Source organism: Ruegeria sp. HKCCA4812, assembly GCF_013034245.1.
In the GTDB taxonomy this organism is placed as follows: Bacteria; Pseudomonadota; Alphaproteobacteria; order Rhodobacterales; family Rhodobacteraceae; genus Ruegeria.
The window spans coordinates 1-57,671 of sequence record NZ_WQFQ01000004.1 but is presented as its reverse complement, the minus strand read 5'-3'; the positions used below and the strand labels follow the sequence as shown (position 1 = coordinate 57,671).

47 protein-coding genes, 2 tRNA genes and 1 pseudogene (1 of these 50 running past the window's edge) are annotated in these 57,671 nt (G+C 54.6%); 32 read left to right on the top strand and 18 right to left on the bottom strand.

All coding sequences use genetic code 11. The features are described from left to right. Positions 1-531, bottom strand: the start of a protein-coding gene (locus tag GOW04_RS12770) for a hypothetical protein (protein ID WP_171232804.1). It extends 789 nt beyond the left edge of the window; 531 of the gene's 1,320 nt are visible here — the first part of the coding sequence; it begins with the start codon at positions 529-531; its stop codon lies off the left edge, out of view. Between the two features lie 344 nt (positions 532-875). Further along, positions 876-1,181, bottom strand: coding sequence for a hypothetical protein (locus tag GOW04_RS12765; protein WP_171232803.1), 306 nt, complete (start codon positions 1,179-1,181; stop codon positions 876-878). 365 nt (positions 1,182-1,546) lie between these two features. Between GOW04_RS12765 and GOW04_RS12760 the strand changes: the two genes are divergently transcribed. Beyond that, positions 1,547-3,262 (top strand): adenylate/guanylate cyclase domain-containing protein, encoded by a 1,716-nt coding sequence (locus tag GOW04_RS12760; RefSeq protein WP_254430144.1) that lies wholly within the window; start codon positions 1,547-1,549, stop codon positions 3,260-3,262. Between the two features lie 324 nt (positions 3,263-3,586). Here GOW04_RS12760 and GOW04_RS12755 read toward each other — a convergent pair whose 3' ends face one another. The 3 genes from GOW04_RS12755 to GOW04_RS12745 form a co-directional block, all read right to left on the bottom strand. Next, positions 3,587-3,856 carry an HlyU family transcriptional regulator gene (locus GOW04_RS12755; protein WP_171206180.1) on the bottom strand — a complete coding sequence of 90 codons (270 nt, stop codon included), beginning with the start codon at positions 3,854-3,856 and terminating at the stop codon, positions 3,587-3,589. Between the two features lie 491 nt (positions 3,857-4,347). Continuing rightward, complete coding sequence (locus tag GOW04_RS12750; RefSeq protein WP_171232802.1) at positions 4,348-4,977, bottom strand: DUF6538 domain-containing protein; 630 nt, start codon at positions 4,975-4,977, stop codon at positions 4,348-4,350. 79 nt (positions 4,978-5,056) lie between these two features. Next, positions 5,057-5,131, bottom strand: a tRNA-Thr gene (locus tag GOW04_RS12745). An 83-nt stretch (positions 5,132-5,214) separates the two neighbouring features. On the opposite strand from GOW04_RS12745, the gene GOW04_RS12740 reads away from it, so the two are divergent. From GOW04_RS12740 to GOW04_RS12600, 29 genes are all read left to right on the top strand, one after another. Next, entirely contained in the window at positions 5,215-5,370 is a 156-nt protein-coding gene (locus GOW04_RS12740; RefSeq protein WP_171206177.1) for a hypothetical protein, read from the top strand. Positions 5,371-5,376: 6 nt separating this feature from the next. Then, on the top strand, positions 5,377-6,645 hold the full coding sequence (murA, locus tag GOW04_RS12735) for a UDP-N-acetylglucosamine 1-carboxyvinyltransferase (RefSeq protein ID WP_152458871.1): 1,269 nt from the start codon (positions 5,377-5,379) through the stop codon (positions 6,643-6,645). Continuing rightward, complete coding sequence (locus tag GOW04_RS12730) at positions 6,642-7,118, top strand: DUF2948 family protein (RefSeq protein ID WP_171232801.1); 477 nt, start codon at positions 6,642-6,644, stop codon at positions 7,116-7,118. The genes murA and GOW04_RS12730 overlap by 4 nt, the downstream gene beginning before the upstream one ends. After that, entirely contained in the window at positions 7,119-7,640 is a 522-nt protein-coding gene (locus GOW04_RS12725) for a GNAT family N-acetyltransferase (RefSeq protein ID WP_171232800.1), read from the top strand. Between the two features lie 61 nt (positions 7,641-7,701). After that, positions 7,702-9,003, top strand: coding sequence for a histidinol dehydrogenase (gene hisD / locus GOW04_RS12720; protein ID WP_171232799.1), 1,302 nt, complete (start codon positions 7,702-7,704; stop codon positions 9,001-9,003). Between the two features lie 98 nt (positions 9,004-9,101). Then, entirely contained in the window at positions 9,102-9,581 is a 480-nt protein-coding gene (locus GOW04_RS12715) for a UPF0262 family protein (protein WP_152458863.1), read from the top strand. 3 nt (positions 9,582-9,584) lie between these two features. Further along, positions 9,585-10,037, top strand: a complete 453-nt coding sequence (locus GOW04_RS12710) for a low molecular weight phosphatase family protein (protein WP_171118521.1) — start codon at positions 9,585-9,587, stop codon at positions 10,035-10,037. Between the two features lie 2 nt (positions 10,038-10,039). Then, complete coding sequence (locus GOW04_RS12705; RefSeq protein WP_152458860.1) at positions 10,040-10,438, top strand: ketosteroid isomerase-related protein; 399 nt, start codon at positions 10,040-10,042, stop codon at positions 10,436-10,438. Continuing rightward, positions 10,431-11,024 (top strand): GNAT family N-acetyltransferase, encoded by a 594-nt coding sequence (locus GOW04_RS12700; protein ID WP_171232798.1) that lies wholly within the window; start codon positions 10,431-10,433, stop codon positions 11,022-11,024. Before GOW04_RS12705 ends, GOW04_RS12700 begins: the two co-directional genes overlap by 8 nt. A 63-nt stretch (positions 11,025-11,087) precedes the next feature. Next, positions 11,088-11,357 carry a DUF4242 domain-containing protein gene (locus GOW04_RS12695; protein ID WP_171232797.1) on the top strand — a complete coding sequence of 90 codons (270 nt, stop codon included), beginning with the start codon at positions 11,088-11,090 and terminating at the stop codon, positions 11,355-11,357. A 67-nt stretch (positions 11,358-11,424) separates the two neighbouring features. Beyond that, complete coding sequence (locus tag GOW04_RS12690) at positions 11,425-12,300, top strand: carbon-nitrogen hydrolase family protein (protein ID WP_171232796.1); 876 nt, start codon at positions 11,425-11,427, stop codon at positions 12,298-12,300. Positions 12,301-12,391: 91 nt separating this feature from the next. Next, the gene (gene infA / locus GOW04_RS12685) at positions 12,392-12,610 is read left to right on the top strand and encodes a translation initiation factor IF-1 (protein WP_005978431.1); all 219 of its coding nucleotides are present in this window, start codon (positions 12,392-12,394) and stop codon (positions 12,608-12,610) included. Positions 12,611-12,621: 11 nt separating this feature from the next. Beyond that, complete coding sequence (locus tag GOW04_RS12680) at positions 12,622-13,200, top strand: nucleoside triphosphate pyrophosphatase (RefSeq protein ID WP_171232795.1); 579 nt, start codon at positions 12,622-12,624, stop codon at positions 13,198-13,200. Then, positions 13,197-14,219 (top strand): ribonuclease E/G, encoded by a 1,023-nt coding sequence (locus tag GOW04_RS12675; RefSeq protein WP_171232794.1) that lies wholly within the window; start codon positions 13,197-13,199, stop codon positions 14,217-14,219. The genes GOW04_RS12680 and GOW04_RS12675 overlap by 4 nt, the downstream gene beginning before the upstream one ends. After that, positions 14,216-14,398 carry a DNA gyrase inhibitor YacG gene (locus tag GOW04_RS12670; protein ID WP_171232793.1) on the top strand — a complete coding sequence of 61 codons (183 nt, stop codon included), beginning with the start codon at positions 14,216-14,218 and terminating at the stop codon, positions 14,396-14,398. Before GOW04_RS12675 ends, GOW04_RS12670 begins: the two co-directional genes overlap by 4 nt. A gap of 79 nt (positions 14,399-14,477) precedes the next feature. Further along, a tRNA-Phe gene (locus GOW04_RS12665) sits at positions 14,478-14,552 on the top strand. A gap of 165 nt (positions 14,553-14,717) precedes the next feature. Beyond that, complete coding sequence (locus tag GOW04_RS12660) at positions 14,718-15,917, top strand: integrase arm-type DNA-binding domain-containing protein (RefSeq protein ID WP_171232792.1); 1,200 nt, start codon at positions 14,718-14,720, stop codon at positions 15,915-15,917. Position 15,918: 1 nt separating this feature from the next. After that, positions 15,919-16,671, top strand: coding sequence for a hypothetical protein (locus tag GOW04_RS12655; RefSeq protein WP_171232791.1), 753 nt, complete (start codon positions 15,919-15,921; stop codon positions 16,669-16,671). 115 nt (positions 16,672-16,786) lie between these two features. Further along, positions 16,787-17,038: an AlpA family transcriptional regulator gene (locus GOW04_RS12650; RefSeq protein ID WP_217356925.1), complete on the top strand. Its 252-nt coding sequence runs from the start codon at positions 16,787-16,789 to the stop codon at positions 17,036-17,038. Next, positions 17,035-17,316 carry a hypothetical protein gene (locus tag GOW04_RS12645; protein ID WP_171232790.1) on the top strand — a complete coding sequence of 94 codons (282 nt, stop codon included), beginning with the start codon at positions 17,035-17,037 and terminating at the stop codon, positions 17,314-17,316. The genes GOW04_RS12650 and GOW04_RS12645 overlap by 4 nt, the downstream gene beginning before the upstream one ends. A gap of 172 nt (positions 17,317-17,488) precedes the next feature. Beyond that, positions 17,489-19,618, top strand: a complete 2,130-nt coding sequence (locus tag GOW04_RS12640) for an AAA family ATPase (RefSeq protein ID WP_171232789.1) — start codon at positions 17,489-17,491, stop codon at positions 19,616-19,618. Positions 19,619-20,377: 759 nt separating this feature from the next. After that, positions 20,378-21,604 (top strand): DNA (cytosine-5-)-methyltransferase, encoded by a 1,227-nt coding sequence (gene dcm / locus GOW04_RS12635; RefSeq protein WP_171232788.1) that lies wholly within the window; start codon positions 20,378-20,380, stop codon positions 21,602-21,604. Positions 21,605-21,635: 31 nt separating this feature from the next. After that, positions 21,636-22,076 carry a very short patch repair endonuclease gene (locus GOW04_RS12630; RefSeq protein ID WP_254430143.1) on the top strand — a complete coding sequence of 147 codons (441 nt, stop codon included), beginning with the start codon at positions 21,636-21,638 and terminating at the stop codon, positions 22,074-22,076. Continuing rightward, positions 22,076-23,314, top strand: coding sequence for a type II restriction endonuclease (locus GOW04_RS12625; RefSeq protein ID WP_171232786.1), 1,239 nt, complete (start codon positions 22,076-22,078; stop codon positions 23,312-23,314). Before GOW04_RS12630 ends, GOW04_RS12625 begins: the two co-directional genes overlap by 1 nt. Positions 23,315-23,774: 460 nt before the next feature. After that, positions 23,775-26,030 (top strand): sigma-70 family RNA polymerase sigma factor, encoded by a 2,256-nt coding sequence (locus GOW04_RS12620; protein WP_171232785.1) that lies wholly within the window; start codon positions 23,775-23,777, stop codon positions 26,028-26,030. A 44-nt stretch (positions 26,031-26,074) separates the two neighbouring features. After that, positions 26,075-27,541, top strand: a complete 1,467-nt coding sequence (locus tag GOW04_RS12615; protein WP_171232784.1) for an ATP-binding protein — start codon at positions 26,075-26,077, stop codon at positions 27,539-27,541. After that, a complete protein-coding gene (locus GOW04_RS12610; RefSeq protein WP_171232783.1) occupies positions 27,538-30,402 on the top strand; it encodes a Z1 domain-containing protein in 2,865 nt (954 codons plus the stop codon). Before GOW04_RS12615 ends, GOW04_RS12610 begins: the two co-directional genes overlap by 4 nt. Next, positions 30,386-31,402 (top strand): PD-(D/E)XK motif protein, encoded by a 1,017-nt coding sequence (locus GOW04_RS12605; protein ID WP_171232782.1) that lies wholly within the window; start codon positions 30,386-30,388, stop codon positions 31,400-31,402. The genes GOW04_RS12610 and GOW04_RS12605 overlap by 17 nt, the downstream gene beginning before the upstream one ends. Beyond that, positions 31,399-33,213, top strand: a complete 1,815-nt coding sequence (locus tag GOW04_RS12600) for an AIPR family protein (RefSeq protein ID WP_171232781.1) — start codon at positions 31,399-31,401, stop codon at positions 33,211-33,213. Before GOW04_RS12605 ends, GOW04_RS12600 begins: the two co-directional genes overlap by 4 nt. Before the next feature lie 434 nt (positions 33,214-33,647). On the opposite strand, the gene GOW04_RS12595 is transcribed toward GOW04_RS12600, so the two are convergent. Further along, positions 33,648-35,207: a triacylglycerol lipase gene (locus GOW04_RS12595; RefSeq protein WP_171232780.1), complete on the bottom strand. Its 1,560-nt coding sequence runs from the start codon at positions 35,205-35,207 to the stop codon at positions 33,648-33,650. On the opposite strand from GOW04_RS12595, the gene GOW04_RS12590 reads away from it, so the two are divergent. Next, on the top strand, positions 35,206-35,481 hold the full coding sequence (locus GOW04_RS12590; protein ID WP_171232779.1) for a hypothetical protein: 276 nt from the start codon (positions 35,206-35,208) through the stop codon (positions 35,479-35,481). The two genes, GOW04_RS12595 and GOW04_RS12590, sit on opposite strands and share 2 nt — an antisense overlap. A 169-nt stretch (positions 35,482-35,650) precedes the next feature. On the opposite strand, the gene GOW04_RS12585 is transcribed toward GOW04_RS12590, so the two are convergent. Beyond that, positions 35,651-36,460 carry a PIN-like domain-containing protein gene (locus GOW04_RS12585; protein ID WP_171232778.1) on the bottom strand — a complete coding sequence of 270 codons (810 nt, stop codon included), beginning with the start codon at positions 36,458-36,460 and terminating at the stop codon, positions 35,651-35,653. Next, positions 36,453-38,069: a DUF262 domain-containing protein gene (locus GOW04_RS12580; RefSeq protein ID WP_171232777.1), complete on the bottom strand. Its 1,617-nt coding sequence runs from the start codon at positions 38,067-38,069 to the stop codon at positions 36,453-36,455. Before GOW04_RS12580 ends, GOW04_RS12585 begins: the two co-directional genes overlap by 8 nt. An 831-nt stretch (positions 38,070-38,900) precedes the next feature. On the opposite strand from GOW04_RS12580, the gene GOW04_RS12575 reads away from it, so the two are divergent. Further along, a complete protein-coding gene (locus GOW04_RS12575) occupies positions 38,901-44,045 on the top strand; it encodes a RecQ family ATP-dependent DNA helicase (RefSeq protein ID WP_171232776.1) in 5,145 nt (1,714 codons plus the stop codon). A gap of 1,087 nt (positions 44,046-45,132) precedes the next feature. On the opposite strand, the gene GOW04_RS12570 is transcribed toward GOW04_RS12575, so the two are convergent. From GOW04_RS12570 to GOW04_RS21800, 10 genes and pseudogenes are all read right to left on the bottom strand, one after another. Continuing rightward, positions 45,133-47,793 carry a nitrate reductase gene (locus GOW04_RS12570; RefSeq protein WP_171232775.1) on the bottom strand — a complete coding sequence of 887 codons (2,661 nt, stop codon included), beginning with the start codon at positions 47,791-47,793 and terminating at the stop codon, positions 45,133-45,135. Continuing rightward, the gene (nirD, locus tag GOW04_RS12565; RefSeq protein WP_171172767.1) at positions 47,793-48,125 is read right to left on the bottom strand and encodes a nitrite reductase small subunit NirD; all 333 of its coding nucleotides are present in this window, start codon (positions 48,123-48,125) and stop codon (positions 47,793-47,795) included. The genes GOW04_RS12570 and nirD overlap by 1 nt, the downstream gene beginning before the upstream one ends. Beyond that, a complete protein-coding gene (gene nirB, locus GOW04_RS12560; protein ID WP_171232774.1) occupies positions 48,122-50,557 on the bottom strand; it encodes a nitrite reductase large subunit NirB in 2,436 nt (811 codons plus the stop codon). Before nirB ends, nirD begins: the two co-directional genes overlap by 4 nt. A 4-nt stretch (positions 50,558-50,561) precedes the next feature. Next, entirely contained in the window at positions 50,562-52,241 is a 1,680-nt protein-coding gene (locus GOW04_RS12555) for an ABC transporter ATP-binding protein (RefSeq protein ID WP_171232773.1), read from the bottom strand. A 5-nt stretch (positions 52,242-52,246) separates the two neighbouring features. Continuing rightward, the gene (locus GOW04_RS12550) at positions 52,247-53,329 is read right to left on the bottom strand and encodes an ABC transporter permease (RefSeq protein ID WP_152458841.1); all 1,083 of its coding nucleotides are present in this window, start codon (positions 53,327-53,329) and stop codon (positions 52,247-52,249) included. Positions 53,330-53,400: 71 nt separating this feature from the next. Next, entirely contained in the window at positions 53,401-54,765 is a 1,365-nt protein-coding gene (locus GOW04_RS12545) for a CmpA/NrtA family ABC transporter substrate-binding protein (RefSeq protein ID WP_171232772.1), read from the bottom strand. Between the two features lie 270 nt (positions 54,766-55,035). Beyond that, entirely contained in the window at positions 55,036-56,205 is a 1,170-nt protein-coding gene (locus GOW04_RS12540) for an ABC transporter substrate-binding protein (protein ID WP_171206156.1), read from the bottom strand. Continuing rightward, complete coding sequence (locus GOW04_RS12535) at positions 56,202-56,786, bottom strand: ANTAR domain-containing response regulator (protein WP_171232771.1); 585 nt, start codon at positions 56,784-56,786, stop codon at positions 56,202-56,204. The genes GOW04_RS12540 and GOW04_RS12535 overlap by 4 nt, the downstream gene beginning before the upstream one ends. Positions 56,787-56,987: 201 nt before the next feature. Then, the gene (locus GOW04_RS22160; RefSeq protein ID WP_256368257.1) at positions 56,988-57,122 is read right to left on the bottom strand and encodes a hypothetical protein; all 135 of its coding nucleotides are present in this window, start codon (positions 57,120-57,122) and stop codon (positions 56,988-56,990) included. A gap of 113 nt (positions 57,123-57,235) precedes the next feature. Continuing rightward, positions 57,236-57,671, bottom strand: a pseudogene (locus GOW04_RS21800) (hypothetical protein); the annotation flags it as partial.

Below are 57,671 nucleotides of genomic sequence, written 5' to 3'. Positions count from 1 at the left end.
ACTCTTGGTATCATTTGAGAATACGCCATCACCAATATCACCTGGAATAACTGTTGTCCCAGATGGGCCGGAAATCTCAAGTTCGGCATAATCAATCCGGGCTGGATTGAAGGGCAACGAATGGATTGGAAGGGAATTCAGATCAAATCCGAGGGCTTTAGACGAATAGTCAGAATCCGCGTCATCCAAAAGTTCTGATGCCATAACAACTACGGGTGGGCGGCGACCAACAAATATTCTTGCAAGAGTATCTTTACCCGCGACAAGCTCGTAACCGGGGATACCTTGAGACACCTCAGAACCGAAATCTGACATATCCGCCGGAACTTGCGGCAATGGGGGCTCGCTCTCCTCACACGCCTTAAGAGCCCCCCTTTTTCGCTGAAGCAGTGACAGCGACTGCTTTCTAAATCGAAAAAGCGCAGACTTTTGTATTGGGTCAACAGTGTTTTGAATCTGAATATCGAGAAGTTCAATACTTTGCTCAAGCGTCTCAATATCATCCCGAATACTTTGACAATGCGCAGACATACGGCCACCTGAGGAGGTTAGTGTTGAGTAGAACTTGTTCAGAAAATTACTCTAGCACGAAAACCAAAAAAGAGACGAATCTGGTTGGTCGAGAAATGTACTTGCAGGTATAATTCGTTTGTTTGGCAAGTTTAATGCATTGAAAAATAATCCAAAACGAAAACTGCCCGAAAGACAGGCCTTTGTAGCAGGCACAACGCGTGGAGCGTGACAGGGGTATTTTCTGTACAACCCGGATCCAAACAGCAGGCATCAGAGGCAGGCTTTTGCTGCGGTTTCAAACTGTTTGCAGTTTTTTGAGCCAGAGAAACGAAAATCCGTTTAACTCCAGATTTGAATTTCCTTCAAACACCTAAAAAATGATTGATGAAACCTCCAGTACGCCGCTTGAACAGCTTGGTGGCTTCTGCTGCTGCGAATTCAATCTCCTTCCCGACCGGCTTGCCAGATGCGTTGAGTTCGCGACGTTTTCGATTGCAGGCGCAGATGAACCCATCGATGCAGGTTGGCTTTGACAACTCTTTTCCTCGTTCCCCTGGCAGGGCGCGCCCGATCTTGTCGACGCAAACCTTCCCATTGCTTTTGCAGGAGCCTCTCTCTTCGGTCGTCGAGCAACGGATGGCCGTCACCGTCAGGATCAGTTTGTCCAAGGTCTGATTTGAAACTGCGCGTTTCAGCCGTTCGCTTTCATTTTTAAGCGGTTCCAGTTCCTTCTATTGATCAACACCCATTCCACCCTTCTTGTTACTTCAGCGGTGGTGGGGCTGTTAAGCGCCGACAATCTGCCTGATTGCACCAAGACGGGACATGCCATGCCCCAGATTCCTCAATGCAACCATGGACCAGATCAGTTGGGTAGGCTCAGTCAACTACGACAAACTATTCCAAACAGCGGCCGTTCAGAAAATTACAGATTGGAACAGGTTTGCCCACAAAGTGGCCGGTCGGCGTTTGTGCAGAGTCTCTAAAAACAAGATGTCTTTTCCATGCAACGCGTTATGCGTTACGAATAGACATGAACGGGAACCGCAGACTTTCCGCAGTACTCTCGGCCGATGTAGTAAACTACTCGGGCCAGATAAAGGCGGATGAGAACAGGACTCTCAGCGAACTCCGTGTCCTGCGTCGAGAGTTGTTCGATCCATTGGTAAGTGATCATCGCGGCAATATCGTGAAGAGGATGGGCGATGGATGGCTGGTCGAGTTCAGCGCGGTCTCGGATGCAGTGCGGTGCGCCCTCGATCTTCAAAGCCAAGTGTCAGCCCAGTCCTCGCTTAAACTTCGCGTGGGCGTTCATCTGGGAGATGTCGTATTTGACGAAGATGACATCTTCGGCGATGGGATCAACATAGCCGCGCGGCTACAAGAGGCTTCCAACGACGAGGCTGTGTTAATTTCCGATGTCGTCCATCGCAGCCTTGATGAGAGGCTCGCCGAGCAATTTCACCGCGCTGGTAAGCGGCAGTTCAAGAACGCTGTGTCACCAATTGAAGTATTCCAATGGTCACCACCCGGTTCCGCACCACCGCGAGTGACTCCAGCCAGTCACTCGAAGTCATTGCTGATCGGCGTTCTACCCTTTGACAATCTTTCTTCTGACCCCGATCAGGAATTCTTTGCCGATGGCATTACCGAAGAGATAATTACCACTCTGTCAAAACTCCCGAACTTACTGGTCGTCGCGCGCAACTCTACGTTCGTCTACAAGGGGCGCTCGGTAGACGTAAAACAAGTTGGACTGGAGCAGGGCGTCGATCTTGTTCTCGAGGGAAGTGTCCGCCAAAGCGGTAGCCGTGTGCGAATTACCGCGCAGCTCATCGATGCGAAGTCCGGAATGCACATTTGGGCAGACCGGTTTGATCGCCTGATAGAAGACGTATTCGAGGTTCAGGATGAAATTGCCCTGAGAATTGCGACTGAACTTCAAGTCGAATTACTGGCGGGCGAGATGGCCCGTTTCAGAGGTTCGGGGACTAAACATCTGGATGCCTGGACTGCTCAGCTGCAAGCTGTGGAAGCCTCGCGCAGAATAACTAAGGAAGCACAGGCTGACGCTCGTCGGTTTGCTCGACAGGCAATTTCCCTGGATCCTGGCTACTCCGCGCCATATTGCACTTTGGGGTTCATTTGTACTGTCGAAGCAAGGCACGGTTTTGTAGCAGACCGAAATGCGGCGCTGGCAGAGGCCCGCGACTGCGCACGACGTGCTCTGGAGATAGACAGCTACAACCCAGAGGCTCACGCAATTGCGGGTTTCGCGGATGCAATCGACGGTAAACTGGAATCGGCTATCGGGAAGTTCAACAAGGCACTGCAGCTAAATCCCAACCACGCTGATGTGGCTGCAAGGCTGTCGATTACATTGGCATTCAATGGGCAGGCAAAAGAAGCGATCCGCGTGGCGCGGCAAGCCATTACTCTCAACCCTCACTATCCCGGCTGGTATGCTGGCGTTCTGGGTTTGGCACTTCGGCTCGACGGTCAATACGAGGAAGCCAAGAAGGCATTCACCGAATATGGTCAAAGAGTTGAAGGCTTTGGGCATCTCGACCTCGTAATCGTACATATGGAAACGGATAACGTTGAGGCCGCTCGCGATGAGGCGCGGAATGTACTGAAATACCGCCCTCAGTTTTCCATATCGGACTGGGCAAAAACCCAGCTTTTCTCTGATGCAGAACGATTGGAGAAAGACTGCGCGTCTCTGCGTTTGGCCGGCTTGCCCGAATAAGTGCCGCGCGGATTTCCGGTAAAGCGATTTTTCCTGGAAAGTGACACCCAACGCATCGGCTATAGGTTCGAAGCTAAAGCCTGACAAATATGACCAATCACCCGCTCTGGGGACAAACCTGCAATCCAATGTTTTACGCGATTGCCCGCTTTATGCGCTTTGCGACGGCAGCTAACACAACAACAGGGCAGATAAACTGCTGCACGACGACTTCTTCGCCGAACAAAGTTTGACAAATGATAACCTATGGAATGCGTTCAGAATTATACGCATAAGCATGCTCATCGGTTCCGCTCGTAGATCAGGCTTCAAGCTAGGACCTCCCTAGCTGAAAATGCTGTCGCCTTGCTCATCAATGACCTGTTTCGCCTTTGCTATACTAAAGCTTTCGGCCTGATCCCGAGTGTCGAAGACATCCGCCCTGATCACCGTATGTGTCTTTCGATCTCCGTCGATGGTCTTTTCGATACGGGCCATCAGGCGAAATTTGCTGCCCTCGGCCATCAGGTCGGGGAATATCTCGAACCCTTTGTAAGAAACCGGATCCGGCTTGGACTTCTCAACGCCGCCGAAGAGTTTTGAGAAGAGGGACATCGGGTGGCTCCTTTCAGCGTTGTTCAGGGCAGAGACTAGCGCCGCTTAAGGCCGGAGTGAAGGGCGTTGCACGGTCAGGCCACAGGATCCAGAGTTCGGAAGCCCGCACCGTTCAGAGTCAAAATGCCCCAAAAAAAGCGGCGAAGGATCCGCCCTTGAAAAATAACGGCAAACACCGCGCTTGCGTTTCAACAAACCAGCCTACATGTCAGTTTCCCCGATTTACCGATTTGACCTCTCTCAGATGACATCCGAGCATTAGGAGGCTTGGCCAGAGCAAATAGGTCTGAATCTCAACGTTTTCTCCAAAAGTAAGGAGGATAATGGTAAGCAGTAGTCCCAGCGGAAGCTTGCCACGTTCACACTTTATTGCGTCCAGCGTGACGACCCAGAAATGAACTGACAAAGGCACAAGGAACGCTGTAAATCCGGTCAGCCCTTTGACGAATAACAGCCCATACCAAGTGTGGTGACTGCCGATCGGCATGTATTCAACAAGATGCGCTCCGGGTCTGACTGTGCCATGCCCGAAAACCATTGCATCCGATTGCCACTTTTGGCGAGGCTGTGGGTTCCCACTCAGGGAAGCGCGTAGCCTGAGGGTCTGGGGTGAAATCGCCTTCCGCTCTCTTCAACTGCTGGCTAGCCGCCTGCGTCCAAGACCGGTGAACTTCACGTAGCAATCGCGCACGCGTCGGTTCGTCTATAGCAATACCTTCTTCCACCAGTATCTCGTCAGCGACCACACCGTACCATTTTTCCATACCGCCTTCGACAGCTTCCGCCTGTTGGCTCAGGTACAAAACCTGTTCCCATATCGCAGGTTCACCCGGTTCATTTTCTAGCATTTCCATCAGGTGGAAATACACGCGACCAGACAGAGCAACGATCTTTTTCAAAGGGAGAGGTTCAGGCTTTGCCCTAAAGGACGCCCATCGCTTTTGAATTTTCCTGTATTCAGCCGCAAATCTCTCTTTAGCCTCTGATGGGTCTCTGGTGCGTAGTGACTTTGACACCTCGGCACGGCCAACGATTCCTTTCAGGTCCGCCGGAACGCGCACCCTCACGTAGTAGATTCCGCTTTTTTTGTCTTTGACTGGTGTAGGCATGGCAAGGGTCACTGTGTAGGGCTCCTGTGTAGGAGTCTGCAAGTGCAAGCCGTTGGTTTGGCGTAAGTTTTTGATGAATATGAGGAAATCATGGTGCTGCTGGAGAGAATTGAACTCTCGACCTCTCCCTTACCAAGGGAGTGCTCTACCTCTGAGCTACAGCAGCGCTGTGGGCGGGTGATTAGACTCAAACGAAACGCGGCGCAAGGGTGTCTGGACGGTTTTTTTCACCTCCTGTAGAGAAAGATCATGACGAATAAAAATTCACCCAAAAAACAAGGCAAATCCGGGGATGCGCGCGAAGAGCGGCTGAAAGCGGCGCTGAAGGCCAATATGGCCCGGCGCAAGGCGCAGGCCAAGGCGCGGGCGGCCTCTGGGGACAAGGCCGACAAGGACAAGGGATAAGAGCAGATGGATTCGATTCTGGTAACGGGCAACGGCCCGCTGAATGGTCAGATACCGATTGCGGGGGCCAAGAACGCGTGTCTGACGCTGATGCCCGCAACCTTGCTGAGCGAAGAACCGCTGACGCTGACCAACGCACCACGCCTAAGCGACATCAAGACCATGACCGCTCTGCTGCAATCGCTGGGGGCCGAGGTGTCGTCGCTGCAAGATGGTCAGGTGATCGCGATGTCGAGCCACAGTCTGACCAGCCAAACGGCGGATTATGACATCGTGCGCAAGATGCGTGCCTCGAATCTGGTGCTGGGTCCCTTGCTGGCGCGGTTCGGGCAGGCGGTTGTTTCTCTGCCCGGTGGCTGCGCGATTGGTGCCCGTCCAATGGACTTGCATGTGGAAGGGCTCGAGGCGCTGGGCGCCGAGATCGAGCTGAAGGACGGCTATCTGCACGCCAAGGCTCCGGGCGGCCTGAAAGGGGCGGTGCACGAGATGCGCTTTGCCTCGGTCGGAGCCACCGAAAACATCGTCATGGCGGCGACGCTGGCAAAGGGCACCACGGTGCTCAAGAACGCCGCGCGCGAGCCCGAGATCGTCGATCTGGTCGAATGCCTGCGCAAGATGGGTGCGCAGATTTCGGGCGAGGGCAGCTCAACCATAGAAATTCAGGGTGTCGACCGGCTGCACGGTGCCACCCATCAGGTTGTCACCGACCGGATCGAACTGGGCACCTATATGCTGGCCCCGGCGATTTGCGGCGGCGAGGTCGAACTGCTGGGCGGGCGCATGGCGCTGGTTGAATCCTTCGCGGCCAAGCTTGACGCGGCGGGGGTCAGTGTCACCGAAACCCAAAACGGCTTGAAAGTGGCGCGCAAGAACGGCCGTGTGCAGGCTGTGGATGTGGTGACCGAACCCTTCCCGGGCTTCCCGACCGACCTTCAGGCGCAGATGATGGCGCTGATGTGCACGGCCGAAGGCACCTCGGTTCTGGAAGAGCGTATTTTCGAAAACCGTTTCATGCATGCCCCGGAACTTGTGCGCATGGGTGCGAATATCGAGGTGCACGGCGGCACCGCCACCGTCACGGGTGTCGAAACCCTGAAAGGCGCCCCAGTGATGGCGACGGATCTGCGGGCTTCGGTGTCGCTGATCCTTGCCGGATTGGCGGCAGAAGGTGAGACAACGGTAAGCCGGGTCTATCATTTGGACCGCGGATATGAACATGTAGTGCGCAAGCTGGAAGGCGTGGGCGCAAAAATCGAACGGATCAAGGGCGAATGACGGACGCAAGTTTTGAAGACGGGCGCGAAGCCCCGCTGAATCTGGGGGCTGAGGATGCAGAAGACCTGAAGGTGATCTCGACCCTCGTGCAGGATGCGGTTTTTCCCGTGACCGAGATGAAATGGCAACCGTCGCACCACCGCTTTGGCCTGTTGCTGAACCGCTTTCGCTGGGAAGACAAGGATGCCGCCGCCCGCCGTGACCGCCCCTTTGAACGGGTGCAGTCGGTGCTGGTCTTCGATTCCGTTCTGTCCGTGGCCAGTCAGGGCATAGATCGCAGTGAGAAGGACATGGTCATGTCGCTGCTGTCCGTCGAATTCGAACCCGGTGAGGATGGCGCGGGTCAGGTCTTGCTGACCCTGGCGGGTGACGGCGCGATCCGCCTGAAGGTCGAGGCGTTGGATGCCACGCTAAAGGACGTCACGCGCCCGTATCAGGCCCCATCCGGCCGGGCGCCGCAGCACCCCGAATAGATGCAGAACAAGCGCGGCATTTCTCAGGCGTTTTCAAATGTGTCCGAGGGTGTTGCCCTGCGTCCGGCGACGGTGTTCGATGTGTTCGACATCAGCCGAGTGTTGATCCGGTCGATCACGCAGCTTTGTGTGGCCGATCACAACAATGATCCCGACCATCTGGAACAATGGACCGCGAACAAAGACGCGGCGACCATACGGGGCTGGTTCAAGCCGGGATCACAGATCTGGCTGGCCCAGCGTGAAGGGCAGGTGGCCGCGGTCGGTGGGTTGTTAGAAACCGGCAAGATCACCTTGCTCTATGTTGACCCGGATCACGTCGGCAGTGGGGTGGGGGCCGCGTTGCTAAAGCGGCTGGAACGGCAACTGGCCGCGTGCGGCTGTACCGAGGTGCATCTGGACGGCACGAAGACCGCCCGGGAATTCTATTTGCGCCACGGCTGGAAGGTTACCGGTCAATGCAGTGACCGTCAGGATCTGTCCTGCTTTGCCATGCGCAAATCGCTGCACCCCGAGGGCTGAGGGTTGAGGCCGCGCCCCGTGGGCGATATGTCCCGTGGCGCAACGCCCGGAGTGCCAGATCATGCCCGTTTTCCTCGACGCCACATCGCCCGATTTCGAAGCCGCCTTCCAAACCCTGCTGTCTGCCAAGCGCGAGGACAGCCCGGATGTGGACGCGGTTGTGGCGCAGATCATCGACGATGTCCGCAACCGGGGCGACGCGGCGGTTATTGAACTGACCGCGAAATTCGACCGGCTGGAGCTGACACCCGAAACGCTGGCCTTCAGCGCGCAGGAGATCGCAGACGCGGTGGCGCAAGTCGGGGCCGAAGACCGGGCGGCGCTGGAACTGGCCGCCGCCCGTATCCGGGCCTATCACGAACGTCAGATGCCCAGCGACCAAAGCTGGACGGATGAGGCCGGGGCCACACTGGGCTGGCGCTGGTCGGCGGTCTCGGCCGCCGGGCTTTATGTGCCGGGCGGGTTGGCTTCATACCCGTCTTCGGTTCTGATGAACGCCATCCCGGCCAAGGTGGCGGGGGTCGAACGGCTGGCCATCGTTGTGCCCACGCCGGACGGGCAGGTGAATCCACTGGTTCTGCTGGCCGCGCAACTGTCGGGTGTGGACGAGGTTTATCGCATCGGCGGCGCGCAGGCCGTGGCGGCGCTGGCCTACGGCACCGACACCATCGCGCCGGTCGACAAGATCACGGGCCCGGGCAACGCCTTTGTCGCGGCGGCCAAACGCCGTGTCTTTGGCAAGGTCGGCATCGACATGATTGCGGGCCCCTCGGAAATCCTGGTCATCGCCGACAAGGACAACGATCCCGACTGGATCGCGCTGGACCTGCTCAGCCAGGCCGAACACGACGAAAGCGCGCAGTCGATTCTGATCACGGATGATGCCGCTTTTGGCCAAAGCGTCGCGAAGGCGGTCGAAAAACGCCTCGAAACCTTGCAGCGCCGCGCCATCGCCGGGGCCAGCTGGCGCGACTTCGGCGCCATCATAACCGTCCGTGATCTGAACCAGGCTGCAATCCTGTCGAACCGTATCGCCCCGGAACATCTGGAGCTTTGCGTCGCAGACCCGGTGGCGCTGAGCGAAAAAACCATCCACGCCGGGGCCATCTTTCTGGGCCAGTACACGCCCGAAGCCATCGGCGACTATGTCGGTGGACCCAACCACGTGCTTCCAACGGCCCGGTCCGCGCGGTTCTCGTCCGGGCTCAGCGTGATGGATTTTCTCAAACGCACCACGCTCAGCCAGATGACCCCCGAGGCCCTGAGCGCCATCGGGCCCGCCGCTGAACAACTGGCGCAATCAGAAAGCCTCGAGGCGCACGGCCTTTCTGTCACAGCGCGTCTGAATCGCCTGAATGGCTGAAATGACGCAAAGACTGGACACATATGGCGCTTCTCTGCGTTGCCGACTGGATTCCGTTGATATAGGTCTGTGCTGACAAAAGGATTGTAGCCGTAACGATGACCCGCATTTCGCATATCGAACTGGATGACCGAAACCTGCCGCCGCCGACCCCCGAGATCGAGCAGGAACGCAAGGTTGCCATCTATGATCTGCTGGAAGACAACAGCTTTTCGCTGCCCAATCGGGATGACCGCGTCATTCCTGATGGGCCTTACCACGTGCAACTGTCGATCCGCGACAAACGGCTGGTCTTTGATATCGCGACCGAAGAGAATGAAAAAGCCGCCGAATTTCACCTGTCGCTTGGCCCGTTCCGGCAGGTGGTCAAGGATTACTTCCAGATCTGCGAAAGCTATTTCGACGCGGTCAAGTCGCTGCCTCCCAGCCAGATCGAGACCATAGACATGGCCCGCCGCGGCATCCACAACGAAGGCAGCCGCGTGCTGCAGGAACGGCTGGAGGGAAAGGCAGAAGTGGATACCGATACGGCCCGGCGCCTGTTCACGCTGATCTGCGTGCTGCATTTCGGGGGCTGACGGGTGAAGCCTCTGCCGCAGTCGGTCCTGTTCTGTTGCGACCACAACTCGGTTCGATCTCCGATGGCCGAGGGGCTGATGAAGAAGTTTTACGGCACGGGCACCTATGTGCAGTCCGCTGGCGTGCACAACGATCTGGAAATCGACGGGTTCTGCATCGCGGCCTGCCACGAGGTGGGTGTGGAACTGTCCCGTCACCGCTCGCGGTCCTTTGACGAGATGCAGGAATGGGGCGACGATCTCAGCTCGTTCGATCTGGTGGTGGCGCTTTCGCCCGCCAGTCAGCGCCGGGCGCTGGAACTGACGCGGGTTTTTCACCTCGATGTCGATTATTGGCCAATAATGGACCCTACCGGGTTGGGCGAGACCCGCGAAGAAAAGCTACATCACTACCGACAGACCCGCGATCAGATTATCAAACATCTGAAAGACCGCTGGGGCGAACCTACGGAGTGACCATGAACCAGACCGTCAAAACCTATTTCGAAGCCTTCAATGCCGGTGACGTGGATGCCATGCTGGCCTGCCTGTCCGATGACGTGGCCCATCACGTGAACGAGGGCCAGATCCGCATTGGCAAGGACAAGTTCGCCGCGTTCTGCGCGCATATGAACCGCTGCTACAAAGAAAACCTGACCGACATCGTCGTGTTCGAAGCCGAAGGCGGCACCCGCGCCGCAGCCGAATTCATCGTCAACGGAACCTATCTGGAAACCGATGATGGCCTGCCGGATGCGCATGGCCAGACGTACCGCCTGCCTGCCGGCTCGTTCTTCGACCTGAAGGATGGCAAGATCACCCGCGTCACCACTTTCTACAACCTGGCGGACTGGACCAAACAGGTCTCGAATGGCTGAGGTCACCGCCGTCCGCCCCCTGACCGGAGCGGCACTGGAAGCCGCCCTTGATGACGTTGCCCGGCTGCGGATCAAGGTATTTCACGCCTGGCCGTATCTTTACGATGGCGACCTGGAATATGAACGGAAATACCTGCAATCCTACCGCGACAGCGACAAGGCCATCGTGGTGGGCGCATTCGACAACGACAGCCTGATCGGCGCGTCAACCGGCGCCCCCCTGACCGACCACGCCGAAGACTTCGCGGCGGCCTTCGAGGGCACCGGGCTTGACCTGCATGACATCTTCTATTGCGCCGAATCGGTGCTGTTGCCCGACTATCGCGGGCAGGGTGTCGGCCACAGGTTCTTCGACGCCCGCGAAGCCCATGCCCGCGCGCTGGGTTTCACCAAATGCGCATTCTGCGGCGTACAACGCCCGGCAGATCATCCGATGCGGCCCGACAATTACCGCCCGCTGGATGCCTTCTGGCGCGCGCGGGGGTATGAACCATTGCCCGGTGCGATCGCACAGTTTTCGTGGAAAGATATCGGGCAAGAGGGCGAGACCCAGAAGCCGTTGCAGTTCTGGATCCGGGATCTCTGAACGCCAAACGCAGAAGAAATCCCCGAATCATGTTAGTGTTGGGTTTTCTGTGGGGGAATTGCCATGAAACGCTATGTTATCGAACGCGATCTTCCGGGTGTCGGTTTCATGTCCGGTGACGAACTGTGCGGCGCGTCTGCGAAGTCGAACGAAGCGCTGGCGCAAATACCCGGCGTGCAGTGGGAGCATTCCTATGTTGCTGGTGACAAGACCTTTTGCATCTATCTGGCCGAGAGCGAGGACGCGATCCACAAGCATGCGGAACTCAGCGGGTTCCCGGCCAACACGATCACCGAAGTGACCACGATCATCGATCCGACGACCGCAGGGTAATTGGGCTGTACTCCGGTCTGCGTCCGCGACTAAGGTCATGCGAATTTGACCGCACGGGGACGCTGCCATGAAAGTCGCAACTGCCGCCTATGATCTCGACTGGCTCGACAGCTGGGCGCAATACGAAGACAAGCTGAACCGCTGGGTGTCCCAGGCCGCAGGGCAGGGGGCCGAATTGTTGGTCTTTCCCGAATACGGCGCGATGGAGCTGTCGACCCTGGACGGGGCCGAGGTTGCCGGCGATCTGGAACGTTCGATCCGGGCCGTGTCCGACCGGATGGAGGATGTACAAAACCTGCACACCCGCCTCGCCAAGACGTACAAAACCTACATTCTGGGTGCGTCGGCGCCGGTTGTTGATGGAACCGGGCGACCGGTGAACCGCGCCGCCTTCTACGCGCCGGATGGCAGTTGCGACCATCAGGACAAACAGATCATGACCCGGTTCGAACGCGAGGATTGGGACATCGCCCCCGGTGGTCCGCTCAAGCTTTTCGACACCGCGCTGGGCAAGATCGGTGTGTTGATCTGTTATGACAGCGAGTTTCCGTTGCTGGGCCGCGCGCTGAGCGAAGCAGACTTGATTCTTGTGCCATCCTGTACCGAAGCGCTTTCGGGTTACTGGCGCGTGCGGATTGGCGCAATGTCAAGAGCTTTGGAAAATCAATGCGCTACAGTCATGGCCTCGCTGGTCGGGAACAATGAGTGGTCCGAGGCGGTGGATATGAATACCGGGACCGGAGGCGTCTTTGGCCCGCCCGACAAGGGGTTCCCGGCCACCGGTGTGCTGGCCGAAGGCACTTTGAATCAGCCGGGCTGGACCTATGCGGATGTCGATCTTTCAGCCATCGCTGAGGTTCGCGCAGACGGTCACGTGCTGAACCGAACCCATTGGGAGGAACAGGCCGCCCGAGTCGAATCGGTCACAATATCCGCTCTTTAGGTGATTCCGCCCTTGAAATAAGGCCGAAATAGGCTCATTTAAGCGCACACCCCCGCAGATTCTGCGGGTGCAACGTAATGATGGAGACAACATGGCCAAGGAAGATACGCTCGAATTTCCCGGTGTCGTGAAGGAACTCCTGCCTAATGCGACGTTTCGGGTCGAGCTGGAAAACGGCCATGAGATCATCGCACATACGGCAGGCAAGATGCGCAAGAACCGCATCCGTGTTCTGGCCGGCGACAAAGTTCAGGTCGAGATGACCCCATATGATCTGACCAAGGGTCGGATCAACTACCGCTTCAAGTAACGCCTGCCGCAATGGCGTTCATTCTCGGATCGGGCAGCCCAAGACGGCTGGACCTGTTGGCCCAGCTTGGCGTGCAGCCCGATGCCATCCGCGCCCCCGACATCGACGAAACGCCCCTGAAGGGCGAGCTTCCGGTTCCGTATTGCCACCGAATCACGCGCCAAAAAGTGCAGGCTGTTCAGGCGGATAGAGACGACGTCACCCTCTGCGCAGATACCACCGTGGCCTTGGGGCGTCGGATTCTGGGAAAGCCTGAGGATGCGGGGCAGGCGGCGGAGTTTCTGCATTCCCTGTCTGGTCGTCGTCACCGCGTGATCACCTCGGTTGCGGTCCGGCGCGGAGACCGTGTGCTACAGCGTGATGTCGTCTCACAGGTCAAGGTCAAACGTCTGTCGGATGTCGAGATCAACGCCTATCTGGCGACCGGAGACTGGCGCGGCAAGGCAGGCGCCTATGCGATTCAGGGGCCCGCAGGGGCTTTCATTCCATGGATTTCGGGGTCGTTTACAGGCATCGTCGGCCTGCCCCTGTCCGAGACCGCGGCCTTGCTGCAAGGCATCGGCTATCCACTGTATCGAGAGGCATCATGAAAGGTCGCACCATTGTTCTGGACCACATCCAAGGCCGCGAAGCGGCTGCGCTGATGGTCGACGGCAAGTTGGATGACTTCTTGATTGCCGCAGACGCACCCGCGCCCGGCACGATCTACCGCGCCCGCGCTGACCGCCCGGTCAAGGGGCAGGGCGGGATGTTCCTGACCACGCCAGATGGCCCTGCTTTCCTGCGACAAGTCAAAGGCTTGGGTCCCGGTGCCCTGTTGTTGGTACAGGTCACCGGCTTTGCAGAGCCCGGCAAAGCCATACCGGTGAGCAATCGCATCCTCTTCAAAAGCCGCTATGCGATTGTCACGCCGGACGCTCCGGGCCTGAACATTTCGCGCAGTATCAAGGACGAAGACATACGCGATCAACTGCTTGAAATCGCGCACGAGCAGATGGGTGACAGCGCCTATGGATTGATCCTGCGCTCCTGCTGCGCGGGTGCGGATGCCGAAGAGATCTCGGAAGACATCGCGGCCATGTTGACGCAGGCCGAGCAGGTGATGAATGACGACGGGACCGAGCCTGAACTTCTCAGCGAGGGTGACAGCCCCCATATCCTTGCCTGGCGCGACTGGACCGACCCGGCCGAAGTCGTGACACAGGCGGGCGGGTTCGAAACCCACGGCGTTCTGGATGCGCTGGATACGGTGCGGGGAGCGTCCGAGCCTTTGCCGGGCGGGGGGCATCTTTACATCGAACCCACACGCGCATTGGTCGCCGTGGATGTGAACACCGGAGCGGACACCTCGCTGGCGGCGGGCACCAAGGCCAATTTCGCCTGCGCCAAGATGCTGCCCCGTGCTTTGCGCGTACGTGGGCTGGCTGGTCAGATTACGCTGGACCTCGCGCCCATGCCAAAGAAGGATCGCCGCGGGTTTGAATCCGCTTTACGCGCCGCGTTCAGATCAGACCCGGACGAGACGATTCTTGCAGGCTGGACCCCGCTGGGCCACTTTGAGTTGCAGCGAAAGCGTGGTCGCGTTCCTGTGATGGAGGTCCTGAAATGAACTGCCCGATTTGCGGTGCCGCGACCGAGCAGAAGTTTCGTCCGTTTTGTTCCAGGCGGTGTGCGGACATTGATTTGGCCAAGTGGCTGAACGGGTCCTACTCGGTTCCGTCGCAGCGCGAAGAGGACCTCGAAGCCGAGGATGACACGCAGGACTTCACGCCAAAGCGACCGCATTGAAAAAATGTGAAAAAGCCTCTGGACACCGCTTGTAGCAAGTCATAGAAGGCCCCCACCCAACGACGAACGTCGTTCCCGTGCCCGGGTAGCTCAGGGGTAGAGCAGTGGATTGAAAATCCTCGTGTCGGTGGTTCGATTCCGCCCCCGGGCACCATTTATACTTTCAGCAGCATCCAGAGGCGTCCGAAAATTTCGGTAACGCCATGATTTTGCTGCATTCTGAGTCCAGCGTCGTTCAGGTGATTCCGGGGGCAGCCAGACGATCTGGGGGTATTTCCGGGGGTATTTTCAAAACCACATTAATTCGATTCCTGTTCCCATGCCGTTGACCGATACAGCCATCCGAAATACCGCAAGCCGCGAAAAACCTTACAAAATATTTGATGGGGGCGGTTTGCACCTGCTGATCAATCCCGGGGGGTCCAGGCTCTGGCGGCTCAAGTACCGGTTTGGGGGTAGAGAAAAGCTCCTTTCTCTGGGTCCTTACCCGCTCGTCAGCCTCAAACTTGCACGCGAAAAACGCGATGCGGCGAAGTTGCTTTTGCTGGAAGACAAAGACCCGGGAGAGGAGCGGAAACTGGCACGGATTGAGGCCGAACGGGAACGTGCAGTGACCTTTGGCGTCGTGGCCCGGGAGTATCTATCAAAGCTCGAAAAAGAAGGGCGGGCGCCTGCTACCTTGAAGAAGCTGAACTGGCTAATCAGTCAGACCGAGCCGATGCTGTCAGAGCGCCCTGTTGCGCAGATAGAGACCCCGGATGTTCTGCGCCTGCTGCGGCAGGTTGAGAGCAAAGGAACCTATGAAACAACCAGTCGGCTCAGGAGCACGATCGGATCAGTGTTCCGCTATGCAATTGCGACCGGGCGCGCGCATAAGGATCCTACAGAGGCACTTAAGGGAGCGCTTATCCGTCCGCAGGTGCGTTCCAGATCAGCGATACTTGATCCGAAAGAACTTGGCCTGCTTCTGAACAGGATCGATGCTTTCTCGGGTCAGCCTGCGACAAAACATGCGCTGCATCTGCTTGCCCTTCTGGCCCCGCGCCCCGGAGAGCTCAGACTGGCGACATGGGATGAATTTGAGCGTCAGGAGGCGACATGGCGTGTCCCGGCGGAACGAATGAAAATGCGCCGCCCTCACCGTGTTCCGTTGCCACGGCAGGCGCTGGATCAGCTGAAAGAACTGCACCGGCATACAGGAACAAGTGATTATCTTTTTCCCTCCGCGCGTTCCTGGAAGAAACCCATGTCGGAAAACACTCTGAACGCTGCACTCCGGCGGATGGGGTACTCGTCCGATCAGATAACCGCACACGGCTTCAGGGCAACGTTCAGCACCTTCGCAAACGAAAGCGGTCTGTGGGCTGCAGACGCGGTTGAACGTGCTCTGGCTCATGTTGAGGGCAACGACGTGCGACGCGCCTATGTTCGGGGAGAACACTGGGAGGAACGGGTGAGAATGGCAGATTGGTGGGCTAAAAAACTCGATCAGCTTCGAACTGATGCAGCGGGGCAGTGACGTGGTTCGGATTGCAGATCTGATTACGGCCGATGACTGGATAACAAGTGAGGCTTTTGAGCGCATTCTGGAAAAGACCTGCGAAATCGTCAGGCACCGGCTAAGGTCGCCGAAGAAAGTCTTTCCTGCCTCGTTTGGTGCTGAGGTGTCGGAAAGAGCGCGGCGCGCTCTTAACGAAACTGTTGCGATTTCGATGCAAGGGCACTTCAAACAGGCTTTGGGGCTCAATGAGAAAAAGTTCATTGCAGACGCTGCCGCCGCCCTCAGGTACTTTGACGTAGTCGAAAGGTTGAACAAGCTCGGTTTCGAGTACAGGACTGCTGGCGATGAACTCAGACAGCAACTCGAAGAGACAATCTCAAGGTTTAAGCGTTCGGAAGAGTTGAACGAAAAGCTTCCGCACAAGTGGTGGGAGGCGAACTTTTATCCGGAGATTCTGGGCTTGTATGCGGCTTTGTTTCGTGAAGAACCAACGCCAACATTCAATCCGGGCACAAAAACTGAGCTTAGCGCGGCCGTCATGTTTGTGAGAGAAATTTTATACGAAGTAAAATTGTCCAAGAATGCGGAGACTCTGTTCGTGGTCTCGGAAATTGAGGGGGTTAACATGGAGGACTGGCAGTTCCACTCGATGGTAGCCCTCCGAAAAAAGATAAACGAATGGAAAAAAAGTGTTTCAAGCACTGACGGCAAAAAGCTCTGGGAGGTGAATTGCAGGTTTTATGAGTCCCTGATTTGGCAAGGCTGTCAATAAACACCAAATTTTGAAAACCTTTGAACCCGGTGATTTTTCTTAGTTCGCACGTTCCTGCACAATGATCTCCACAGCTGACCGGCATGCCCCGGTCCTGAACAACAGGAGACAAAGAATGCAGGCTCAATCACCCGAAAGCGATCGAAGCTGGAGCGACGTTGTTCCAGGCGGGCAAATGCTCCGTCCGCAGGAGGTCGTTTCCCGCGTCGGACTTTCCCGAAGTCAGATTTACCAGATGATCTCAGAAGGACGTTTTCCGCCGTTTATCAAACTCAGTGAACGCGCTTCAGCAATGCCAGAAACGTGGTTGGACGCGTTTGTACAGGACCGAGCGAGGGCTTTGTGTGAGAAAGGGCAACTGAAATGATGACCCATCTTCCGGAAATTCCCTCAGAATACTGGGACACTTACGAGATAGCTCGCACAGAGCAGCTGGTCTATTTCGGCTGGAACAGCCGTAAGGCTTTGGAATTCGCGCAGACCGAGGTAGGCGCTCGAAAAAAAATTGAGGAAGAGTGGGGAGCGCAATACGCGATATTTGCCGTGTTGAAACGACCGGAATTCCCACTCGCTGGAAAGGACTCGTTTTTTCTCAGACCTCTGACTGAACGGCCCTTTGATCACGTTGTCGACGACGGTCTCTGATTTACAAAAAAAACAGCCTGCGGTGTTTTCCTTATGAGGAGGACACTGCATCGGGAACCACAAGAAGTTTGCAGACTACACGGATCTGATTTCTACCCCACAGCCAAAAGACGACGTAAGTCACCGGCGGTGAAAGAAAGGTGTGCGCGCAACCCTCAAAAAAGGCAAGCCAATGAAGACGCTGAAAAAAGCGGTGGATTACGAGGACTCGATAGTCCGTCAAAACCCTCTCGACATTCCTATACACGTTACGGTGTTTGCCAACCGACGTGCACTCAGAATGAAGGAAGGCACGATGTCTGTCAGGGAGCTGGCGGCGCGGATAGCGAACAATGTGCACCAGTCCAAAGACGGCATGCGTCATATTAAGCTGGCGCGGTTCTCCGGTGAAAAAACGGAGCGCGGATCATACCGGCACAACAGCGCGCTTTTGGCGGTGTCCGGGATTGAGTGCGACTATGATGCCGGTGAGATGTCAGTTGAAGAAGCAGCTGTTGCCCTGGAAGATGCGGGCGTAGCCGCGTTTATCTATACAACCCCGTCTCATCAGCAGGATGAAAACGGTAACCGCTGGCGCATTCTCTGCCCGTTTTCGCAGGAAATTACTCCAGCTGAGCGCGCTCCAATGGTCGCTCGCATTAACGGACTTCTGGGTAATGTGCTGGCACGAGAGTCATTTACTGCCTCTCAGTCATTCGCGTTCGGAGCGGTTGCGGGCAAACCGCCACCTGTGGCCCGAACGGTCAATGGTCGCTTTTTAGATCTCTGTACTGACCTCGATGAATGCGCGATCGGTACAACCAGACTGAAAGAGAACACGCCCGGTGTCGCCATCGATCTATCGGGTGATGCCTGGAAGACCGCACAGGCCGCTCGAATGCTGGATAGCGCCGCCGAACGGCTTTCGAAGACCGAAGCTGCGAGGAATGCAAGTCTTTGTCGGGAGGCCTATCTGGCCGGGGGCCTCCTCGCTAACCGCCTCGTTACACGGGATCAGGTTACAGAGGCTTTCCTGCCGGCCATGGTGGAAAACGGATATCTTCAGGACCACGCTGGCGGAAATGAAGCCGAGGTAGAACGGATCATCGACGCTCAACTTAAGGCAGGCGTAAGGAAGCCATTTGATCCGGCTGCAGGAGATGAAGAATGGGACGATGACACTGCGCCGCTGAGCAGCATGAGCATTGCAGAGCTTCTGGGTGAAGACCCGGTGATCAGTAAAGCGGAGGATCGGGAGGCTGGCTTCCTGGAAGCAGCAAGCATTTTTGAGGGCGTAGTCGTGCCTGCGCGTGAGTGGATGGTTCCGGCTCTTATCCCTCATCGTACGGTGTCGCTGCTAGGCGGTGACGGCGGAACCGGAAAATCACTTCTTGCCTTGCAGCTTGCCGTGGCGGCCGCCACAGGGATCGACTGGATCGGACACACCGTACAGCGCCCTGGTCCAGTGGTCTATATTTCTGCTGAAGACGAACGGGATGAATTGCACCGTCGCATGGCGTCGGTAACGGAAGCTTTCGGTATCTCGTTTTCCGACCTGCCGGATCTCTTGTTCCGATCTTTGGCAGGAGAGGGGGCCATTCTGGCGGACCTGGACCGGCGAAGTGGAAAGATGCGCCGGACCAAGATTTTCAAGAATCTGGAGACAGCCATTTCAATTGCAAGCCCCGGACTTGTCGTCCTCGACACCCTTGCCGATCTGCATAGTGGTGATCAAAATGATCAAAGCCATGCGAGGCAGTTCATCACCTTGTTGAGGGGACTTTGTGTTCGTTACAATTGCACCGTCCTCTTGCTCGCTCACCCCTCTCTATCGGGTATTACATCCGGGACCGGAACCGGCGGATCCATGGCATGGAACAACTCGGTTCGCTCTCGTCTGTATCTTCGCCGGGTTAAAGAAAACGGCTGCGAATCCGACGCTGATGCCCGCATCCTTGAAACGATGAAATCGAACTACGGCAGAATTGGTGGTCAGATTACACTGCGGTGGCGGAACGGCGTGTTCGATGCAGTATCTGAAGACGATGAAGCTGAGTTGCAGGTAAAGGCTGAGATGGCGTTTCTTCGGTTGCTGGATGAAGCTACGGAAGCCGGTCAGAGAGTTTCTCCCTACACCGGTGCCAATTACGCGCCCGCCCTGTTCGAGGCGCAAGCAAAAACGATGGGGATCGGCAAATCGCGCCTCGTGCAAGCCATGAAGGAATTGCTCCAGGACGAGCGGTTGTCAGCTGAGAAGTTTGGGCCGCCTTCGCGACAGACGACACGGCTGGTCAGGAGCCACGGAGGTTTCACAGGTGGCTAGAAACTTCAAAGGAAACTGAAAACAGACCGGAGTTCAAACGTGTTTCAAACCCCCAAATCAGCATTCTGACGCCCTTAATACGGGCTTCGAACACCTCTGATATAGCCGTCATTTAGCCTGCAAACGGGTTCAGGCGGGCCTGTTCAGACACTACCCCCCTACGGGGGGTGACGGGCCCCTTAAGGCGGGGCCGCTGTCCCCGCAGGGGGTGGGAAAACCTGACACCTGAGCTTGAGAAACAGATCTCAGAGTGGTGGGGAACCTGTTCAGGCGTGTGGTTCGGATTGGCTGCAACGGTCGCTGTAAAAACAGACGCAATCAGACTGCGAAGTATAAGGTCCCGACTGTGCAAAACGCGATCAATTGAAACGGGTCCCATCTGGCTACTATTCAATAACGCGGGTGGCGCTGAGCCCGGTGTTCAAGAATTTTTGGAAGCCAGTATGAGACACCCGTTCTTATCGGTTTACGCAGAGCCTTTCTGAGCCGGTACCGTTTACCGATTCGAGCTGAGGAATGAGTTCGGCTCAGACGTGTTGCCGTGAGATGAAATCTGGCCCACCCAGCGGCAAATTCGTATGTTTTGTTGCCGGGTGTTCAGGTGCTGGTTTGATCCAGAGATGCACGGTTTAACGTATTGTCCGCCACCTGGATGCAGTGGTGCAAGATGATATTTGCACCAGATGTACGCACTATGTTCTTGCGAAGCGGGTCGCCTCCCGACATAATGACAGAAAAATACCCAGGGTGTGAGCAGCAATGACAGACTTCGGAATCCTTTTGCAAAAAGCAGGCTATTCGGTCCCGGAAGCTGCTGAATACCTCGAGTATTCTGAAGGTCATATTTATCGGTGGATCAGGGGTGAAGAAAAGCCGCGAGAAAGCGTCACTCGCTTGCTGGAGCTGGAGATTGAAGCCCGACGCCCTGTCAGCGGAGCGGGCGATTTTAGCTTCATTGATCTCTTCGCTGGCATCGGTGGATTGCGAAAGGCAATGGAAGGCGCGGGGGGACGCTGCGTCTTTACGTCTGAGTGGGACAAGTTCGCTCAACAGACCTACCTGGCGAATTTTGCTGATAACAGGCCGATCGCCGGTGATATCCGCGAGGTTGATGCAGCGGCGATCCCGGGCCACGACGTTCTTGTAGCCGGGTTCCCATGCCAGCCCTTCTCAATTGCCGGTGTTTCCAAGAAAAATGCTTTGGGACGCGCCCACGGGTTTGAAGATGAAACACAAGGAACTCTTTTTTTTGATGTGCTTCGGGTTTTGAAGCATCATCGCCCGGCCGCATTTCTGCTGGAGAATGTAAAAAACCTGAGAAGTCACGATAAAGGCAGAACCTTCAAGGTCATCTGCCGCAAGCTGACCGAAGAACTGGGTTATACTCTGCATACGCAGGTCATAGATGCCGCTCATTTTGTCCCGCAGCATCGGCAGAGAATCGTATTGGTTGGATTCCGATCCGAAGTCTCATTCTCTTTCGAAGATCTGTTCCTGCCCCCGCGTGGGCATAAAAGAATGCGTGATATCTTTCACCCGCAGAACGGCACAGAACAACCCGAAGGGCATTTTACTTTCGGCTGTGATGCAGTTGTCAGCGACAAATATACGCTCTCAGACAAGTTGTGGGATTACCTTCAAAGATATGCTGCAAAACATAAGGCCGCAGGGAATGGCTTTGGTTTTGGGTTGGTAGATGGCGACAGCATCTCGAGGACATTGTCCGCTCGTTATTACAAAGACGGTTCGGAAATACTGGTGAGCCGCGGCGAAGGAGAGAACCCGCGCCGGCTCACACCACGCGAATGCGCGAGGCTCATGGGATATAGCGATGAATTCCGAATTCCGGTGTCCGATACTCAGGCTTACAAGCAATTCGGTAACTCAGTCGCCGTACCGGTTTTTGCTGAGGTTGCACGGCTAATGCGCCCGCATATTCTGTCCCAGCTGGAAATAAGGGCAGAGGCTGGACGCAAAGTTGGCTGACGTACATGACAAGGCAACCCGCAGCCGCAATATGGCGGCAATTCGGGGGGTAAACACAAAGCCGGAAATGTTGATCCGCCGTGGGCTTCATGCCTGTGGTTTGCGCTACCGACTGCACGACCAGAAATTGCCCGGGCGACCGGACCTGGTCTTCCCAAAGTTTCGCTGCGTTCTATTTGTCCACGGGTGTTTTTGGCATGGCCACAATTGCCATCTGTTTAAATGGCCGAGAACACGGGAAAAATTTTGGCGTGAAAAGATCGGGACCAATGTTGCACGCGACAAGCGCGTCATAGAGGCTCTGCACAAAGCCGGGTGGCGCATCGGAACCGTCTGGGAATGCGCTTTAAAGGGCCGTCGGCGCCGACCTCTCGGGGAGATACTTGATGCCGTATTGGAATGGCTTGAGGAACACGAAGGTGACCTGAAACTTGAGGCACTGCCTGACGATCATGCTTCGGTGAGGAACTGATGCAGTTCGGCGTACTATCAGATCTGTTTGACGGGGCCGGAGCCAAAGTTCTCACCGCAAATGAACTGGCAAAACAGCACGAGTTTCAGGGTGTAAAGAGTTTCAAAGCATTTCTCGGGGAATCGGACGAAAAACTCGAAATGGCGGCAGATTTCTTTTGGGTTACAGATGAACTGGACAGACCAACTGAACCTGTCCGATCGTTCTGCACCTGGAGTGACGTGAGGCGCGATAATGAAACGCGATCAGCAGAATACCATCTTTACTACGCTGCTGATGCTCGCCCGGTTGTGCGGTCAGCAAAGGCGGGCGATCAACTGATAATCGCACGTCGAAAAGACAGTGGGCTCCTGGTAGTTTTAGCACCTCAGGGATCCACAATCGGCCAGCAACTGCTCTGGCTGTTTGGGCTGGACCTGAATGATGGCCGGTCAGTTGCCAGACGGATTGATCATAACAGCAATATCGAACTTGGGTATCCGGCGCGAAGCGTTCTGTCAGAGCTTGGCATCACTGTGGAAGAACCCGAACCTGATGCGTTCGATTTACTGATCAAAAAGTTTGGACGAGAATTTCCCGGAACCATTCCTTTTTCGGTATTCGCTCGGGAAACGTTACCAGAGATTGATCCTCTGGCGGACCCTGACGGTGCACTGGTCGCCTGGATGGAGCATGAAGAAGCTTTGTTCCGGCATTTGGAACGCGAAATTGTTTCAACCCGCTTGAAATCAGGTTTCATTACTGCTGACGAAGCCGATGTCGATGAATTCTTAAGCTTTTCTCTGAGTGTGCAGAACCGGCGAAAATCGCGAGCTGGCTACGCTTTTGGTCACCATGTCGAAGCGGTTCTCCATGCGCACGGTATAAGCTATACACGTGAGGCCACGACTGAGAAACGTCATGCTGCGGATTTTTTGTTTCCCGGCGAGGAAGAATACGCCGACAACCAGTTTCCCGCAGACCAGTTGGTCATGTTGGCGGTAAAGACCAGTTGTAAAGACAGATGGCGGCAGGTTTTGTCAGAAGCCGACCGGATCAGCACCAAGCATTTGCTTACGCTGGAGCCGGCAATATCCAAAGTTCAAACCAGGGAAATGCAGACACAGGGGTTGCAACTGGTTCTGCCAGCTTATCTGCACCGTACCTATAGCCCAGACCAACGAACCTGGCTGATGAAGATGGCAGACTTTCTGGAGATCGTAAGAGACATGCGTGAGCGGCAGTTGCGGTTGATCTGAAAGTAGTGAGCTGAGTGTTGCGATATGGCACGAAGGTCCCGGGAAATGCGACAACGCAAGCGTGAATTGTGGACAAGACGAAACCCGGAGGATGTAAAAACCTGCTTCGGATTGGCACCCGACTTCAGGTGGTATTTGGTTCAAGGAATTTGTCTCTGGTGGCAAAAAGCCTCGGAAGCTGGCAGAGCAGTTCCAGATTCGTCACCCTGAGCGCCCGCGAAAAATCTGCAGAGCATCAAAATTCATGGTGACCGTCATGAAAAGCATTGGTGGGAGAATATGCAACTAGAGTGGTAGAAGATTCCAGTCGAAGCATTCGAAACGCTTGCCGATTAGAAGTATTATTGGCAGTGGTGACGGGACGTAAATTTTAGTGGGTGACGGTCCTTGTGTTGAACTCACAAATTTGTGATCATATTCTCATTTTGATATAAAGCGAATGGTTGAAGGTGCGAGAAGAATGGGCAGTTTGCTCAGAGATTTTGGTAGAAAAATCTTTGGTCAATTATTTTCAGATCAAAATAGCACCGGCCAAACAAAAACTCACAAGTCGTCGCAATTAGAACATGCTCCCTCGGAAACAATGCCTGCTATGGTGGCAAACTCCGACAGCAATTTCCTCAAAAGCGAGAGGCACAGGGATCCTGAGCTTAGTGAGCTGAGCGCAAACACTGAGCTCAGTGGTATTGGGAGTAAGGGCACCTCAGCTAAAGACAGCCAAATGCAGAGCAATAGTTTTAGTTCTTCTCTGGACAGCGCCCGTATTGTGGAGCCCGAATTCGGGTGGGTTGGAGCAAAGACTGACGCTGCAGAGGTAAACTTCAGGGATCCAGCGGCTGAACAGAATCCAGCAAACGACTTCAACAAGGGTTCTTTAAACTCCTCGCAAGACACTGGACCAGATTTACAGCTGCGCAGAAAGGATGCCAAAGAACCATTGGCCGCTCAAAAGTCCGCTGCAGACGTGTCAGATTCCCTAAATTTCGCAACTGATAGCCTGATAGTTGACGAAGACTACGCTGAGCTTGATTTTGACACGGTTCAAGATGCTGATGAATTTCATTCCGATCTCGATCTGATCGAGTGGTCTGCTGACTTTGAGAGCGTCGACGAAACTATTACTGCTCTGAACGATGACGACGATGATAGTTCGGGCGACTGGGCGACGGGAAATTTTGCCAAGAAGATTGAGGCCGACGACCTGCATGCACCGGGCAATCTTGTTGTTGCGAAGGACCCGGAGAAGACCAGGTTTCGAAGCTTTCTTGAAGTTCATCATGGTCGTAGATCTCATCATTTCGCGGAGGCTCCGTGGTCGGAGCACTATGCGATCGAGGAGTCGATCGTCAGGGACTGGGTCTCGGAAACTGTAGCAAATGGTGGGGCTTATTTTGAGCAAATCAAGGAATTGGTGAGCTTCTGCCGCGGAAGCTTCGAAGTCGATGCTCTGGCCGAAAATGTCCGTCGAGAACTGGAGACATTGGATCTTTTTAGAGATCCATGCGAGCATAGCGATGTACAGCCTTCCTACGAGTTTGGTCCGGATGATGAAGATGAGTTGGTTGAACTGCTCCAGTCAATTTGTAGCGGAAGCAATTTGAGCCCGGGCGTAAAGCGCAGATTCGTTTCCAGACGTGAAGAGAAGCAGGCTTTCTTGAAAATTGAGTCTCTTATTGAAGCCATGTACGGGGCATTGGTTGCAAGCAAGTACTTGTCCAGAGCAGTTGTTTCGGTTGGTCAAAACGTTGTTGACGGTCAGGCTAATCCGTCAGTGCTGACAAGTCTTAGTTTCGACGCCCAAAGGCATTGCGATGTGAGAAACAGGTTTGCAGCCGGTCTTGAGAAGTTCTCCAGTGCAATATTGAGTGAGGAAAGTTCGCTGCGCCAACAGACGTCCTCGTGTGTGCAATGGCTGAAGGCAATGGCCGTAACACCTAAATTCTTACGTTCCTTGTGCGACACGAGTTCTAAGAACGCGGATCAGATAGACGGCGTAGAGGCAGTACTTGCTGCATTGGAGGAGTTTGAACGCGCGGAGCACAGTTTGGTAGAAATCTACCTCAGTGACATGAGGAGAATATCTACGCGGCTCTCCGACTCTCAATTTGAGTCTGACGACGCTTTTCAAGAGGGGTTCTTTGGGCTCAAACGCGCAGTTGAAAAATTCGATTTTCGTTCCGGAAATCGCTTCATGACCTACGCGCAGTATTCAGTCAGGCAGGCCGTAAGCCGTGCCAAACTGGATGGCGGTCAAACGATCAGAATTCCCGTCCACCGGCATGAAGACCTTCGCCGGCTTGACGGAGTTATTGCCGCATTTGAGAAGCGTAATTCAGGTAAGCCAACGCTTGACGAAGTTGCAAAGGATATGGGTGAGCCGATCGCCAAGATAAGAGAATTGCTTGACGTACCGCGCTTTGCTTCAACCTTTCATGCATCGCAGGTGGATGCCTTCGACACAGCGCCAGACGGTGAAGAAGTGTTCTTTAACTTCGTCGAGAGGACTGCAGTTGTATCGGATCTTCTCGCGGAGCTGCCCGAACGACGCCGTGATATTTTGATTAAGCGTTTCGGTTTCTCCGGAGAAGAAATGACACTCGAAGAAGTTGGTCAGATTTATGGCGTTACGCGTGAACGTATCAGGCAGATCGAGGCCAAAGCGTTGGACTGGGCCAGACATCCCGCCCGGCTTAAACAGCTTAGAGAACGTCTTTGAAAATGGTGGGAATGGCGAGGAATAGACCGCCGAAAGCGTCGGCCATGGTCGAGTCTCTGCGGGGGCTGGGTTATTCTACTCCCACTGCGATTGCCGATATTGTGGACAACTCCATTTCGGCTGGAGCCAAGACTATCGAAATCTCGATTGAATGGGCCGGTGAAAACAGCTGGATCAGGATAGTCGATGACGGTCGGGGAATGCCGGATTCTGAGCTTGAAGAAGCCATGCAATTGGGCGCCAAGGATCCTCGAGATGCTCGTGCAAGCAACGATCTTGGTCGTTTCGGCATGGGATTGAAGACAGCAAGTTTTTCCCAGGCGCGCAGCTTAACTGTCGCCAGTAAGACAATTTCGTCGGCGGTTTCCTGTCTCAGATGGGATTTGGATAGTTTCAATGACGCAAAATATGGTGACTGGCCTTTGTTTGAAGGCCCAGCAACTGACTCAGACTATTTGCTCAGCCCATTGGATCAAATGGCGAGCGGAACGGTTGTCGTTTGGCAGTCATTGGATCGTGTCGTTACCAGAGGCTTTGGCCCTGACGATATGCTTGAGTTGGCAGATGGTGTTGATCAGCATCTTGGGATGACATTTCACCGATTGATCGAAGATAAATCAGTGAGCATTCATCTTAACGGCAGGCCCGTTCAGTCTTGGGATCCCTTTATGAAGGGGCACCCCAGCAAGTCCTACGAGACAACCGACTATCTCCTTGGACCTAAGCGAGACGTGGTCGTACAATGCCATGTTCTTCCTCACAAAGACCGGCTGTCCGAGAAAGAATTCTCAGCCGCTGCCGGTCCAAACGGGTGGACATCGCAACAAGGCTTCTACATCTACCGTAATCGTCGCCTGTTGGCATTGGGTGGATGGCTCCGTCTGAGAGATGCGCGGGGCCGGATATTCACACGAGACGAACCGCACAAACTTGCCCGCCTGCGGTTGGATATTCCAAACTCCGCGGATGCAGAGTGGAATATCAATATTATAAAATCCACTGCGACGCCCCCGGTGCATCTCAGAGCTGATCTCCAACGACTGGCTGCTGAAACCAGAGAGCGCGCGCGCAAGGTATTTGCTCATCGAGGCAGGTTGATTGCAGACGCTTCTGAAAATTCGGGAGCGGTGAGAGACGTCTGGTCTGCGTACAAAAAGTCTGACGGCACGACATACCGAATTTCGAGAGAACATGACCTGGTGAGATCTATCCTTGAGCGCTCCGGTCCACTTAAGAAAGACATTGAGGCTCTTATTCGCTTAATTGAAGGCACAGTGCCAGTTCAACGAATTTGGCTGGACACAGCGGAAGACAACGATCCGCCTCAGAGCTCTTTTGATGATACACCTGACGAAGCGGTGCTCGAGACTATGAATGCCCTGTTTGATGCCTTGGTTCATTCAAGCGGGCTAACGAAAGAACAAGCAAGGATGAGAATAGGACGCACTAACCCGTTCGACCGCTACCCGGAACTGGTGGCGCAACTGGGGACTCAGGAGAAAACAACATGAGCCTTATCGAGCAAAAGGCATTCAACGACATCTTAAAGATGGCGCAAACGTTGCTGCGAAGAAGAATCGAGAAATCAGGTGAAGTTTTGACACCCGATCTTATTGATCAGGAACTGCAGAAGCTGGAAATTCTCATGTTCGAGGAGTTCGGTATCGTCAATCGGGAAGAGCTTATTGACGAGTTGATCAGGCGTTCCAGCCACGGCATTGGTAAGAGCGCCACTCTTTCCAGCGGCGAAGACCATGTTCCCTGGCTCGTCGCCGAACGAAAGAGCGACTGGCGATACTGGCGGCGCTATTCAGAGCATCTGGAAACGCAACTTCCCTTGTTGGCTGTTGAGGAATTGGACCGCGCGACTGATGAAGTCTTGGGCAACCTGGAAGACCCTAACCGTGAGGGAGCGTGGGACAGACGGGGGCTGGTAGTTGGGCATGTTCAATCTGGGAAGACTGGCAATTACACAGGGTTAATCTGCAAAGCCGCAGACGCCGGGTACAAAATCATAATCGTGCTCGCGGGCCTTCACAACAATCTGCGATCGCAAACACAAATTCGGCTTGATGAGGGCTTCCTCGGCTATGCGACCCTGGCGAACGTCGATGAATTACCATTGACCGGAGTTGGAGAGCTGGACAATGACCCACATATCCGACCGAACTGTGCAACAAATCGATCCGACAGAGGCGACTTCGATAAAGCGACGGCCAGAAAACTAGCCATCAAGCCGGAAGAGCGACCATGGCTGTTTGTGGTAAAGAAAAACAAAACGGTTCTTGAGAGGCTGCTCTACTGGGTCCAAAATCATGCCTATGACATGAAAGATCCGGAAACCGGGAGACGGTTGGTTTCAAAGTTGCCGCTTTTGATTATTGATGATGAATCCGATCATGGGTCTGTAGATACAGGTGAGAAACCCGTCGACGAATTCGGGCAACCTGACCTCGAACATGAGCCGACGACCATTAATCGCCTGATCAGGCAGTTGCTGCATTCGTTTACAAAGAAAGCATATGTCGGCTACACTGCTACTCCGTTTGCGAATATTTTCATTCATGATCGAGGTGCAACTGACGAGCACGGCCCCGATCTTTTTCCTTCCGCTTTCATAACGAACCTAGCTGCACCGACGAACTATGTGGGGCCTGGTCGTGTGTTTGGTTCATCGTCGAGTGCCGCAGAAGAGCTACCCCTTATCCGCCCGTTGGAAGACGACTACCTAGAATGGATGCCGCAGCGCCACAAAAACGGCCATCTACCAAGAATCTCCGGTGAAGCGCGGTTGCCTGATAGTTTGCAAGAAGCGATCAGAAGCTTCATCTACGCTTGCGCTGTCAGAAAGATACGTGGCCAGGGTAGAAAACACTCTTCTATGCTAATTCACGTTTCTCGCTTCACTTCAGTTCAGTCCGAAATTGTTGCGCAGGTTTCTCAGTACGTTAACAGCTTGAGACGACGGTTCGTGAGAAGGATTGACCTTGCGGAGACCGAAAGCTTGATGCGCTACGAGTTTGAGAATGAATACATGCCTTCCATGCAACGCATTCGTGAAGCGTTTTCGGAAGACGAGGATTGCGATATTCAAAGCTGGGCAGATATTCAGAATGTGCTGCCTGAAGTACTCGAAGACATTGATGTCAAGGAGATCAATGGGTCGGCCAAAGAGGCCTTGGACTATGCAGATAATGATGCCACAGGTTTGAAAGTCATTGCGATTGGTGGCGATAAGCTTGCTCGCGGTTTGACTTTAGAAGGCCTGTGTACGAGTTACTTTCTTCGAACCGCAAAGATGTATGACACATTGATGCAGATGGGACGTTGGTTCGGATATCGTGACAGGTACCTCGACGTGTGTCGTCTCTATACAACGCATGAAATGATTCAATGGTTCGGGCACATTGCTGATGCCGCCGAAGAGCTGCGCCAAGAATTCGATAATATGGTTGCCGCTGGTATGACGCCAAAGGATTTTGGCCTTCGTGTTAAGTCTCACTCCATTCTGACTGTTACCTCGCGCGCCAAAATGAAAAGCGCCAAGCCAATCCGACTTACGTTCTCTGGCGACCTTCTTCAGACAATTACATTTCCTCTCGATAAAGATGAATTGCGAGCGAACCTGCAAGCGGGTGACGTATTTGTTGAAAGCTTGGGGGATCCTATTCCGCTGACCAATCAACTCTATGACCCTGGCTTGCATCGCTGGAACGGCCATCTTTGGCGCAACATTCGATCGTCGAAAGTTATTGAGTTCTTGCGAAACTATCGCACTCATCCTTCGTCATTCCGAGTGGTTTCGCCGTTGATTGCCGAATTCATCGAGGAAATGAACAAAGATGGTGAGTTAACAAATTGGACGGTTGCTCTGGTTGGCACGGGAGGAAAGGATGCACAACGAACTCTTTCCGGCCTTGAAGTAAATATGCTCCAAAGGAAGTCGTCTGCGAAACACGAAGACAGGTTCTCGATCAAGACACTGATTTCTTCCTGGGATCAGTCAATTGATTTATCTGAGGCTCAGTGGCGCGCTGCGTTACAACACAGCCACAAAACGTGGAGAAATGATCGCGACAGAAACGAAGGAGCCAAGGAGCCGGAGGAGCCAAAAGGACCGGCAATCAGGCACATTCTTGGCCCTCACGCTACAGACTATAACTTGTCACCTGCGACCGAACGCGGGTTGTTGCTTCTCTATCTGGTTAACCCGGATCCGGCAAAGAGCGGTGAGGCGCGTTTGAATGGTGCGGATCCGATTCTCGCTTGGGCGATAAGTCTTCCCGGGAGCAGCTCCAGTCGGACAGTGAGCAATGCCGGCTACATGGCCAATTCTGTGTTTTGGGGGGGCTTGAATGATTTCTTGGACTGAGGTTGGCCTGGACAGAATTTGGAGAGCACTTGCAGAGAATAGAGAAGAGGGCTCGCGTATGCATGCCCTGCATGATTTGGGGGCAATTCAATTTGTTGCGGGTAGGGTGTCACCCGGAAATCGTGAAGCAGTAGGTATTCAATTTCCTGCTGATAACATGGTTCCAAATCTTCAGCTTCCCACCGGGCAAGGATTTGAAGTTCAACGCGTCAAAGATGAAAGCGGGCGGTATGACAATAGCCTGATCACACTTGCGAAGTCAGCTGAAGGCTCTCTCGATATTTTTGCGATGATGGCGGTGGACGTTCTCCGCCGCGTGGAGCATGCGGCCCAAAATTCCTCCGCCTCAGCGCTGCCCGCATTTATAAAGCGCGTAGGCGACTGGCAGAAATTTATGGCGGCGGACCGGCGTAAACCTCTCTCACTGGAGAAGCAAGCAGGTCTGATGGGTGAGCTCGTTTTTCTCGAGTCATTGTCGCATGCGGTGGGTGGCCTGGCTCGTGCCATTGGCATGTGGGAAGGTCCTTTTCGAGCAGCACAGGACTTTCAAGTCGGGTTGGGTGCTGTCGAGGTTAAAAGCACTGCTGCCACCGCTGGGTTCAAGGCGAAGATTAATAGCATTGAGCAGTTGGATTGCGACAGGTCACCGTTGTTTTTGGCCACGATTCAGTTTTCAGACAAGGATAGCGGGGAGGCATTACCCAGTTTGGTGTCGAGACTGAAGGAGAGGGCAAGAGCAGGTGGCGCTATACGGTCATTGGAGGCTTGCCTCTTTGCGTCCCGTTATTTTGAAGAACATGAGGCCTTGTATCAACGCTGTCTTGCGGTCGAAGAGATTCGTTGCTTCAACGTTGAGGAGCCGGGCTTCCCGAGGCTCGCGCGCACAAAGCTTCCCAACCAAATCACAAAGGTCGTCTACGATCTGGATGTTGATTCAATAGAAACCGCTGGTTTGTCCCTGGACAAAATGATGGCTCAACTAGGCACAATCGATCAATGAACTTAAGCGAATTTCACGAGGACTTTCGAAATCATGTTCTCAGTGTTGTTGAGGAGCGGGCTAAAAACCCTGACATAGAATACCCGTCGGAAGAGTTGGTTTTTGCTGAGTTAGTAATGGATGACATTGCTGAAGCAGGCATTAGCGAAGTCCCGGAACTTTGTCACTGGACAGGCACGGTCGGAAACTCAAAGCTTCGGATTTCGGGGTATAGCGTATCCGACGATCAGTCGAGGATTGATCTTTTCGTTACGCACTATTTCGGTTCAAACTCATTGGAGAAACTGGCGGATAGCGAAGTCAAAAACACAGCCAAGCAAGCGGTCAATTTTGCAGTTCAAAGTGCACGCGGGAAGTTGCTGCCTCGTCTCGATCCAGTAAGTGAGATTATCCCTTTGGTTGAGTTGTTGCAAAACCATTGGGCGGAACTGGATCAACTAAGAATTTTTGTAATCACAGACGCACAAACCAAGTCTAAGCGCCTAAAGCCGCAAGAGGTAGACGGACGGTTAGTCCAGGTTGAGGCTATGGATATAGAACGTATCTTTCGGCACACCTCCGGAAAACCCAGGGATGAAATCGTTATCAGCTTCGAACAAACTTTGGGCAAACCTCTTCCATGTGTTCACGTTCCGGATCCTGAATTGGACTACGAGTATGCTTTGGCCGCGATTCCAGGTGAAATTGTGAGAAGCCTTTACGAAAGATACAACACAATGCTCCTTGAAGCTAACGTGCGTTCTTTTCTTGGAACCAGAGGAAAAGTGAATAAGGGCATAGCCGAAACGCTGGCAAAAGAGCCTGGGCATTTTATGGCATTCAATAACGGTCTCGTCGTCGTTTGTGATGAAGCGCTCCTAACAAAAAGAGAAGACGGCACCACTGGAATTTCATTGATCCGCGGGCTTCAGATCGTCAACGGAGGCCAAACCACTTCATCAATTTATTTTGCAAAACGGGACAATCGGGAAATTGATGTTTCGCGTGTAATGGTTCCGGCAAAGATCATTATCCTGAAAGGAGAGAACGAACAGGGTCGAGAACATCTGATCTCCAATATCTCCAAGTTTGCGAATAGTCAGAATTCTGTAAAAACGTCGGATCTTTCCGCCAACCGCCCATTTCATATACAGCTCGAGAAACTTTCGAATGACACATGGTGTCCGGATGGGATGGGGCGGTGGTTTTATGAGCGCGCAGCGGGTTCGTATCAGGTGCTGATGCTGCGCGAAGGGCGGACCCCAGCGCAACGGCGTAAAGTTACCGCCATGATACCAACGCGAAGAAAACTAACAAAAAACGATGTGGCAAAGTATCATGAGAGCTGGCGTGGTCTGCCTTCCCAAGTAGCATTAGGTGGAGAAAAGAACTTTGCCGCTTTTATGGCAGCTCTTGATGAGGACCCCACTATCGTACCGGAACCTCTTGATGCAACTTGGTACAAAAGATTGATAGCCAAGGTTATTCTATTCAAGTCGATTGAGAGCTTGATAAAGAAGAAGGAGGCGAAAGCAATATTTCGGCAAGGCTATGTTAATATTGCAAGTTACACGGTTGCTTTGATCGCTGAACAACTTGGTGAACTTATCGACCTCGACCAGGTTTGGCATCGCCAAGGGATCTCTCGCGAACTGGAGGCGATGCTTTGGAATTGCTCAGTAAGCGTCAACGAAGCCTTTAATGAGATTGGTGCAGGTCGTCAGTTTTCGGAAGTGGCTAAAAGGGCTGAGACTTGGGCTCGAGTTAGGCTGATTGAGGTTAAGGTTCCGTCTAGCAGAATTCCAGAGATAAAGAGCTTGGACAAAACTTGATGGATGTTTCTGAAGACTGATAGTAGTGGCTCTTTTTGCTCACCTAGTATTGTGGTCCCCGCGGCGCTTCTGTTTCGATCGATAGGTCATTTCCAACGACCAATCAGCTGCTTTTTGATCCTGAAGAGTGCTGGAACAAGGATGCCGATACCCGCCCACGTCGAGTTGGGTACAAACCGAAGCAAAGACCCCTGAGCAGCCATTGAACACACTGCAGTCTTTCGCTCAAGCAGCAGGCCGCGAACCGCAAATTCCGGACGTTCAAAACCAGATTGCTGATAGCGCGTGAGCAGACGATGCCGACTTTTGCGGCAGCTGTGCCAAAGGCGGCTTTCAAGTAATTGATCCAAAACACTCCTTTAAATCAGAGACAAAAACAATTGGCTATTTCGACGAAAGACCCTGGTTCACTTGCGCCACCCACGGCAAGCAAGTTAGGCGCGCTCTTGCCCTGACGAGTCAGTTACCTTGCTGATGCCAACGTCTTCAGTGTATCTAAACGTTTCGCTAGAACCTTCATTCAGTAGGTGCAGCTCGTTTTGGGGGTAAAGGTACTTGTCAATCCAAGTACCAGTGACCGGATCACCCTCGCGCCGCTTTGCAGAGTCGATTACCTCGCTTTCTGGCCCCCAATAGACGCGATAAAAGCTTAATTCGGAGCCGGAGAGCGAATAGACTTTCGCATACGCAATTGGCTGATCAATCGAAAAAACCTGCCGGAACGTGTCTGTCGAGCCAAGTTGATAAATCCATGGCTCAACTCTCTCTGGGATCAGATTTTCTATGTGGCGAACGCTTGCAAGCAATTGTAATAGTTCTCGCATAGCGCTTACATGACAGAGCGTTATGAAGTTCGAGAGGCTTCTGGCAATGATCTTATCCAGCCCCGACCAGTAGTCCTGCATTCGCTCGACTAGCATTTCCGCGTGTTGGTCGACCCCTGCGCGTATCCGCGCCACATTTTTGGTGACTCTGTACCCACGATCAACGAACTCGCTTATCATTTCCGGGGGCTGACTGTAGAATCTTGAGGTGGTTTTCTCGTGCTCGACAGCTTCTACCAAAAGGCTGGCAACAAGCCTCTCAATTGCTAGCATGTTTTCTGGCCAAACCGTGAGGACACTTGGCAGCGCCCCCTCAACCTCCTTCAGCGCAAGCAGGCATTTTACTTCGTCCGCTCGAACGCCATCTGGGAACCCAATTTCGACCCGACAGTCTTTCCCCACGGATTCAACAATAGAGTGTCTAGGTGGTTCAAAATTGCTGAGGAACTCCACTAAAAGACGGTGTTGGATTGCATCCCGACCCTCGGGTTTGGAGATTGTGAAGTGCGTGGAGTGTGGGACACGGTAAGGGTCAGCAAAGTACCGAGCGGCTGAAAAAGGATCGACGACGGTTCGCATAAAGAAGAGCTTTTTCACAACGAACTTGTCTTCATAAAGCTCTTTGCCGATGACCTTTAGCCGCCGGGCATTTAGCAGTGTCATAAAATCCCGATCCAAATCAAGGAGCCAAGTATTCATGTCCGAGCTTCTCAATATTTCGTTTTGAGCGTGCCGGAGTAAACTGGATGACAAAGGGCTAAGGACTGTGGAGTAATCGGAGCCAAGAGAAGGTGAGGCAATTAGAAATAGACCTATTTCGACATCGGCTTCTAAGAGACTTTGCTCCTCGCGCACTATGTATCGCCGAGTCACTATCCCACCCATACTGTGGCAGATAAAAACAAGGCGTTGGACGGCGAGAACATTGTCTAAACGCAGGTGGTTTGCCAAGGCATCGACCGCATCATTGATACGATAGGTTCCTGAAAAAAGACTGGTCTCATATTCAAAAACATAAAGCCCAACATCGCGAGTGCGAGGGTCTTCGCTAAGCAGGTTCGGCCAATACGTGCCGTTTTCATTCCGCCATGCCTCTGCGTCAGACAATACGCCGTGGACAAAGATAAGAACTGTTCCATTCTGAGGTTGCGCAAGCCAAGTGCCCTTCATGATGGATGATTTCACCTCCAAATCAAACTCAATGCAATTGACGCACACAAGGCTGTTTTTGTCATGCGGAACGAAGCAACCGAAACACCTCGTAAATAATGTGCCACAAGCTCGGGGCAAAAATGACACTGATTTTGCAGGTTATTTGGACATCCCACGAAAAACGATCATTGGTGCGCCTTGCAACATCCGTGACTTGGGTTCGCTGCCGACTCTCTCTGCAGTGAGCCTGAACAACCCATTTGAGCCGATAGCGGACATTGGCCACAAATGATGAAGCTGCTTCGTAGCTCCTCTAATACCGGTGATTTGGCGGGACATTTTTGCCCGCTAATGTGTCATTCTCGAACTACTAGATTTTGTTGGTAAGTACCACAAAGCCAACGTCATGTTGTTGATCAACCGTTGCCTGTTTTCCACCGGGCTTGTCCGAGATTGTAGTACTATCCCGTTACGGCCTGAGAAAATTTGTCCAGTGTCCAAATTTCAAATTCAATTCCCAAAAGAGCTTTAACTTCTGCGCAAAGAACTGGGTGTGCCTCGCCCTCACGACACCAATCAATCTTTCCGTCATTAGTCACCAGTATCAGTCTGGAGGGTGTCACCCCATCTTTCATCATTTTGCTCAGGCCAAAGAGCACATCTACCCAGACATAGAAATCACCATCGCCATCATCGCGAAAACCGGGTGGGGTTTTAACTCTTTTTCGTTGCTCAGCAATTTGATGAAACACTTGACGTGGAGCGTATGGAACAACCGCCTTTTCAGACAAAGTTTCAAGAAAAGTCAGCGTTTTATGAACTGTATCGGGATGGAACAATTCACTATTATCGTCTTTAAAGGCTTCGAGACCTTCGCTGATTTTCAAAAACGCATCACCTTGAGTTTGGTTATATCTTCCGACTTCTGTTTTAAAGGAATCATATTTCTTTTGCATGCCCTTGGAGACAGTGTCTACAGCGGCAAGCTGGTTGTTCCAGTACTCTTGAATGACTTGGCCCGGCAATATTGTTGGACCGGAGTGTTGTGTTGAAAGGTAGTCGACGATGTCTGAGCTTTTGCGATGTTGAGGTATCCTGAGTACTGCATTTGCATCAATTGCGATTGCCGCATTTTCTAAACTTGCTGTAGCAGAAGAGACCCTGAGGGCAGAAACTAGTGCGCCAAGAGCAGGAATTTCAATCTGTCGGTCAAAAACTGCTATCATGCGCTCAACTATTTCATCAGCACATTGTGAGGCACCGTTAATCATACCAGATTTCCCCAGCAACCTCCGCCAAATCTCCTCCAACCGCCTTAACAGCTTCGACATTCCATTCATCATATTCATTCAACACATCTGTCCATTCACCTTCTGCAGCGGTAGGCATCAACGCTTGCTTAAACCCGGCCCAGTTCAATGCCCCCTCCGGTCTCCTACTTTCAGTTGACAGGAAGGTATTGCCAATCCGCGGCGCCCATATTGAACGTTCGTCATCATCAAAACCCGGCCAACCAGTCACCGTTCGAGGGAGGATAAAGTGTAGAGTTTCATATTCACTGGGAACAATCGTATGGCCAATTATCGAGCTTCGCAGGAATGTTAGTGTGCCTTTATTGAAGGAGCGTTTCTTTAGCTGATTTACAAAGTCGTCTTTGCTGGGGTTCAGATCTAAAAAATCGGTCTTCAGGAATTCCCACGTTTTCTCGTCGGAGACTTTCCTAGCGGCATCGGAGAACCGTCTTTCAATGTTGCCAGTACCAAGTGTTCCGACAACCATCCGCCGAACAACCAGTTTCAATACATATTCAAGCCCCTCATGCGGACTCACTAGATCGCTAATTGCCATCATGAGCGGACGGACGGTAATCACGTTCAGCTGATTAAGCGCAAGAAACACTCTTAGTGCAAAGTCATCAGCGGGTCCTGAAAGAGCTGGATCCATCATCTGGAAGTACAGCGGGAAGCGCGCTTCTAATAAATCCAGTAAACCGTTGGCTGTCGGCGGCTCCTTAGAAACCGATTTGCTTCGCCCTGCAAGGAATGCGAATAGGTCACGAGGCAACACATGGCCACTGTTTACAGTAACAGTATGCCGTATGAATTGAACAAAGCTCGTAGTGCCGGAAGCTGGAAAAGCGGTCGAAAGTGATTGCCAACGATTGTAGATCTCAAGTTTATTGACTTCTGAGGTTTGGCTCAGAATGTAGTTCTTCAGCAGATCCGCAGTTGTCAAATCTCTCCCTCTTGTATTGATAACCTCAAACAAGCTATAAACTGTGGCAGGATCGGGGTGTGCAAACACTGCAAAGTATAGCTTGTGCGTTATGAACTCCGTCCATTTACCAAGTCGCTTGAAAGGGTCCGCAGCTAAATCGGTCGCCAGAGCTTTTGAGATCAAATCAAAGGAAGCGCGCATCTGAGCTGAAACTCCTTCCGCATCCTTAGCCTTTTTAGCCTTCGGGCCATTATCGAGGATGTCTTGAAGCGTCTCGTTATCTCTGGGATCGGTTAAGACAACGCGAGGATCTGTTTGATCGGTAGAGTAGTTAATCGAACGCAAAAAGTCCGCTTTGAGGCGATCTGCCAGTGCTTCTCGGCCACGTTTCTGTGCTTCGTGGTAGAGTGCGGCAGCAAGCAAACTCAACGTAACTATCCGCTGTTGCCCATCCACAATTTGTCGACGCGCTTTCTCTTCTGTTATTATGATCAACCCCAAGAAATAGCTCTCTTGGTCAAGGGCGCCCTGAATATCTCCAAAGAACTCTCTGACCTCATCACTTGTCCAAGAATACTCTCGCTGAAACGGTGGTACTTCGAATTCCGAACTCGCGAAGAGCGATCCGGCTGTGCTGGCACTTGCATTTAGTTCAGTCTGCACGGGAACCTCATCGTCTTTCCATTGTCGTACTTTGTGTCAGGCAACAACCTGCAGTAAGCTGTAGAGGTATTCAACGAAATTTGCCAAGCCATTACATTCTTCTCAATACTGATGCTAAACCCTTGTTTTACATCGTCGAAAGACTGCAGGAAAACACTTTTAACAGGAATGCAAGTTTGGATCTTCAAACTGCGGTGCAAGAACTTCTGTCAACCTATGCGGCCACCGTACGTGACTTGCCCTACGCAGCAATCGTCCAGTTTCCACTACACGTAATGATCATTTTGCCTATGCAGCGAATGGCGGCTTGGTGGCCTATCCCTTGTGTTGCCCAACAGAGTGCTGGCGTGTCGAGTGTCGGCAATCCCGCAAAGCAGACTTTGATCGGAAGTCACTGAGCGTCAGCATTGAGCCCAAAAGACGAAAAAGATGATGAGCGCAGCGTTAGCCGCTCAGGGCGGGTACCGGAAGTTCATTGCTTTCGCAAGAGAACAACGAGCTGGGGAACAAGCGAACTTTGAACAACAGGCCTTTCTGAAACCTGCCAGCTCCGGTCTCACAAAGAGGTGCCGAGTGATGTTGTCGACCGGCCGTTGGTTCCGGATGGTAAGATCTGCAAACCCGAAGAAAAAAACTGGCCGCACCTCGCATGGCATCGGGACAACATATTTTGTCAAATGGCCGCAGAAGGTTCCGCTCCTTGGGAATAATTATTAGCCTGCGAATATGAAGAACTTAATTTCCCGCGGTATATCAAAGGCCCTTGGCCGTGGCAAACAACAGCCACCTGAAAACCCCCAGGCAATTCCGCCAAGAATTAAGAGTACTCAAATGCCGCGGGAACAATCCAAAATCTTGTCGCGCTGTCTATCGATTGATCTGGAAGTCGATCCCAAGATAGCCCAGGTTTTCGCCTTTGCTGCCGTCCCCGAAGGCGATGGAGATGGGATTGTTCATCGGAAAGGTGACCCAAAGGCCGCGCTTGAAAAACTCGACTTGTTTTGCGCCGGTTTCGCACATGTCATTGGACACAATATTCTGCGCCACGACCTGCCGCATCTCATGGCGGTCTCGCGGCGCTTCGCAAAGCTCGCGGACGGACCGATTGATACGCTGTGGCTCAACCCCTTGGCGTTCCCGCGCAATCCCTACCATCATCTGGTCAAGCACTATCGCGATGGGCGGCTTCAAAGTGGTCACGTCAACGATCCCGAGCTCGACGCGCGTCTGGTTTTCGAGGTTCTTCGCAACCAGATCGACGCCTTCGTATCGCTGAACAAGTTGTCGCCAGAAACGATGATGGCCTATCACTGGCTGTGCTGCCGAGGTCCCGGTAGCGACGGATTTGATCGGTTGTTCAGCGACGTGCGCGGGGCGCCCTTACCGACGGAAGCGGAAGCGCACGAGGCCATTCAGACGCTTCTAAAAGACGTGGCATGCGGCGCCCAGGTGGACGCTCTGCTCGAGCGGCTCTCGGACACTGGGCTGGGTTGGCCGATGGCATATGCCCTTGCCTGGATTTCCGTCGCTGGTGGGGATTCTGTCATGCCACCTTGGGTGAGGGCGCAGTTCCGTGACGCAGCACGGCTCGTCAAAGACCTGAGGGATACGAACTGTCGTGATCCCCACTGTGCCTATTGCGCAGAGCACAATAATCCCACCCGTGCACTTGAACGTTGGTTCGGCTTTCCCAGTTTCCGCCCGGAGCCAGTCGACGAGGACGGACGCCCGCTTCAAGAAAAGATCGTGGCGACCGCTATGGAAGGCGACAATTTGTTGGGCATCCTGCCGACGGGCACGGGTAAATCAATCTGCTATCAGATCCCCGCGCTGTCTCGGTTCGATAAGACCGGGGCCTTGACCGTCGTAATATCGCCGCTTGTGGCGCTGATGGCGGACCAGGTTCAGGGCTTGGTACGGGCCGGAATTTCCTCAGCGGTTACGATTAACGGGTTATTGTCTTTACCCGAGCGCCAAGACGCGCTCGATAAGGTGCGGCTTGGGGATGCTGCGATCCTTTTGATTTCGCCCGAACAACTGCGCAGCACTACAGTTCGGTCCGCTCTGGCACAGCGCGAGGTGGGACTGTGGGTGCTGGACGAGGCGCACTGCGTGTCTAAATGGGGACACGATTTCCGACCCGACTATCGCTACGTTTCGCGGTTTATCAAGGAAAACTCAGGCGACGAGCCGGCTGCGGTGCTTTGCTTGACCGCGACAGCGAAGCCAGACGTCGTGGAGGACATCCGCAGTCATTTCAAAGAGCGGTTGGGGTCCGAACTGGCGTTGATTGACGGTGGCGCATCGCGATCGAACCTGAGGTTCCAGGTGCTGCCAACGCAGCGGGCCACCAAGATGGCTGATATCCTCGACACGATCGAGGCTCAACTTCCGCGCGAGGGCGTGTCGGGGGCTGTCGTCTATTGCGCAACCCGAAACGCTACCGAGCGCGTTGCAGAGTTCTTAAAACAACAGGGCATCTCCGCTGAACGGTATCATGCGGGCCTCAGCCCCGATGAAAAGCGTGAGATCCAAGAGGACTTCCGCGTCGGCAATCTCCGCGTGATCGCAGCCACCAACGCCTTTGGGATGGGGGTCGACAAGCCGGACATCCGTCTGGTGGTTCACGGGGACGTGCCGGGGTCGTTGGAAAACTACCTGCAAGAGGCGGGTCGCGCCGGGAGGGACCGCGAGCCTGCAAACTGCGTCCTGTTGTTCAATACCGAAGATGTTGATCGTCAGTTCAGCCTCAGCGCGCGTTCTCGACTCGCGCGGCACGAAATCGGCGCGATCCTGAAGGCGCTTCGACGTCTTGATGCTCGGACCGGAAAAGGCGGTGAAATAGTCGCTACACCCGGTGAGATCGTTCATGAGGAGAAAGAACGAGATTTCCAGCGGGACAGCAATACCGACGATACGCGGGTGAAGACGGCCGTCGCCTGGCTGGAAGAAGCACACCTTCTGAACCGCGAAGAAAACCGGGTGCAGGTGTTCCCAGCCTCGCTCCGAGTAAGGAGCATGAAAGAGGTCCGCGAAATCCTTGCATCCGCTGAGATCACCGAGCGGCGGCGCGAGGATCTGGCCGTCATCGTGCAGCATATCATCAACGCGCCGCAGGAAGAGGGCATCACCACGGACGAGCTCTGCGGGGTTAGTGGGCTGACGATGTCGGGCGTTCGCAAAGCTTTGGCGGATCTCGAGGCCTTGGGGATTGCAAAGGATGATACAAACATCACCATCTTCGTGCATGTGCGCGTCGAAAATGCCTCGCCCAAACGATTCCAAGCGGCGTCTAAGTTGGAAGCTGACCTAATTGCGATCCTTAGAGAGCACTCGCCAGACGCGGACATCAATGAGGCTTTGCCCTGCCATCTGACCTCAGTGGCGCAGGCGCTGCGGGAGCTGGGACACGCCTCCGTGCGGCCCGATATTGTCGAGGGGTTGCTCCGTGGGATTGCGCAGGATGGCCGCGACATGGATGGCGGCAAAGGCAATATTGGCCTGCGCAAGGTGTCCAAAGGCAGTGTCATGGTGCGAATGCAAAGATCATGGGGGACAATCGAACAGACTGCTCAGCTTCGCAGGCAGGCCGCAGAGCGATTGGTTTCATACTTGATCAACAAGGTTCAGGCCGGCCTGCGTGGTAAAGATGTTCCCGTCGAGACCACGCTTGGCGACCTTCTTGCAGCAATCAACAGCGATGCGCTTTTGCGGACGTCTGTCAATGACCCTGCAAAGCTGATGGACCGGGCGCTTCTGTGGTTGCACGAACAGCAGGTGGTGACTCTGGGCAAGGGTTTGTCCGTGTTCCGCTCGGCCATGACGTTGCACATCAATCAGAAGGGCGGCGCTTTTACCACCCAGCATTTCGCGCCGCTCGAAGACCACTACACCGAACAAACCATCCAGACCCACGTGATGGCGGCATATGCGGGCAAAGGCATCGACGATATCGATCAGGCCCAGCGGCTCGCGCATGACTATTTCGCAATGGATCAGTCCGACTTCATGAAAGCTTGGATGCCAGGGAAAATTTCGGAGTTTAGACGGCAGGCAACGCCTCAGTCTTACGCCGAGATCGTCGACAATCTGGGGAATTCGACACAAGAGCAGATCGTGCGTGACGACCGCGAACAAACCAATGTGCTTGTCCTCGCGGGGCCGGGATCGGGCAAGACACGCGTGCTGGTCCATCGCGTCGCTTATCTGGTCCGGATCAAGCGCGAAGATCCAAACGGTATACTGGTGCTCGCCTACAATCGTCACGCGGCCGCCGAGATCCGGGAACGCTTGCGTCTTCTGATTGGCGAAGATGCTCGCTTTGTGACCGTCTTGACCATCCATGCCTTAGCCATGCGGTTGGTTGGCGCGAGCTTCGCCGGACGGGAAACGGCCGATGAACCTGATTTCGAGACGCTTCTGATCGATGCGGCACGTCTCTTGCGTGGCGACGGGCTGGACAAAATCGAGGCCGAAGCCTTGCGAGAAACCTTGATCCAAGGGTTCCGATGGATTCTCGTGGACGAATATCAGGACGTTGGGCCCGAGGAATACGCCTTGATCGCAGCGGTGGCCGGTCGCAGTATCGACGACCCCGATCAACGGATCAGCCTGTTCGCGGTCGGCGATGATGACCAGAATATCTATGCGTTTGCCGGCGCATCTGTGCGCCATATCCGGCAATTCGAACAGGATTATTCAGCCAAGCCAGTCTTTCTGACCGACAATTACCGCTCGTCGAAGAACGTAATTAGTGCGGCGAACGCCGTGATCGACGGGTCACGGGAACGTATGAAAACAGGCCATGGGATAACCGTCGACCAATCGCGGCAAAAGGACTCGGCTGGGGGTATCATGGAAAGTCTCGACCCTGTCGCACAGGGGCGGGTCCAAATCCTTGGCTGTCCGGCTGGAAATGACGCTCAGGCCCTTGCGGCAGTCAACGAGATGATCCGCCTGTCAAAACTGATACCGGATTGGAGCTGGAAAGGGGCGGCAATCATTTCTCGTGATTGGCGCAAGCTTCTGCCGGTCCGTGATTTTGCCGAGGCGCATGGAATTCCCGTCGAAATGGCGAACGAAAACTTACCAAGTGTTTGGCGCACCCGTGAGATGCGGAGGTTCATCGACGGCCTACGCGAGAGGCACACAGCCTTAGTTAGCTTGGGCGACCTTACCGAAACCCTGAACACGATACCCTCAAGCCGTTGGACTGACCGGATCGGCGAGGGAATTGGCCAACTTGCGCGTGAAGTTGATGGCAAAGCGCTTCCGAGCCCTGACGTGATCGAATGGTTTGCTGAATGGTCGAAAGACTCATGGGGCGAGCAGCGTGGCCTCAAGTTGTTGACGGCGCATCGCGCGAAAGGCCTCGAATTCGACGATGTCGTGATCCTGGATGGTGGTTGGGAGCGGCCCTCGCGAAACGAAGATCAGGACGCGCCGAGGCGCTTGTTCTATGTCGCCATGACACGTGCGCGGCGCAATTTGATCGTCATGAGTAACGACAATCACGAATACCTTCCCACTGAGTCGCCTTCAGTCGTCAAGCGGCACGTAGTGCCCGACTTGGCGACAGTCCCTGGCCCGCGCCGGTTCTTTCAATCGCCAGAAATGAAGATGGTCGACTTGTCGTTCGCAGGGCGCCAAGGTGATCGGCACATTGTTCATGACGCGATCGCTGAAGCGCAGGTCGGCGCGCCAATCAAGCTCGCCAGTGTTGGAGATCGCTGGCACATCGAGGATCTTCAAGGGCGGGTCCTCGGGCGGATGGCAAAAGCATTTACGCCCCCGATTGGAACGAAATTTGTCACTGGCGAGATCGCGGCCATCATACGCTGGCGTAAGGAAGATGCCGATGAGCGTTTTCATCACCTGATGAAACGCGCCAATTGGGAAGTTGTTCTGCCTGAACTTGTATTCGAAGAGGCCAAGGTAGCTGAAAGGGTTTTAGGGAAGGATCAGAACGGAAAGTAGGGCGGTCAAGCGGTCATTCGCTGCACTTAAGATAAAGGACCGCTCAGGGCCGTTTGTTTACGTTGAAGCTTGCGGCCCGACTGTCTTGTTCGTCCGCAAAGCGGTTGTTCGAGGAGCTGGAACTTTATGGCAGCTTTGATCTCCAACCTACGATTGGGTCAGCGGCTCTTAGGCGGCTGAAGCACAAACGGGTTAACCATAAGGCTGGGCGCATTCTCGAAAGAGATTTAAGCTTACTGGACGACGTTTAACGGTTGGACTAGCCTGCATTGAACGGGACAATAATAGACGCAGAGGGACAATTGGTGCGATTCCAAAACGCGGAATCACATAAATAAATCAAGTACTTGAAATGATATGAGAATTCCCTTGGGGGTATTTAAAGGGGTATTGAAGGCAATTTGATATGACTTTCGTGTTTAATTTTAGATGCTTACCGTATTTTTCCGATTCCGCCCCCGGGAATCGAACGGAGCCTCAGGGAGTCACTGAGAGGCTCTCACAGCAGCCGTAGACCATTCCGTAGACCATATGGTGCCTGTTGACAGCGACACAGCCCGTCGCATACCCCTTGTTTTGCTGGAGAGACCGGCTGAAGAAGTGCCTGTAACGGGAATAGAACACCGCCCCCGGGCACCACTTCCTCAGGTAAACCCTTGGTTTAAATCGAGCTTAAACAGCAGGTTGGAGCCGTGGACCATGTCAGAGACCCTTTCACCCAAGTACAAGTTCGTAAAAGATGGTGTGTTTTACTATAGTGCCGCGTTCCCAAAGAGTATTGCCGCTACTATTCGTCTTCTCGAATTGCATTTTTTTTGCGTACTCATTTGGCGAACATCGTGGCGGCGAAGGCAAGAAAGGCTGCTGATCAACTGGAGGAGTATTGGTTTCATCTGAGGTCGCAGGACACGAAATTGCTCAGTAAGCACATATTGGTGCTTGGAGCACAGGACGACGCCATCCTTCCACCGAATTGCCCGAACCGTTGAATCACGCTCAACCAGGTTTTGGGTCTCGAGTGGACGGAAACCGCTCCTACCTTGATAACCAAACAAAACCGACCTCTGTCCAACTCCAAAACCCGGGTCTATCCTAACTGTTCTTGCGAGAAACTCTTCGGTGTATTGCGGTTCAACTTCGAATGCTCCGCGACCAATTCAGCCAACTCTGGTCGGCATGAACCGCAGTTTGTTCCAGCTTGAAGGGCATCTCCGATATTGTTCACATCAATCAAACGTTTGTCGCGAATGGCGTCGATGATGGTTTTTAGTCCGACCCCGAAACACGAACAGACAATTGGTCCACAGTCTTCAGAAGCAGCAGTTGACCGGCCAGACAGTATCTGAATGAGCGAAACCTCAGGCAAACTTGCCAAATAGTCTCGCATCAGAATGATAGGTTGGCGGGAGACGAAAAGCGCTGCCAAGAGGCGCTGTCCGTCTGACAGCGCGATCCTATGCGAGCCGCGATTGGGGTCTTCGATTGAAGTCACCATGGCATCAGGTAGTCCAAACCACTCGCGGGCTTTGTGTTCCCAATCGTCGATGTCCTGCTTCCCTGCCAACTCCATCCTGTAGCCTTTGTCCGTTTTGCTCCTTGCCCAGTATTCTGCCGTAGGCGAGGCCGCATCGACGGAAATGGCGTAGCCGTACCAGGAAGCATTCAGACGCCGCACAGAAACAGCCGTCGCCTTGCTTTCAGGCTGTCCAGATATCGGATCAGTCACACTTGGAACAAGCGCATCCACACGGGCTGAAGGTGCCGTTTCGCCCGTCCAGTGAATTGGTGCGAACACTTGCCCGGGTGCGACAGCTTCCGAGATTCGAAGGCGAAAGACACCGCTTCCAACTGAGCTGTCGAGTTGGACCAAATCTGCGGCGCTAAGGCCCAACCGATCAACGTCCGTTGGATTCATGTCAACATAAGGTTCGGAAAGGTGGGCTGATAAACGAGGCGACAAACCTGACCGTGTCATGGTATGCCACTGATCCCGGTTTCGCCCTGTGTTTAAAAGAAACGGGAATTGTGCACAGGTTTTCACTTTGGGCGGCTTGTGAGAAACCGGAACAATACGCGCTTTGCCATCAGGATGAAAAAACTGTCCATCGCCAAAGAACCGCTTGTCGGTCGCACCAAGTGTCGTTGGCCATTGTGTGGGGCTCAGCGCATCATAGTCTTCATCCCCAATGTCGGACAACTCGGTAATATTGAAGTCCTTGCCAAAAGACGCCGCAAGTGAGGTCATGCTCGCGTATTCTCTGAAAATCTGCGCCGGAGACTCATAGTTAAATGCCTCTTCCCAACCCATCCTACGGCCGACCTCGGCCAAGATATCCCAGTCCGAGCGGGCTTGCCCCGGAGGGCTCAAAACGGCACGTTGTCTGCTTATCGTGCGATCTGAATTGGTTACAGTCCCCGATTTTTCTGCCCATCCCGCCGCTGGCAGCAGCACGTCTGCGATACGCGCGGTATCTGTCCGCGCGGTAAGGTCGCTGACAACTGTAAATGGGCAGTTTTCGATAGCTGCGCTCACTCTGTCCGCGTCCGGCATGGTAGCCGCAGGGTTGGTGTGGATGATCCAGAGCGCCTTGATCTGACCGTCTTCGATGGATCGGAATAGATCGACCGCTCTTAATCCTTGCCTCCGAGGGATGTTGGGCGAATTCCAAAAGTGTTTAACCGCCTGACGATGGTCCTCGTTTTCAATGTCCAGATGGCAAGCGAGCGTATTGGCCAGACCACCCACCTCTCGACCGCCCATGGCGTTAGGCTGACCTGTGACCGAGAACGGCCCCATCCCTTCGCGACCAATTCGACCGGTGGCCAGATGGCAATTCAAGATCGCATTGACCTTGTCGGTACCGCTGGAAGACTGGTTTACACCCTGACTAAAGACCGTAACGACCCGCTCAGTACCGATCCACAAATCGCAAAACGCCTCAATCTCAGATGGGCTGAGCCCCGTCTCGTCAGGATCGTCAAGCTGCGCCAGTTCGAGGGCTTCAGAGAACCCAATGCTTCGTTCCAGGAATTCGGCGGATACATGGCCGGTTTGGTGAATTCTGCAAAGCAATCGGTTGAAAAGCGCTACGTCGCTGCCTGGCTGAAGCGCTAGATGAAGGTCCGCCTGATCACAACTCGCTGTGCGGCGTGGGTCAATGACCACTATCTTCGTGCCACGCGCCTGACGCGCCGCCATGATCCGCTGATAGAGAACGGGATGACACCAGGCAAGGTTTGAACCAACCAGCACAACCAAGTCAGCGTGATCCAGATCTTCATAAGTTCCGGGCACTGTATCGGTTCCGAAGGCGCGTTTATGCCCGGCTACAGTTGACGCCATACACAACCGCGAATTGGTGTCGATATTGGCTGAGCCGATGAAGCCTTTCATCAACTTGTTGGCAACATAGTAGTCTTCGGTCAGCAATTGGCCCGAGACGTAAAAAGCTACGCTGTCCGGTCCGAACTCTCTGATCGTGTTCGAAAAGCGATCGGCAACCAACTGCAGCGCATCATCCCAACTGGTGTCCTGGCCGAACGCGCATGGGGCCAACAACCGGTGGTCTAGACCCACGGTTTCGTCCAAAGCCAACCCTTTCGAGCATAGACGCCCGTAGTTCGCCGGGTGGTCCGGGTCGCCTCGCACGGTAAGACCACCGGCACCATCGGGGCGCAAAAGAACACCGCAGCCGACGCCGCAATAGGCACATGTTGACCGGACCTCTGGCAGGCCAGTTCCGTCCATCAGGCCGCACTCCGCCGGGTGACGGCGCTGTCGTCAAGCAGGATGCGCCCATCTTCCAACCGTACGGGGTAGGTGGTGATGCGACCATCATCTGCGCCCTGGGCCTCGCCCGTATTCAAGTCGAAAACCCAGTTGTGCAGGGGGCAGGTGACCGACTGGCCGTGGACGATGCCTTCAGACAACGGGCCACCCTTATGGGGGCAGCTATTGGTTGCGGCGTACACTTCAACCTCAGCAGTACGGAATACGGCGATGCAGCCGATATGGGTTTTCACCAACCGCGCCCCGCGTAAGGGAACCTCGTCGATATGTCCGATGTCGATCCAGCTCATTCCGCTGCCTCCAATGTGAAATCTGCAATCGGCGCGTAGGTCTGCGCTTTTTCTTTGACGTGTTCGGCCCACGGGTCTTTACGGTAGATGCTTTGCGACAGCTCGAACCTGGCGACCAAGGCGGTGCGGTTTTCAAGGTCGTCCACGACCTGAGCTTTGACCCAGTCCATGCCGACCTTGCCTAGCCATTTATACAATCGATCCAGATATTTGCCGCCTTCGCGATAGGCTTGCGCGACGGCCATCACCACCTCAATCGCTTCGCCCTCGGTCTGGACCTGACACAGCAATTCGGTCTCTTTCACGTCCATACCGGCGGCCCCTCCGATACTGATCTGATAGCCTGAGTCCACGCAGACAACGCCGATATCCTTGCAAGTCGCCTCAGCGCAGTTGCGAGGGCAGCCCGACACGGCCAGCTTCAGCTTATGCGGAGTCCAAGACCCCCACAGGATTTTCTCAAGCTTGATGCCGAGGCCGGTGCTGTCCTGCGTGCCGAACCGGCAATGATCGGTTCCGACGCAGGTTTTGACTGTCCGCAGGCCCTTGGAATAGGCGTGGCCCGAGACCAGACCGGCCCTGTTCAGATCCGACCAGATCGCAGGCAGGTCTTCACCCTTCACGCCCAGCAGATCGATGCGTTGGCCGCCGGTGACCTTTACGGTTGGCACGTCGTACTTGTCGGCGGCGTCGGCAATGGCACGCAGTTCTTCGGGGGTGGTGATCCCGCCCCACATGCGCGGCACTACGCTGAACGTACCGTCTTTCTGAATATTCGCGTGTTTGCGTTCGTTAACGAAGCGGCTTTGTGGATCATCCTGATATTCCAGTGGCCAATCCGCCAGAAGGTAATAGTTGATCGCCGGGCGGCAGACATGACAGCCGTTGGGCGTATTCCAGCCGAGTTCCTGCCAGACTGCGGCCTGGCTTTTCAGTTCCTGCCCTTTGATCAGACGGCGTACATCTTCATGCGTCAGGTCGGTGCAACCACAGATCGGTTGTGCGGCTGGCATCTGGAACGCATCGCCCAAAGTGACCTGCAGGACCTGTTCGACCAGACCCGAACATGTTCCGCAGGAAGCGCTGGCCTTGGTACTTGCCCGCACCGCGCCCAGATCGCCAGCCCCTGAATGGATCGCCTCGACAATGTCGCCTTTGCATATGCCGTTGCAGCCGCAAATCTCCGCCTCAGGCGGCAATGCTGCAACGGCTGAGAGAGGGTCCGCGGTGTCGCCCCCCTGGTAGGCCGGGCCAAAGATCAGCGTCTCACGCATGTCTTCGATGCTGGTGCCATCCTTGATCAGGCCTAAAAACCAGCCGCTGTCGGCCGTGTCACCGTACATGACAGCGCCGATCAGACGGTCCTGTTCGATCACGAGACGCTTGTAGACGCCCCGCGATGGGTCGCGGAACACGATATCCTCACGCCCCGGTCCATCTGCGAAATCGCCAGCGCTGAACAGATCGCAGCCGGTGACTTTCAACTTCGTTGAAAGAGTTTTTTGCTCAAACGCGGCCTCTTTATCCAACAAGGCATGCGCCGCCACTTTCGCCTGATCGTAGAGCGGCGCGACAAGACCAAAGACCTCTCCGTTATACTCGACGCACTCACCCACAGCATAAATTTCCGGATCCGAGGTCAACATTTGGTCATCCACATGAATGCCACGCCCGGTGGCCAGACCGGCCTCCTGCGCCAGCGCTGTATTGGGACGGATGCCAACGGCCATGACCAGCAGATCACAGGGCAGCTCGGTCCCGTCGTCCAGCAAAAGTGCGCGGACCTTGCCATCTTGCCCAAGGATTTCCTTGGAGTTCGCCTGTAGGCAGATCTTGATTCCTTTGTCTTCCAGCGACTTCTTCAGCAGGTAGCCTGCGGCTTCATCCAACTGACGCTCCATCAGGTGGCCCATGATATGCACCACGGTGACGTCAACACCGTGCGCGGCCATGCCCGCCGCAGCTTCAAGCCCCAGCAAGCCGCCACCGATCACGACGACCTTGTTGTCGGTGCCCATGTCCATCATCTGCTGGGTGTCTTCCAGGTCGCGATAGGCGATGACACCGTCCAGATCATGACCGGGCAGGGGGATGATGAACGGGTTTGACCCGGTTGCGATCACCAGCTTGTCGTAGGGAAGGTGTCCGTGCACGCCCTCGACAACCTTCATCTCGCGGTCGATCTTTGCAACTTTCTCACCGAACCGGCAAGCAATCCCCCGCTCGGCGTACCAGGCGTCATCATGTGTGACGATCTCTTCATAAATCTTCTCACCCGACAGAACCGGGCTCAGCATGATGCGGTTGTAGTTCCCGCGGGGCTCGGCGTTGAACAGGGTGATGTCGAACGCATCCGGCGCGGCGTCGGTCAGGTGTTCTAGCACCCGGCCCGAGGCCATGCCTGCGCCGATGACAACAAGTCTTTGTTTCATGGTTTCACTCCGCTGCAATCGCCTTGGGGGCGGGCGTTTTTGGCTTGGCGCCGTGTTCGTATTCTTCGAGGAAATCGAGGACCTCCTGCCGGTAGGCGTAGTAGTCCGGATGCTCCAACAGCGCTTTGCGGGTGCGCGGGCGCGGCAGGTCGACCTTGGTAATCTTGCCTATGGTCGCTTGTGGGCCATTGGTCATCATCACCACGCGATCGGCCAGCAGGATCGCCTCATCCACGTCATGGGTCACACAGATTGCGGTGACCTTGGTGCGGGACCAGACCTCCATCAACACTTCCTGCAATTCCCAGCGGGTCAGACTGTCGAGCATCCCGAAGGGCTCATCCAACAGCAGCAGCTTGGGCGATAGGGCAAAGGCGCGTGCGATGCCGACGCGTTGTTTCATGCCGTTCGACAGGTCGCTCGCGGATTTGTCCATCGCATCGGCCAGACCGACGCGTTCCAGATAGTATTCAACGACATCCTGACGCTCGGCGATGCTGGCCTTGGGATAGACTTTGTCGACCCCGATCGCGACGTTTTCCTTGGCAGTTAGCCATGGGAACAGGTTGGGGGATTGGAACACTACGGCGCGTTCTGGATCAGCCCCCTCGACATGACGACCATCCAGCTTGATCGCGCCCTTCGATATATCGTTCAGCCCCGCAGCCATGGTCAGAACCGTAGATTTTCCGCAACCTGAATGGCCGATCAGCGAGATGAACTCGCCCTTATCGATCTTCAGATCGAAATCCTCAACAACGGTCAGGGGGCCCTTGGGCGTCGGGTAGACTTTATGAAGCTGTGAAAAGTCGAGGAAACGGCTCTCGATCATCCCTTTTTGTGCCTCGGCCACCGCCGTTGGCACTCCATGGATCGGTGTAACATCGGGCAGGATGCGCGAGCCTTCGACCTTGGCTTCGATCCCCACATCCATCAGGTATTTGGTGACGTCGGCGCGTAGGCGCTTGAACGTCTCGTCGTTGTTCATAGCGCCGCGTTCGCGAGGGCGCGGGATCGATACGCGGAATTCCTGGCCCAACGTACCATCGGGGTTCAGAGCGATGATCCGGTCGGCCAGAATGATCGCCTCGTCCACGTCATTGGTGATCAGAACGCAGGTCTTTTTGTCGGCCTCCCAGATATGTTCGATCTCATCCGCCAGATTGGCACGGGTGAGCGCGTCGAGCGCCGACAGAGGCTCATCCAACAACAAAACCTCGGGGTTCATCGACAAGGCACGCGCCACGTTGACCCGCTGACGCATCCCACCCGACAGTTCCGCCGGGCGGCGCGTGGCAGCATGGCTGAGACCCACCATCCGCACATAATGCGCGACCTTCTCGGCCTTCTCAGTCTTGCCGAGCCCCGGAAAGACCGTATCGACCGCCAGCCCCACATTGCCGCTGACCGTCAGCCAAGGCATCAGTGAATAGTTCTGAAATACTACGCCACGTTCCGGGCCCGGCCCCTTGATCGGAGTTCCTTTGAACGTGACCTCTCCGCTAGTTGGAGTATCCAGACCGGCCATGAGGTTAATCAGGGTCGTTTTTCCGGTGCCGGAAAAGCCGAGGATCACCAGAAACTCGCCCTTCTGCACGTCCAGATCGATGCCTTTCAGCACATCCGTGCGCGCGGCGCCTTCACCGAAGGATTTCGTGACGTTTTTGAAGCTCAGTATGCTCATCGCGCTCACCGGTTGTTCGTGAATGTGAAGAGGGATTGCAGTGCGTACATCACCCGGTCCAACAGGAAACCGATGATGCCGATGGTGAAGACCGCAACCATGATCTTGGCAAGCGAGCTGGACGAACCGTTCTGGAACTCATCCCAGACAAATTTACCCAAACCGGGGTTCTGCGCCAGCATTTCAGCCGCGATCAAAACCATCCAGCCGACGCCCAGCGACAGGCGCAAACCTGTGAAAATCAGCGGCAACGCCGAAGGCAGCACCAGCTTAGTGACTTTGGTATAGGTGTTCATTTTCAGAACCTTGGAGACGTTCACCAAGTCCTTGTCGATGGTCGCCACACCCAGCGCGGTGTTGATCAGAGTCGGCCAAAGCGAACACAGGGTCACGGTGATGGCCGAGATCAGGAAGGACTTGGCGAACCAACCGTCGTTGGTGACGTAGACGGCCGAGACGATCATGGTCACGATCGGCAGCCATGCCAGAGGCGAGACCGGTTTGAAGATCTGGATCAGCGGGTTCAGCGCCGCATTGGCGGTAGGCGACAGTCCGGCAGCGATCCCAAGGGGAACGGCCACAACGGTCGCGATCAGAAACCCGAAGAACACGGTTTTGATAGAGGTCCAGATTTGCTGGTAGTAAGACGGCGCGCCGGTGTAGGCGACTTGTTTGACCTCGTCCGCGCGGCCCGTATCGATCAGCTTCTGGTTCCGTTTCTCAACCATTGCCTCGAACTTGGCGCGCTTGGCGGCCTTGGCCTGTGCGTCCTCGTTGAGGTTGACCATTTCTGCCCAGACCTGAGCTGGGCCTGGTACGGCGCCCAGGGAAGTTTGCACTTTCGGGGCGAGCGTCCCCCAAAGCAGCAGGAAGGCGCAGATCGACAGCAGGGGGACGACCAGAAGACGCCAGATTTCGGTCATCTGAGCGCGGGGGTTGTCTCCGGCGGCAGCTTTCAGGACCGGGGTGGCCCAGCTTAGGCCAAGAATCTGGAACCATTTGTCGGCGGCGTTGATGCGGGTGAACAGGCGGGTGCGACGCGCCTCTTTGGCGGCGTCTGCGTTGAATTCGGGATCGACCGTTGTCATCTGATGTGTCCTTGCGATGGCGGGGCACTTTGGGGTGTGCGCCCGACTGATACCGGGCGCGACGCATGGGATTAGCCTTGCACGTCCGAGCCGACGATCTTCTGATCGCCCTTCAGACCAATGGACAGGCTTTCGAGATAGGCGTTGGGGGTGCGGCCGTCATAGGTGATGCCGTCGATTATATCCTCGGCCGGGGTGGGCGCTTTGTAACCATCACTGTCCCAGGGGAAGTCGGCCTCATTCGCCAGGCCTTCATCGACTAGCAGGCGCGCGGCTTCCAGATAGATCTCGGGTTTGTAGACAGATTTGGCAACCTCGTCATACCAGCTGTCGGGCTTGGATTCAGGGATCTGACCCCAGCGGCGCATCTGTGTCAGATACCAGATCGCGTCCGAATAGAACGGGTATGTCGCGTTGTAGCGGAAGAACACGTTGAAATCAGGAACTTCGCGCTTGTCGCCTTTTTCGTATTCAAATGTGCCGGTCATCGAGTTGGCGATCACGTCATAATCTGCGCCCACATATTCCGCGCGGCTGAGGATCTCGACCGCCTCGGGGCGGTTGGCGTTGTCGTTCTCATCCAGCCACATCGCGGCGCGGATCAGGGCCTTGGTCACGGCCAGCGTGGTGTTGGGATACTCTTCTGCGAACTCGGCAGTGATGCCAAAGACCTTCTCAGGGTTGTTCTTCCACAGCTCATAGTCCGTGATGACCGGCACGCCGATACCCTTGAACACAGCCTGTTGGTTCCAAGGCTCGCCCACGCAGTAGCCGTATATCGTGCCGGCCTCCAACGTGGCAGGCATCTGCGGCGGTGGCGTTACTGACAGGAACACATCTGCGCCGATCTGGCCGGTTACGTTGTCAGGGCTGTAGTAGCCGGGGTGCAGTCCACCGGCGGCAAGCCAATAGCGCAGTTCGTAATTATGGGTCGAAACGGGGAAGACCATGCCCATGTTAAAGGGCTTGCCTTCGGACTTGTATTTCTCGACGACCGGAGCAAGCGCCTCAGCGCTGATAGGGTGTTGGGGACGACCATCCTCCATCACCGGGATATTCGGCTTCATCTCTTCCCAAATCTCGTTCGAGACGGTGATGCCGTTGCCGTTCAAGTCCATCGAAAATGGTGTGATGATATGCGCCTCGGTGCCGTATCCGATGGTCGCGGCCAAAGGCTGCCCGGCCAGCATGTGCGCGCCATCCAGCTGCCCGTCGATCACGCCATCCAGCAGCACTTTCCAGTTGGCTTGTGCTTCCAGCGTCACGAACAGGCCTTCGTCAAGAAAGTACCCATTCTCATAGGCGACAGCCAGCGGCGCCATGTCAGTCAGTTTGATAAAGCCAAACGTTAGCTCGTCTTTTTCCAGTTCCAGTTCGGCCAGTGCCGGTGACACAAGCGCCGTCGTCGCAGCAAGGCCTAAAAGAAGCTTTTTCATCTCGTTCCCTTTCGGTTCAGCCCAACCCGTTGGGCAAACAAAAAAGCCGCCGACACAGTCCGCCGGGAGGAGGTGGCGGATGGTCGAGCGGCTTTGCTCTTGTGAGGTGCCCTGGACTATGGGCGAATTCCGTCGGTGGGCGTCGTTGCCTTCCGATGTTCCGATTTAGCCAGTCACGCAGCGGCGCGTCATCAATTTTCAGCGTTTTCACCTCGAAAATTCTGCGTCGCAGCAATAACAGATGCTGCACTGCAAAAATTTTGTGCAGACTTACCCCGCTGGCTCGAAAATGCGTCGGTCGAAAAAGACGTTCCGAGACAGAATCAGGCTGCCATTGGTCGAGGCAACCGCCGTCGACTCGGGTAACGCCCCTTCAAGTTTCTCGGACGCGCCGGGTGTTTCCACACCAAGCCCTTGCAATTCGCGACGATAGAGATCACTGCGAAAGACCTTTGCGGATTGTCGTTCCGCAGTTCCGGCGTCCAGCCCGTTTCGTTTCGCCAATTGATGCGCAACCCATTTCGCCTGACTTCGCCATGGGAAGGTGGCAGCGCCGTCAAAAAACTCGACAAACCCATCGACATGGCGCTGCTCGCCGCGGGCCGATATAGTGAATTCGCCCATCAGCGCTCGGTCAATCAGCTCGGGTGAGACGTTGAGATAGGTTTTACGCGATAGCATCTCGGATGCAGTTGTACGGCTGTCCGTGTTCGAAAGCCAGCGTCCTGCGCGCCAAACGGCCCGCATAAGGCTACCCAGCAAATGTGGTTCGGTTTCGGCCCAGTCGTTTCTGACCGCCAGCACCTTTTCAGGTGCACAGGACCAGATCGCCTTGCCGGGCAACAGTAGTGCACCGACATTGTCGTCTACAGCGAATGAGCCCCAGGGCTCACCCACACAGAAGGCATCGATCTCGCCACCTGCGAGCGCCTGCGCCATGAGTGGAGGCGGGACGGTTCGGATTTCGACCTGTTTCGAGGCCAGTTCGGTTCCAGCGACCCAATAACGCAACAATTCAACATGCATCGAAAACGGAAAAGGTACACCGAACACCAAAACGTCGCCGGCGGCCTGTGCCAGTGCAGCCCCAGCTGCAGCAGCATCGGAGAAATCGAAGCCGTAGCCCTGGTCGGCCAACCGCCCAGCCAATTGAGTTCCAACACCTATGACATTGCCATTGAGCGACAGGACAGACACGGCGGACAACGGTGTCGCAATGCCTCCAAGACCCAAAGCCATCGCAACGGGGACGGGTGACAGCAGATGTGCCGCGTCCACGTGCCCAAAGGCCAGCATATCACGCAGAGACGACCAAGATGGAGCCGGTCGCAGGTCCAACGAGATGCCTTCGGCGTGGTCAAACCCCATCTCGCGTGCCACGATCAGTGGAGCGGCATCAACCAAAGGCATATAGGCGACAGGCAGGGTTACCGTTCTCATGACAACAAACCTGATGCTGTGACCAAGGCTTCGGACACCTCGGCAACCCGGCGATTCTGATTCATCGCGGTTTTACGGAGCAGGGCATAGGCTTCATCTTCCGAAACACCCTTGGCCTTCATTAACAAGCCCTTAGCTCGGTCAATCACTCTGCGCTCTTCCAGCGCACGGCGGGTTTCGGCCAGTTCGGTCCGTATCTGACGTAACACCTGAAACCGGGCAATAGCGGTATCGATCACAGGTTTAATGCGCTCGGCTTGCAAACCGTCGACGACATAGGCCGACACCCCGGCCTCAACTGCGGCTTTGGCCAACCCGCCCGCGGCGCTCGAGACAAACATCGCCACGGGACGTTCCAATGGGCCCGAAGCAACGGTGAGCTCTTCCAGCATATCCCGCGATGGATTGTCGATGTCGATCAGGACAATGTCTGGGCTATGCGTTGCAATTTTACGTGCCAGCCCGGAGACATTGCCGATTACATAAACGTCTACGTCTCCAGCCTCTTTTAGGGCATCTACGATCGCAAAAGCACGCTCTTGGTTCTGTTCGACTACAACGACGGTAAGATGTTGATTCATGGAGTCTCAACTGAGCCCAAGATTCATTGATCGCAATTCCAAGGCCAATAATCTGTTCACCAGGCTGCCGGTTCGCCCATTATTTCAGCGTATTTCCACATTTAGCGGAATGCCTGCACAGTTTTTCTACATGGCATCAAAGAAGTCTGCGGTGAGCGCTGCAGCGGCGTCTCGCATCGCACCTTGTGTTTTTCACTTGCTCTAACGGTCGTAGGATTTTTCAACAACTCTGATCTGTCCGATCGCATCAAGACGGGGCATACCTTGCCCCATCAGAAGTTCAAACTGCCGCAACTTCGAATCTACCTCTTCTGGCTTCGGTCGCTTGTTTGCCATTCTCAGTCCTCCGTTTCCTAAACATAACGGTGGACCAGTTCAGTTGGGGAGGCTCAAAGCTGCCCATCCTGCTTTGTTCTGCCAGGACCCCTACCAGTTCCGCTGGGAGATCTTCAGTCAGCAGGGCTCAGGTCTTGAGAGGCGTGGGCATACACGATTTCTTTCTCCATTCGCTCATAGATCGTGAGAAGCTTGGCGGCTCGTTTCACGGCGTCGAGCGGGAGGTCGGTACGCAGGGAAAGGTACAGAGATGAGTTTGATTGAAAGCTTGATAGCGCCCTGGGAAGGCGTTTGCGGCAATGGAATGCCCGACCCATTCGCATGAGGTAAGGGCCGGCGCAGTGTTTTGGCTTCTGATGGGACGAGCTAGAGCGCTTGCGCGCATAGTTCGCAAAGGATTGTGTTACACCCTCTGTCACAGTTTCGGGCGACTGAGACACATTGTCTAAGATGAGCTTGGAAAAGCTCTTATTTTCTCGACTTTTCATGGAAATTGGCTGGGGTGGTAGGAAACCTTGCCCACCGATGAAACCTATCAACTTTTCCCAC

Bases quoted from the DNA above. Each gene is read 5' to 3' on its own strand.
- GOW04_RS12760 (WP_254430144.1), top strand. From the start codon at position 1,547: ATGAACGGGAACCGCAGACTTTCCGCAGTACTCTCGGCCGATGTAGTA.
- GOW04_RS12755 (WP_171206180.1), bottom strand. From the start codon at position 3,856: ATGTCCCTCTTCTCAAAACTCTTCGGCGGCGTTGAGAAGTCCAAGCCG.
- GOW04_RS12740 (WP_171206177.1), top strand. From the start codon at position 5,215: ATGACGAATAAAAATTCACCCAAAAAACAAGGCAAATCCGGGGATGCG.
- murA (WP_152458871.1), top strand. From the start codon at position 5,377: ATGGATTCGATTCTGGTAACGGGCAACGGCCCGCTGAATGGTCAGATA.
- GOW04_RS12730 (WP_171232801.1), top strand. From the start codon at position 6,642: ATGACGGACGCAAGTTTTGAAGACGGGCGCGAAGCCCCGCTGAATCTG.
- GOW04_RS12725 (WP_171232800.1), top strand. From the start codon at position 7,119: ATGCAGAACAAGCGCGGCATTTCTCAGGCGTTTTCAAATGTGTCCGAG.
- hisD (WP_171232799.1), top strand. From the start codon at position 7,702: ATGCCCGTTTTCCTCGACGCCACATCGCCCGATTTCGAAGCCGCCTTC.
- GOW04_RS12715 (WP_152458863.1), top strand. From the start codon at position 9,102: ATGACCCGCATTTCGCATATCGAACTGGATGACCGAAACCTGCCGCCG.
- GOW04_RS12705 (WP_152458860.1), top strand. From the start codon at position 10,040: ATGAACCAGACCGTCAAAACCTATTTCGAAGCCTTCAATGCCGGTGAC.
- GOW04_RS12700 (WP_171232798.1), top strand. From the start codon at position 10,431: ATGGCTGAGGTCACCGCCGTCCGCCCCCTGACCGGAGCGGCACTGGAA.
- GOW04_RS12695 (WP_171232797.1), top strand. From the start codon at position 11,088: ATGAAACGCTATGTTATCGAACGCGATCTTCCGGGTGTCGGTTTCATG.
- GOW04_RS12690 (WP_171232796.1), top strand. From the start codon at position 11,425: ATGAAAGTCGCAACTGCCGCCTATGATCTCGACTGGCTCGACAGCTGG.
- infA (WP_005978431.1), top strand. From the start codon at position 12,392: ATGGCCAAGGAAGATACGCTCGAATTTCCCGGTGTCGTGAAGGAACTC.
- GOW04_RS12680 (WP_171232795.1), top strand. From the start codon at position 12,622: ATGGCGTTCATTCTCGGATCGGGCAGCCCAAGACGGCTGGACCTGTTG.
- GOW04_RS12675 (WP_171232794.1), top strand. From the start codon at position 13,197: ATGAAAGGTCGCACCATTGTTCTGGACCACATCCAAGGCCGCGAAGCG.
- GOW04_RS12670 (WP_171232793.1), top strand. From the start codon at position 14,216: ATGAACTGCCCGATTTGCGGTGCCGCGACCGAGCAGAAGTTTCGTCCG.
- GOW04_RS12660 (WP_171232792.1), top strand. From the start codon at position 14,718: ATGCCGTTGACCGATACAGCCATCCGAAATACCGCAAGCCGCGAAAAA.
- GOW04_RS12650 (WP_217356925.1), top strand. From the start codon at position 16,787: ATGCAGGCTCAATCACCCGAAAGCGATCGAAGCTGGAGCGACGTTGTT.
- GOW04_RS12645 (WP_171232790.1), top strand. From the start codon at position 17,035: ATGATGACCCATCTTCCGGAAATTCCCTCAGAATACTGGGACACTTAC.
- GOW04_RS12640 (WP_171232789.1), top strand. From the start codon at position 17,489: ATGAAGACGCTGAAAAAAGCGGTGGATTACGAGGACTCGATAGTCCGT.
- dcm (WP_171232788.1), top strand. From the start codon at position 20,378: ATGACAGACTTCGGAATCCTTTTGCAAAAAGCAGGCTATTCGGTCCCG.
- GOW04_RS12630 (WP_254430143.1), top strand. From the start codon at position 21,636: ATGGCGGCAATTCGGGGGGTAAACACAAAGCCGGAAATGTTGATCCGC.
- GOW04_RS12625 (WP_171232786.1), top strand. From the start codon at position 22,076: ATGCAGTTCGGCGTACTATCAGATCTGTTTGACGGGGCCGGAGCCAAA.
- GOW04_RS12620 (WP_171232785.1), top strand. From the start codon at position 23,775: ATGGGCAGTTTGCTCAGAGATTTTGGTAGAAAAATCTTTGGTCAATTA.
- GOW04_RS12615 (WP_171232784.1), top strand. From the start codon at position 26,075: ATGGTCGAGTCTCTGCGGGGGCTGGGTTATTCTACTCCCACTGCGATT.
- GOW04_RS12610 (WP_171232783.1), top strand. From the start codon at position 27,538: ATGAGCCTTATCGAGCAAAAGGCATTCAACGACATCTTAAAGATGGCG.
- GOW04_RS12605 (WP_171232782.1), top strand. From the start codon at position 30,386: ATGATTTCTTGGACTGAGGTTGGCCTGGACAGAATTTGGAGAGCACTT.
- GOW04_RS12600 (WP_171232781.1), top strand. From the start codon at position 31,399: ATGAACTTAAGCGAATTTCACGAGGACTTTCGAAATCATGTTCTCAGT.
- GOW04_RS12590 (WP_171232779.1), top strand. From the start codon at position 35,206: ATGATGGATGATTTCACCTCCAAATCAAACTCAATGCAATTGACGCAC.
- GOW04_RS12595 (WP_171232780.1), bottom strand. From the start codon at position 35,207: ATGAAGGGCACTTGGCTTGCGCAACCTCAGAATGGAACAGTTCTTATC.
- GOW04_RS12585 (WP_171232778.1), bottom strand. From the start codon at position 36,460: ATGATTAACGGTGCCTCACAATGTGCTGATGAAATAGTTGAGCGCATG.
- GOW04_RS12575 (WP_171232776.1), top strand. From the start codon at position 38,901: ATGCCGCGGGAACAATCCAAAATCTTGTCGCGCTGTCTATCGATTGAT.
- GOW04_RS12570 (WP_171232775.1), bottom strand. From the start codon at position 47,793: ATGGACGGAACTGGCCTGCCAGAGGTCCGGTCAACATGTGCCTATTGC.
- nirD (WP_171172767.1), bottom strand. From the start codon at position 48,125: ATGAGCTGGATCGACATCGGACATATCGACGAGGTTCCCTTACGCGGG.
- nirB (WP_171232774.1), bottom strand. From the start codon at position 50,557: ATGAAACAAAGACTTGTTGTCATCGGCGCAGGCATGGCCTCGGGCCGG.
- GOW04_RS12555 (WP_171232773.1), bottom strand. From the start codon at position 52,241: ATGAGCATACTGAGCTTCAAAAACGTCACGAAATCCTTCGGTGAAGGC.
- GOW04_RS12550 (WP_152458841.1), bottom strand. From the start codon at position 53,329: ATGACAACGGTCGATCCCGAATTCAACGCAGACGCCGCCAAAGAGGCG.
- GOW04_RS12545 (WP_171232772.1), bottom strand. From the start codon at position 54,765: ATGAAAAAGCTTCTTTTAGGCCTTGCTGCGACGACGGCGCTTGTGTCA.
- GOW04_RS12540 (WP_171206156.1), bottom strand. From the start codon at position 56,205: ATGAGAACGGTAACCCTGCCTGTCGCCTATATGCCTTTGGTTGATGCC.
- GOW04_RS12535 (WP_171232771.1), bottom strand. From the start codon at position 56,786: ATGAATCAACATCTTACCGTCGTTGTAGTCGAACAGAACCAAGAGCGT.
- GOW04_RS22160 (WP_256368257.1), bottom strand. From the start codon at position 57,122: ATGGCAAACAAGCGACCGAAGCCAGAAGAGGTAGATTCGAAGTTGCGG.